Origin of the sequence: Gallintestinimicrobium sp. (assembly GCF_046968865.1) — a bacterium.
Lineage (GTDB): Bacteria > Bacillota > Clostridia > Lachnospirales > Lachnospiraceae > Gallintestinimicrobium > Gallintestinimicrobium propionicum.
Genome location: NZ_JBKVPW010000007.1, coordinates 1 through 57,671, shown reverse-complemented (window position 1 = coordinate 57,671; position 57,671 = coordinate 1). Strand labels below are relative to the sequence as shown.

47 protein-coding genes and 2 tRNA genes (1 of these 49 running past the window's edge) are annotated in these 57,671 nt (G+C 49.9%); 7 read left to right on the top strand and 42 right to left on the bottom strand.

Features of this window, described 5'->3' with window-relative positions; genetic code table 11:
- Positions 1–357: the 5' portion of an AraC family transcriptional regulator gene (locus ACLTOQ_RS07815; protein WP_117961861.1), read on the bottom strand. The gene continues 558 nt to the left of window position 1, outside the view; 357 of the gene's 915 nt are visible here — the first part of the coding sequence; the start codon lies at positions 355–357; its stop codon lies beyond the left edge, outside the window.
- Between the two features lie 111 nt (positions 358–468).
- Positions 469–1,989 carry an NAD(P)-dependent oxidoreductase gene (locus ACLTOQ_RS07810; protein ID WP_412319202.1) on the bottom strand — a complete coding sequence of 507 codons (1,521 nt, stop codon included), beginning with the start codon at positions 1,987–1,989 and terminating at the stop codon, positions 469–471.
- 316 nt (positions 1,990–2,305) lie between these two features.
- Here ACLTOQ_RS07810 and ACLTOQ_RS07805 point away from each other — a divergent pair, with 316 nt between their 5' ends.
- Positions 2,306–4,330 carry an oleate hydratase gene (locus ACLTOQ_RS07805; RefSeq protein WP_412319201.1) on the top strand — a complete coding sequence of 675 codons (2,025 nt, stop codon included), beginning with the start codon at positions 2,306–2,308 and terminating at the stop codon, positions 4,328–4,330.
- 101 nt (positions 4,331–4,431) lie between these two features.
- Here ACLTOQ_RS07805 and ACLTOQ_RS07800 read toward each other — a convergent pair whose 3' ends face one another.
- From ACLTOQ_RS07800 to ACLTOQ_RS07785, 4 genes are all read right to left on the bottom strand, one after another.
- Entirely contained in the window at positions 4,432–7,170 is a 2,739-nt protein-coding gene (locus ACLTOQ_RS07800) for a transglutaminase domain-containing protein (RefSeq protein WP_412319200.1), read from the bottom strand.
- Between the two features lie 210 nt (positions 7,171–7,380).
- The gene (rpe, locus tag ACLTOQ_RS07795) at positions 7,381–8,040 is read right to left on the bottom strand and encodes a ribulose-phosphate 3-epimerase (RefSeq protein WP_021916151.1); all 660 of its coding nucleotides are present in this window, start codon (positions 8,038–8,040) and stop codon (positions 7,381–7,383) included.
- Between the two features lie 12 nt (positions 8,041–8,052).
- On the bottom strand, positions 8,053–8,997 hold the full coding sequence (locus ACLTOQ_RS07790; protein ID WP_021916150.1) for a transketolase family protein: 945 nt from the start codon (positions 8,995–8,997) through the stop codon (positions 8,053–8,055).
- Positions 8,985–9,824: a transketolase gene (locus ACLTOQ_RS07785; protein WP_021916149.1), complete on the bottom strand. Its 840-nt coding sequence runs from the start codon at positions 9,822–9,824 to the stop codon at positions 8,985–8,987. The genes ACLTOQ_RS07790 and ACLTOQ_RS07785 overlap by 13 nt, the downstream gene beginning before the upstream one ends.
- A 288-nt stretch (positions 9,825–10,112) precedes the next feature.
- Between ACLTOQ_RS07785 and ACLTOQ_RS07780 the strand changes: the two genes are divergently transcribed.
- Complete coding sequence (locus ACLTOQ_RS07780; RefSeq protein WP_412319199.1) at positions 10,113–11,831, top strand: DUF885 domain-containing protein; 1,719 nt, start codon at positions 10,113–10,115, stop codon at positions 11,829–11,831.
- Between the two features lie 62 nt (positions 11,832–11,893).
- Here ACLTOQ_RS07780 and ACLTOQ_RS07775 read toward each other — a convergent pair whose 3' ends face one another.
- The 3 genes from ACLTOQ_RS07775 to ACLTOQ_RS07765 all read right to left on the bottom strand — a co-directional run bounded on the left by ACLTOQ_RS07775 (position 11,894) and on the right by ACLTOQ_RS07765 (position 16,399).
- Positions 11,894–14,995, bottom strand: coding sequence for an FtsX-like permease family protein (locus ACLTOQ_RS07775; RefSeq protein WP_412319198.1), 3,102 nt, complete (start codon positions 14,993–14,995; stop codon positions 11,894–11,896).
- Positions 14,996–15,097: 102 nt separating this feature from the next.
- Positions 15,098–15,799, bottom strand: a complete 702-nt coding sequence (locus ACLTOQ_RS07770) for an ABC transporter ATP-binding protein (RefSeq protein WP_021916146.1) — start codon at positions 15,797–15,799, stop codon at positions 15,098–15,100.
- 135 nt (positions 15,800–15,934) lie between these two features.
- Positions 15,935–16,399, bottom strand: coding sequence for a restriction endonuclease (locus tag ACLTOQ_RS07765; protein ID WP_021916145.1), 465 nt, complete (start codon positions 16,397–16,399; stop codon positions 15,935–15,937).
- Between the two features lie 236 nt (positions 16,400–16,635).
- Between ACLTOQ_RS07765 and ACLTOQ_RS07760 the strand changes: the two genes are divergently transcribed.
- From ACLTOQ_RS07760 to ACLTOQ_RS07750, 3 genes are all read left to right on the top strand, one after another.
- A complete protein-coding gene (locus ACLTOQ_RS07760; RefSeq protein WP_337427114.1) occupies positions 16,636–18,006 on the top strand; it encodes a sodium-dependent transporter in 1,371 nt (456 codons plus the stop codon).
- 13 nt (positions 18,007–18,019) lie between these two features.
- Entirely contained in the window at positions 18,020–18,601 is a 582-nt protein-coding gene (locus ACLTOQ_RS07755) for a xanthine phosphoribosyltransferase (RefSeq protein ID WP_021916143.1), read from the top strand.
- 62 nt (positions 18,602–18,663) lie between these two features.
- Positions 18,664–20,214, top strand: a complete 1,551-nt coding sequence (locus tag ACLTOQ_RS07750) for a catalase (RefSeq protein ID WP_412319197.1) — start codon at positions 18,664–18,666, stop codon at positions 20,212–20,214.
- A 278-nt stretch (positions 20,215–20,492) separates the two neighbouring features.
- Here the strand turns inward: ACLTOQ_RS07750 and ACLTOQ_RS07745 are convergent, their stop codons facing one another.
- The 19 genes from ACLTOQ_RS07745 to ACLTOQ_RS07655 all read right to left on the bottom strand — a co-directional run bounded on the left by ACLTOQ_RS07745 (position 20,493) and on the right by ACLTOQ_RS07655 (position 41,794).
- Positions 20,493–20,849, bottom strand: coding sequence for a hypothetical protein (locus ACLTOQ_RS07745; RefSeq protein WP_412319196.1), 357 nt, complete (start codon positions 20,847–20,849; stop codon positions 20,493–20,495).
- Between the two features lie 385 nt (positions 20,850–21,234).
- Positions 21,235–22,992, bottom strand: coding sequence for an ABC transporter ATP-binding protein (locus ACLTOQ_RS07740; protein ID WP_412288082.1), 1,758 nt, complete (start codon positions 22,990–22,992; stop codon positions 21,235–21,237).
- On the bottom strand, positions 22,989–24,764 hold the full coding sequence (locus ACLTOQ_RS07735) for an ABC transporter ATP-binding protein (RefSeq protein WP_412272423.1): 1,776 nt from the start codon (positions 24,762–24,764) through the stop codon (positions 22,989–22,991). The genes ACLTOQ_RS07740 and ACLTOQ_RS07735 overlap by 4 nt, the downstream gene beginning before the upstream one ends.
- Before the next feature lie 174 nt (positions 24,765–24,938).
- Positions 24,939–25,925: a hypothetical protein gene (locus ACLTOQ_RS07730; protein ID WP_412319195.1), complete on the bottom strand. Its 987-nt coding sequence runs from the start codon at positions 25,923–25,925 to the stop codon at positions 24,939–24,941.
- Between the two features lie 329 nt (positions 25,926–26,254).
- The gene (locus tag ACLTOQ_RS07725) at positions 26,255–27,589 is read right to left on the bottom strand and encodes an aminopeptidase C (RefSeq protein WP_337427110.1); all 1,335 of its coding nucleotides are present in this window, start codon (positions 27,587–27,589) and stop codon (positions 26,255–26,257) included.
- Between the two features lie 38 nt (positions 27,590–27,627).
- Positions 27,628–28,833: a MalY/PatB family protein gene (locus tag ACLTOQ_RS07720; protein WP_412319194.1), complete on the bottom strand. Its 1,206-nt coding sequence runs from the start codon at positions 28,831–28,833 to the stop codon at positions 27,628–27,630.
- 334 nt (positions 28,834–29,167) lie between these two features.
- A complete protein-coding gene (gene acpP, locus ACLTOQ_RS07715; RefSeq protein WP_021915198.1) occupies positions 29,168–29,401 on the bottom strand; it encodes an acyl carrier protein in 234 nt (77 codons plus the stop codon).
- A 96-nt stretch (positions 29,402–29,497) separates the two neighbouring features.
- Entirely contained in the window at positions 29,498–30,334 is an 837-nt protein-coding gene (gene rsmI, locus ACLTOQ_RS07710) for a 16S rRNA (cytidine(1402)-2'-O)-methyltransferase (RefSeq protein ID WP_021915199.1), read from the bottom strand.
- Entirely contained in the window at positions 30,331–31,989 is a 1,659-nt protein-coding gene (locus ACLTOQ_RS07705; protein WP_412319193.1) for a putative glycoside hydrolase, read from the bottom strand. Before ACLTOQ_RS07705 ends, rsmI begins: the two co-directional genes overlap by 4 nt.
- Positions 31,970–32,722, bottom strand: coding sequence for a tRNA1(Val) (adenine(37)-N6)-methyltransferase (locus ACLTOQ_RS07700; protein ID WP_412319192.1), 753 nt, complete (start codon positions 32,720–32,722; stop codon positions 31,970–31,972). The genes ACLTOQ_RS07705 and ACLTOQ_RS07700 overlap by 20 nt, the downstream gene beginning before the upstream one ends.
- Entirely contained in the window at positions 32,715–33,638 is a 924-nt protein-coding gene (locus ACLTOQ_RS07695) for a stage 0 sporulation family protein (RefSeq protein ID WP_021915202.1), read from the bottom strand. Before ACLTOQ_RS07695 ends, ACLTOQ_RS07700 begins: the two co-directional genes overlap by 8 nt.
- A 21-nt stretch (positions 33,639–33,659) precedes the next feature.
- The gene (gene holB, locus ACLTOQ_RS07690; RefSeq protein WP_021915203.1) at positions 33,660–34,652 is read right to left on the bottom strand and encodes a DNA polymerase III subunit delta'; all 993 of its coding nucleotides are present in this window, start codon (positions 34,650–34,652) and stop codon (positions 33,660–33,662) included.
- A gap of 1 nt (position 34,653) precedes the next feature.
- Positions 34,654–35,250 carry a guanylate kinase gene (locus ACLTOQ_RS07685; protein WP_412287881.1) on the bottom strand — a complete coding sequence of 199 codons (597 nt, stop codon included), beginning with the start codon at positions 35,248–35,250 and terminating at the stop codon, positions 34,654–34,656.
- A gap of 15 nt (positions 35,251–35,265) precedes the next feature.
- Positions 35,266–36,777 carry a glycerol kinase GlpK gene (gene glpK, locus ACLTOQ_RS07680; RefSeq protein WP_412319191.1) on the bottom strand — a complete coding sequence of 504 codons (1,512 nt, stop codon included), beginning with the start codon at positions 36,775–36,777 and terminating at the stop codon, positions 35,266–35,268.
- 172 nt (positions 36,778–36,949) lie between these two features.
- Positions 36,950–38,371, bottom strand: coding sequence for a pyruvate kinase (pyk, locus tag ACLTOQ_RS07675; RefSeq protein WP_021915206.1), 1,422 nt, complete (start codon positions 38,369–38,371; stop codon positions 36,950–36,952).
- A 13-nt stretch (positions 38,372–38,384) separates the two neighbouring features.
- Complete coding sequence (locus ACLTOQ_RS07670; RefSeq protein ID WP_412319190.1) at positions 38,385–39,848, bottom strand: aminotransferase class I/II-fold pyridoxal phosphate-dependent enzyme; 1,464 nt, start codon at positions 39,846–39,848, stop codon at positions 38,385–38,387.
- Positions 39,826–40,404 (bottom strand): phosphohydrolase, encoded by a 579-nt coding sequence (locus ACLTOQ_RS07665; protein WP_337427097.1) that lies wholly within the window; start codon positions 40,402–40,404, stop codon positions 39,826–39,828. Before ACLTOQ_RS07665 ends, ACLTOQ_RS07670 begins: the two co-directional genes overlap by 23 nt.
- A 166-nt stretch (positions 40,405–40,570) precedes the next feature.
- Complete coding sequence (locus ACLTOQ_RS07660; protein ID WP_117962819.1) at positions 40,571–41,002, bottom strand: RrF2 family transcriptional regulator; 432 nt, start codon at positions 41,000–41,002, stop codon at positions 40,571–40,573.
- Between the two features lie 18 nt (positions 41,003–41,020).
- Positions 41,021–41,794, bottom strand: coding sequence for an HAD-IIB family hydrolase (locus ACLTOQ_RS07655; protein ID WP_412319189.1), 774 nt, complete (start codon positions 41,792–41,794; stop codon positions 41,021–41,023).
- 292 nt (positions 41,795–42,086) lie between these two features.
- Here ACLTOQ_RS07655 and ACLTOQ_RS07650 point away from each other — a divergent pair, with 292 nt between their 5' ends.
- Entirely contained in the window at positions 42,087–42,716 is a 630-nt protein-coding gene (locus ACLTOQ_RS07650; protein ID WP_021915211.1) for an HdeD family acid-resistance protein, read from the top strand.
- 237 nt (positions 42,717–42,953) lie between these two features.
- Here the strand turns inward: ACLTOQ_RS07650 and ACLTOQ_RS07645 are convergent, their stop codons facing one another.
- The 11 genes from ACLTOQ_RS07645 to ACLTOQ_RS07595 all read right to left on the bottom strand — a co-directional run bounded on the left by ACLTOQ_RS07645 (position 42,954) and on the right by ACLTOQ_RS07595 (position 54,317).
- Positions 42,954–45,101, bottom strand: coding sequence for a glycoside hydrolase family 13 protein (locus tag ACLTOQ_RS07645; protein ID WP_412319188.1), 2,148 nt, complete (start codon positions 45,099–45,101; stop codon positions 42,954–42,956).
- 297 nt (positions 45,102–45,398) lie between these two features.
- Positions 45,399–47,213 (bottom strand): ATP-dependent zinc metalloprotease FtsH, encoded by a 1,815-nt coding sequence (gene ftsH, locus ACLTOQ_RS07640; protein WP_117962839.1) that lies wholly within the window; start codon positions 47,211–47,213, stop codon positions 45,399–45,401.
- 49 nt (positions 47,214–47,262) lie between these two features.
- Positions 47,263–47,787 (bottom strand): hypoxanthine phosphoribosyltransferase, encoded by a 525-nt coding sequence (gene hpt, locus ACLTOQ_RS07635; RefSeq protein ID WP_117962807.1) that lies wholly within the window; start codon positions 47,785–47,787, stop codon positions 47,263–47,265.
- A gap of 27 nt (positions 47,788–47,814) precedes the next feature.
- Positions 47,815–49,491, bottom strand: coding sequence for a tRNA lysidine(34) synthetase TilS (gene tilS, locus ACLTOQ_RS07630; protein ID WP_412319187.1), 1,677 nt, complete (start codon positions 49,489–49,491; stop codon positions 47,815–47,817).
- Between the two features lie 268 nt (positions 49,492–49,759).
- Positions 49,760–50,977 carry a PP2C family protein-serine/threonine phosphatase gene (locus tag ACLTOQ_RS07625; RefSeq protein ID WP_337562980.1) on the bottom strand — a complete coding sequence of 406 codons (1,218 nt, stop codon included), beginning with the start codon at positions 50,975–50,977 and terminating at the stop codon, positions 49,760–49,762.
- Between the two features lie 425 nt (positions 50,978–51,402).
- Positions 51,403–51,714, bottom strand: coding sequence for a septum formation initiator family protein (locus ACLTOQ_RS07620; protein WP_021914414.1), 312 nt, complete (start codon positions 51,712–51,714; stop codon positions 51,403–51,405).
- Positions 51,707–52,228, bottom strand: a complete 522-nt coding sequence (gene yabQ, locus ACLTOQ_RS07615; RefSeq protein ID WP_117962803.1) for a spore cortex biosynthesis protein YabQ — start codon at positions 52,226–52,228, stop codon at positions 51,707–51,709. The genes ACLTOQ_RS07620 and yabQ overlap by 8 nt, the downstream gene beginning before the upstream one ends.
- Positions 52,229–52,231: 3 nt before the next feature.
- On the bottom strand, positions 52,232–52,522 hold the full coding sequence (yabP, locus tag ACLTOQ_RS07610) for a sporulation protein YabP (RefSeq protein ID WP_308728836.1): 291 nt from the start codon (positions 52,520–52,522) through the stop codon (positions 52,232–52,234).
- 59 nt (positions 52,523–52,581) lie between these two features.
- On the bottom strand, positions 52,582–52,821 hold the full coding sequence (locus ACLTOQ_RS07605; protein ID WP_021914416.1) for an RNA-binding S4 domain-containing protein: 240 nt from the start codon (positions 52,819–52,821) through the stop codon (positions 52,582–52,584).
- 126 nt (positions 52,822–52,947) lie between these two features.
- On the bottom strand, positions 52,948–53,220 hold the full coding sequence (locus tag ACLTOQ_RS07600) for an HU family DNA-binding protein (RefSeq protein WP_021914417.1): 273 nt from the start codon (positions 53,218–53,220) through the stop codon (positions 52,948–52,950).
- Between the two features lie 113 nt (positions 53,221–53,333).
- Positions 53,334–54,317: a CotS family spore coat protein gene (locus ACLTOQ_RS07595; protein ID WP_412319186.1), complete on the bottom strand. Its 984-nt coding sequence runs from the start codon at positions 54,315–54,317 to the stop codon at positions 53,334–53,336.
- A 335-nt stretch (positions 54,318–54,652) separates the two neighbouring features.
- Here ACLTOQ_RS07595 and ACLTOQ_RS07590 point away from each other — a divergent pair, with 335 nt between their 5' ends.
- Positions 54,653–55,900, top strand: a complete 1,248-nt coding sequence (locus tag ACLTOQ_RS07590; protein WP_118497580.1) for an AGE family epimerase/isomerase — start codon at positions 54,653–54,655, stop codon at positions 55,898–55,900.
- A 103-nt stretch (positions 55,901–56,003) separates the two neighbouring features.
- On the opposite strand, the gene ACLTOQ_RS07585 is transcribed toward ACLTOQ_RS07590, so the two are convergent.
- From ACLTOQ_RS07585 to ACLTOQ_RS07575, 3 genes are all read right to left on the bottom strand, one after another.
- On the bottom strand, positions 56,004–57,359 hold the full coding sequence (locus ACLTOQ_RS07585; RefSeq protein ID WP_337425542.1) for a CCA tRNA nucleotidyltransferase: 1,356 nt from the start codon (positions 57,357–57,359) through the stop codon (positions 56,004–56,006).
- 113 nt (positions 57,360–57,472) lie between these two features.
- A tRNA-Lys gene (locus ACLTOQ_RS07580) sits at positions 57,473–57,545 on the bottom strand.
- Positions 57,546–57,559: 14 nt separating this feature from the next.
- Positions 57,560–57,632, bottom strand: a tRNA-Phe gene (locus tag ACLTOQ_RS07575).
- Between the last annotated feature and the right edge of the window lie 39 nt (positions 57,633–57,671).

Here is a 57,671-nt window from a genome sequence, read left to right as displayed (position 1 = left end):
CGACTGCTCCGAATGAAACACCGGGTGCCGCGGGGAAATCCCCATGCTTTTGACATATTCTTCCGCGCGCTCGCCCGCAAAGCCGACCCAGATGTACATCCACGGATCTTTTTCATCCGCCTGATAAAAGCTCATCTGCCCCGGCTCGATCAAAAATCCGCAGCCTGCTTCCAGCGGATATTCCTCGCCCTCCATTTTGAAAATCCCCCTGCCGTTTAATACATAATGAATCAGATAATGCGGCTTCATCGCCGGTCCGAAGCAGTGCAGGGGTTCTGTCCGGGAACACCCGCAGCAAGTCATGAAAAGCTCTCCGCCGGGCTGTCCCCCAAATTCCAGTTTATATGCTTTTTCCATACTGATCTCCATTTTGCAGGCGCTTTGCGCTAAAATCCCACACAATTCACTGGGACTCTACACGCCTGCGGTACATAACTGCCAGCAATCCACAGTTGCTTTACAGGCACTTTACTCCCGATACCCCGTCTGCAGATTCACAAGATTTTCAATCAGCTGCCCTGCAAAATACCGCTCCAGATTGTCTGCAAACAGTCCGACGATCTTTTCCAGCGTCTCCGGGAGGGAAAACCCTCCGGAAACATGCGGCGTAATCAAGAGATTCGGCGCATTCCAGAGCCGATGGTCTGCCGGAAGCGGCTCCGGATCTGTGACGTCCAGCGCGGCCCCCGCGATTTTTCCCGTATACAGCGCATCCGCAAGGGCATCCGTATCGATCGCCGTTCCCCGTCCGACGTTTAAAACAACCGCATTGTCCGACAACAACGCAATCCGTTCACGGCTCAGCACATGATACGTCGATGCATTGCCCGGCAGGCTCATCGCCACGATATCCGCCTTTGGAAGCAGTTCTTCCAGACTGTCCATGCCGTACATACCCTCCATCCATTCCGGGCAGTCGCTCTTTTTAGAAACTCTTCTGCGAATTCCGCTCACCCGACAGCCAAGTGCATTCATCTTTCTGCCGAACGTCATTCCGATATCACCGCAGCCGATCACCAGTACATTCGATCTTTCGATTACTTTTACATGCCCTTCCGAATGCCAGCAATGTGCTTTCTGGTTGTCCCAATACAGCAGCAATTTTTTCCGCAAGGCAAACAGACAACCGATCATATGCTCCGAAATCGCCATTCCATAAGCACCCGTCGCATTCGCAAGCTGTGCACCCTCCGGCAGAAGCCCCGGTTCACAATAGCCTTCCGTCCCGGCATTATTCAACTGAATCCATTTGAGGTTTTCACACTTTTTTAACTGCAAAGGACTCTGCAAATTGCCAAGGATAATGTCCGCGCGCCGCAGCTGTTCTTCTGTCACCTCCGGCTTTTCCGTAAAGAAAAACTTCTGTCCCGGCGCAGCCTGCAAAAGCTGTTGCTTTTCTTCCTCCGTCACTGGCGGCGTGACCAGAATACAGAGCCTTTCCCGCTTCCGCACCTCTGGAAGCAGCATCTGCAACTCTTCCAAATAAATGCAATGCGGAATTTCGTTCTTCTCAACCAGTCTCAGACAGCTTTCAAATTCAAACCAGCGCACTTCCTCCAGTTCTTCTTTCTGCAGGACAAAATCCTCCGGCCTTCGATCCAGCCATAGCGCATAAACGTTGCTGACCTGCCTGTCATGAAATTCCTTTCCATGAAAAACGCCGTCATAGGAAAATCTGCGCTGTCCGCAATAAATCAACTCATTTTCCGAAACACTGCAGCCCAGTTCTTCCTTTAACTCCCGCAGCGCAGACGGAATGAAATCTACCCCTGCAGGGATATGTCCGGCGCTGGAAATATCGTAACAGCCCGGAAAGGAATCTTTATTCTGACTTCTTTTCTGCAGCAGTACCTCGACTTTTCCTGCCCGTTCCCGCAGGATCCAGACATGGGAAGTACGGTGCCGCAGTCCCTGCTTATGCGCAGCTGTCCGTTCTGCTGTTTTCCCGGTCGGTACTCCATTTTCATCTACGATATCCAAATATTCCATACTCTACTGCCCCTGTTTTTTGTCTCTTTCTTTCTATTTTAATGAAATCTATCGCCATGTCAATCTTATGTGAAGCTCCATGTCCGGGATAGAAAGCCAACCCGTCCGTCTGTTTTCTCCTATTTCTTAGACACATTTCAAAAACTGGGAAATTTTGCTACACTCTTTCAATTCTGTGAATTGAGGAACCCCATTTCCTGCGATATGATACAGCTACAAAACAAACAGAGGAAAAAATTTCTCATTGTTTCCCGAAAATTCGGGCATCCTTTTACTGACAAATTTGTATTGAAAATCGAAAATGGAGGATTTTATCATGGCAAAGAAACATTCCGGTCTTTCAAAGGCAGCTATCCTCGCAGCAGGCGTCGGTGCAGCGGCATTTGCAGCAAAAAAGCATACAGACCATCTTGCAGAGGAAGGTCAGACCTTATCCGGTGAGATTAAAGAAGCAGTCGCAAAGACCGCAGAAAAAACCATCAAAATGCCTGCTCCTGACCCGAGCTACCGCAACACAGAGCGGGGCAAATATGAGAAAAACAGCACGGGCATTTACTACACCAACGGTAACTACGAAGCATTCGCTCGTCCCGAAAAACCGGAAGGCGTTGACAACAAAAATGCTTATCTGGTGGGTAGCGGACTGGCTTCTCTTGCAGCAGCGTGCTTCCTTGTAAGAGACGGTCAGATGCCCGGCTCCCACATCCACATTCTGGAAGCAATGGACGTTGCAGGCGGCGCATGTGACGGTATCTTCGATCCCTCCAGAGGCTATGTAATGCGTGGTGGACGTGAGATGGAAAACCATTTCGAGTGCCTGTGGGATCTGTTCCACAGCATTCCTTCCCTGGAAAAGCCCGGTGCATCCGTACTGGACGAGTATTACTGGTTAAATAAGCACGATCCCAACTACTCCCTGTGCCGCGCAACTGTAAACCGCGGTGAAGACGCACACACGGACGGCAAGTTCAATTTAAGCCAGAAGGGCTGCATGGAAATCATGAAGCTGTTCCTGACAAAAGATGAAGACCTGTACGACAAGACCATCGAAGACGTATTCGATGACGAGGTATTCAACTCCACCTTCTGGTTATACTGGCGCACCATGTTTGCTTTCGAGAACTGGCACAGCGCACTGGAAATGAAGCTGTACTTCCAGCGTTTCATCCACCATATCGGCGGACTCCCGGATTTCAGTGCACTGAAATTCACCAAATACAATCAGTATGAATCCCTGATCCTTCCGATGAAGAAATACCTGGAGGACGCAGGCGTACAGTTCCAGTTCAATACCGAGGTTACCAACGTTATCTTTGATTTCCATGACGGCAAAAAGGTTGCAAAGACCATCGAATGCAAGGTAAAGGGGAAAGAGCAGAAAATTGCCTTAACCGAAAACGATCTGGTATTCGTAACAAACGGCAGCTGCACAGAGGGAACGATCTACGGAGATCAGAATCACGCTCCGGTGGGCGATGCAGAGGTTCGCAACAGCGGCGTATGGGATCTGTGGAAAAATATCGCCCGTCAGGATCCTTCCTTTGGTCATCCCGAGAAGTTCTGCTCCGATATTGAAAAGACCAACTGGGAATCTGCAACTGTTACCACTCTGGATGATAAAATCATTCCTTATATTGAGAAAATCTGCCAGAGAGATCCCAGAAGCGGCAAAGTCGTTACCGGCGGTATCGTAAGCTGTCAGGATTCCAGCTGGCTGTTAAGCTGGACCATCAACCGTCAGGGTCAGTTCAAAGAACAGGATAAGAAGCAGGTTTGTGTATGGGTATACAGCCTGTTCACCGACGTTCCCGGCGATTATATCAAGAAGCCCATGAAAGAATGCACCGGTAAGGAAATTACAGAAGAATGGCTGTATCATCTCGGCGTTCCGGTAGAGGAAATTCCGGAGCTGGCAGAGCACAGTGCAGTCTGCGTTCCTACCATGATGCCTTATATTACCGCATTCTTCATGCCCAGAGCAAAGGGTGACCGCCCTGATGTTATCCCGGATGGCTGCGTAAACTTCGCATTCCTGGGTCAGTTTGCGGAAACCCCCAGAGACACTATCTTCACGACAGAATATTCTGTTCGTACTGCTATGGAAGCCGTTTACGGACTGCTTGGCGTAGACCGTGGTGTTCCGGAGGTATGGGGCAGCGTTTATGATATCCGTGAACTTCTCGACAGCTCCGTAAAGCTGATGGATGGCGTGTCTCCGCTGGAGATCGAACTTCCCGGACCGCTCAATAAGCTCAAGAAGCCTCTGTTAAAAGCAATTTCCGGTACAGTGATCGAAAAGCTTCTGCGCGACCATAATATTCTCAAAGAAGGCATGATGTAATTCCATTTCCAAAAAGGGGCAGCGCCTGGGGATTTTCCCAGGCGCTGCCCCTGATTCATGACAATAGAATGCTCGCAGAGCGTGCATTCTATTGTTTTTTATCAATCTGCTTCTGTCCGGACTGCTTCCTTCAGAATCCGCACCATCGGCTCCACACTTCCGACGTGGTATCCGCAGCTTCCGTAAATGCCAGTGCCATCCGGTCTGACAGCTGCCAGAACCGGGAGCTTTTCGGCAAGCCTCATTCTCTTCGCAGTTTCCTGCCAGCCACAGAGGGTACCGGACGCTGTGTCACCAGTCGCGGTGCGCGGTGCGGCGTTGGAATCCGAAGCGCCGCCAGATATATCGTATAAAATTTCTATCTCAGATCCCGCATCCAGCGCCAGCACTTCCTGCAGCGTTTTATGCTGCAGGTCTTTTTCCTGCCGCAGAACGAAAAGCATCTGACAGCCAATTCCTTTGGAATTTCCTTTTGCGCTCTTTTCCAGTGCCAGAACCTCATTCAGCACATGCTCTGTCGGCTCTGCCCCAATTTCCAGAAACGCCAGAATACTGCGTTTTCCGCTTACCAGCTTTTCCAGACTGCAACGCGTTCCATCTGCTCTCTGTAAGAAGATGTCCCGAAGCAGGCAGCTTTGTATTTCCTCCCAGAGACTGTTGTTTTTGTTTTGCAGCTTCCGGCAGCTCTGGCTTTCATCCGGTACACTGTTTTTTCCCCACGGCATCACACCATCCGTTTTTTCAAAATCCGGCATATAAAGCTCGGTCTGTTTCTCCTTTTCGATCGCAAACAAAAGCTCTGCTGCCTCCTGATCCCCGTTCAATAGCCGTTTTACTGCAATCAGGCGATAAATTCCCACCGGAAGTAAAAGCTCTAACGTTTCCTTTTCAAATACCAGTCCGGCATGATTCATTGTCACGAAATGATCCTTTTCCAGACGCCCCAGCGTCCAGTGCTGCGCATAAATCCATTCTTTTCCCGGAATATTTCGCAGCAGAAGCGTTCCTTTCGAGGCCTGCGCCCTGCTGACCGGTACATGGAATGCGCCGTCCGCCCAGTATTCCGGAAGCATCAGGCTTTTATCCAATCTCGCCGGGATATTCAGGCTTCTGCAAATCGCAATAAACAAAATCGTCCGGGAAACTGCACTGCCCATTTTCAGCTTCAGACAGCCGATCGGCGACGCGCAAAGGGTATCATATTCTTCTTCCGGGATATAGGTAATGTTTTGGTTTACATAATTCCATATCAGCTCTGGATTGGAGGCAAATGCTTCCTGCTCCTGAGCAGTCAGCACACTGCAAATGTAACTTCTGTAAGCGCCGATTTCTTCCAGCCAGATTCTGGGACACAGCAGATCCTGTACATGTATATCTTCCGGCCAGCTGCCGCGCTTTGCTGACAAGTGGTCTTCCAGCACTTCTGCCCGCAGATCTTTATTATCTTTTTTCGTCAGACTGTCCAGCAGCTTTTTGCGATCCGGGTTATCATCCTTTTCCAGAAAAGCTGTCAACTCCTCTGCATTCTCTCCCGCAACGCGCATCCTCTCTTCCTCCTCCGGATGCACTGCAATCGCGTGCCGGGTCAGCTGATCGAAGCGTTCTTCCCGCAGCTTCACTGCATCTGCCAGTCTCCGCGTGCCGCGCGACACTTCTTCCTCACTCAATACACTTTCCCGGACAACGACTTCTTTCGGAGCGCAGAGCTTCGCCAAATGCCATTCGCAGGCAGAGACGCCAGAAAGCGCATCTTTCATTCCCGCTTCCGAATCCTTCAGCACAAGCGTAACAGCGCAATCCTCATCTGCCGCCCCGACGCCGTCCTCTGCCAGATTACAATAACGCTCCACAAACTTTCCCTCTGACCGCGCCTGCAGCCGGATGTCGCCCAGCCCAAGCCTGATCGAAGTCTCGCCCTGTTCGTCGGTTTCCAGCACTGCTGCCGGAAAATATTCCGCCATGTTCAGAATTTCCACCGAAACTTGTGCGTGCGCTGCCGGGGTGTTGTCCTGTTTTCGCACCTGAATCCGGAGCTTGCGTGTCTTTGTATACGAAGCGGTGACATTGTGGCAGACAACCGCGCCGTCCCTGCCGATTACCTCTTCCCGCTTTCCCGCCGCATAATCGCCGAATGTGCGGCTGTGAATCAAAAGCGCCTGTCCGGCAGGTCCTGTAAACCAGCCGCGATCCAGTTTTTCTTCCGGCTCGCAGGCCCCCAGAAAGTGCCATTCTCCATTTACCCAAACCTCGACCCAGGCATGGTTATCGTCGCAGTGCGCCCAACGCGGCGTGTATACCTGACGTGCTGCAAGCCCGACACTGCGCAATGCCGTCACCGTAAAGGTGGATTCTTCTCCGCAGCGTCCTTTTCCGCTCCGGTACATCGTCATCGGCCCCGCCGTTCGGTCATCCGCCATTTCATACGTTGCATGCTCTACGCACCAGTAGTTGATCTCTACCGCTGCCTGATATTCGTCAAGTCCCGCAATTCGATCTTTTAACTGCTCGTAAAAAAATCTGCGGCAATCGCTGATGTCCTCCGAGTTGATCCGATAATACAGTACGTCGTGGACAAACAGATCCTCCGGCAGCTTCTTGCACCAGTCTATCGTTTTCCGCAGCCAGAGAGCATGGCGCACATAACTCAGAAATATTTCAAACGGATATTCCCCGGCATCCCGCAGCGGCATCGTCCCGTAAAAAAATTTTATCAGCAGGGCCTCTTCCTCGCTGCACAAAGACAAGCCTGCCTCGATTTCGGATAAAATCGGCGCAAAATATTTTTTTCTGTTTTCAAAGTGCGTTTCCGCATATATTTTTAATTGTTCTGAAAATTCCATGTTTCCTCTGATTTCCGCGCACGCTTTTTGCGCATACCGAGTTTGTGTCAAGTGCGCGCAGACACAAATCTCGCGATTGAAAAATTTTATTTTTCAATTTTCCTCTGATTTCCGTGCACGATGCACGATCGGATGACCGCCGTATGGTGTCCTTTAAGCCCTAAAAAACGCCCCACAGGTTTTCCTGCGGAGCGCTTCTGTGTAACGTATTCAATCCCACTTTTTGAGGATCGACATCATTTCTGCTGCATTTTTTGCCGGATCCTTAAAAACAGCGGAGCCTGCCACAATCACATTCGCACCGGCCTCCAGCACCAGCTCGACATTTCCTGCACCAACGCCGCCGTCTACCTCCAGCTCGATCTCGCGACCGCTTTTCCGGATCAGCTCTGCGGTCTGGCGGATGCGTTCCGTTGACTCCGGAATATATTTCTGACCGCCAAAGCCAGGCTCAACACTCATAATCAGAATCAGCTCGACCTCATCCAGATATTCCTCCAACACCTCTATCGGCGTACCGGGCTTGATGCTGACACCAGCCTTACAGCCGCAGCTGTGAATCTGTCGGATGACCTCATGCGCGTCTGCACAGGCTTCCAGATGGATCGTAATAATATCTGCGCCTGCTTTTGCAAACGCTTCCACATGCCGTCCCGGTTCTACGATCATCAGGTGCACGTCCAGAACCATATCGCAGGACTTGCGGATCGACTCCACAACACACATGCCATAGGACAGCGCCGGAACGAACATACCGTCCATCACATCGATATGAAGATATTTCGCGCCAGCATTTTTTACCGCTTCAATCTGCTCCCCAAGCCGCATAATATCGGCTGCCAGAATTGACGGAGCCAGAATTTTTTCCATACTTTCCTCCACTTAACGGGTCACAAAATTCTTTACGGTATTGTATACACCGTTCCCGTCAAGACCATATTTTACAAGAAGCTCGCCCGCAGAACCGGACTCGCCGAATACATCCTGAATGCCGATTCTGCATACCTTTGTCGGGCACTCTTCGGACAATGCCTCGCAAACGGCAGAACCAAGGCCGCCGATCACGGAATGCTCTTCCGCCGTCACGACTTTTCCGGTCTTCTTTGCGCTGTTGATGATCAGCTCTTTGTCCAGAGGCTTGATCGTATGAATATTGATAACCTCTGCGCTGATGCCCTCTGCTGCCAGCTTTTCAGCCGCTTCCAGCGTAGAGCTTACCAAAATACCGGTTGCAACGATCGTCACATCCGTACCCTCACGCAGCACGATACCTTTTCCCATCTCGAAATGATAACCGGGACGGTCATTGATTACCGGCACTGCAGAACGTCCGAAACGCATATATACAGGGCCAACATATTCGATTGCAGCACGGACACACTCTGCCGCCTCAACCGCATCGGAGGGGTTCATGACAACCATACCCGGAATGGAGCGCATCAGGGCGATATCTTCGTTACACTGATGGCTCGCACCATCCTCGCCGACGGTGATGCCGGCATGGCTTGCGCCGATTTTTACGTTCAAATGAGGATAGCCGATAGAGTTACGGATCTGTTCGTAAGCACGGCCTGTTGCAAACATGGCAAAGGAGCTCGCCACCGGAATTTTCCCAACGAGGGAAAGTCCTGCTGCCACGCCCATCATATTTGCCTCTGCGATACCGCAGTCAAAATGACGGTCAGGAAAGCTCTTTTTAAACACAGCAGTCTTTGTCGCTGCGGCCAGATCTGCGTCCAGCACTACCAGCTCAGGATGTTTCTTTCCCAACTCTACCAGAGTTTCCCCGAAAGCTTCTCTGGTCGCAATCTTCTTTACTTCTGACATAATGCTTCACCGATCCTTTCCAGATCCGCCATTGCGATCTGATACTCTTCATCGTTGGGCGCCTTACCATGCCAGCCTGCCTGATCTTCCATAAAGGAAACACCCTTGCCCTTTACCGTATGGGCAATAATTGCAGTCGGCATGCCCTTTGTGCTGCGCGCTTCTGCAAACGCCTGACGCAGCTGTTCCATATCGTTGCCGTCTGCAACGTCAATTACATGGAAATTGAAAGCGCGGAACTTCTCGTCGATCGGATACGGGGAGCATACGTCCTCGATCTTTCCATCGATCTGCAGACCGTTGTTATCTACAATAAGCACGAGATTATCCAGCTTATGGAAGCCAGCAAACATCGCAGCTTCCCAAACCTGGCCTTCCTGAATCTCGCCATCGCCCAGAAGCGAATATACGCGGAACTTTTCGTCTGTCATTTTTCCGCCCAGTGCCATGCCGACAGCGGCAGAAACACCCTGTCCAAGGGAGCCTGTGGACATATCTACGCCCGGAATCTTATCCAGACAGGGATGTCCCTGCAAATAAGAACCGAGATGACGCAGTGTCTCCAGATCCTCTACCGGGAAAAAGCCTCTATGTGCCAGGGCAGAATACAGACCGGGTGCCGTATGTCCCTTGGAAAGAACAAAACGATCCCGGTCTTCCTTCTTCGGATCTGCCGGATCAATATTCATCTCTTCAAAATACAGGTAGGTAAAGATATCTGCTGCAGAAAGCGATCCTCCCGGATGACCGGATTTTGCGCCATGTACAGCAGTCAAAACGCCCTTGCGGACTTCATTCGCCACTTTGGCAAGTTCCAAATTATCCATAATTCCTCTCATTCCGCCGCGAAAACGGCCCAAAAATTAACCACTTACTTTACTTTGTATCACATTTTACTATAGACAGTCAACCCATTTACAGGGGGTTTTCTCATATCTTTTCCCAAAACCACATATAAATATGAAAAAATCTGGTGGCGCTTTTTGAAAAATATTTTCCGCAAACGGACTCCTCTGTTTCTATGCACGCTTTTTCTGTGTATTTTTCTGCCCGCAATTTTGCTGTGTTCCCACTGCTTTGACCGGGCTCTTTTCCATAAAATAACAAGTGCATATGTGCAGTCCAGCCTTGAACACGATGCCCTCAGCCTGCACTTTGTCATGGCGTATCCGAATCTGCAAGGGATTCATCTAAAAGACGCTGCGCTTCCGGTTTATTCTAAGGAAGCTTCCGAGGCTTCTGCCGCCTCCCGGCAGAAATTGTTATCCGTGCTCTCCTTTCTCGATTCAAAAAAATTAAATGAGGAGGAACGTTATACCTACGATCTGCTCTGCGACAGGCTGGCTCTCGACCTCGAAGAATCCGATTTTTCCTATTATGAGGAACCCCTTTCCCCGACCTCCGGCATGCAGAGCGAGCTGCTTTTATTATTTGCAGAATATCCGTTTTATACCGCTGACGACGTGGAAACCTATCTTTCCCTCCTGCAGTCCGTTCCCGATTACGTGCAGGGTCTGCTTTCTTATGAATCCGAAAAAAGTGCAGCCGGGCTTTTTATGGAAAAAGAGGACGCCGAAAAAAGTGCACAGCAGTGCCGCGAAATCCTCACAAAGGAGGCGCTTTCCTCCGGCACGCACTTTTTACAGACGACGTTTTCTTCCAGACTTGCATCTCTTTTACAAAAAGGACTTCTGACCGCCAAGCAGCAGTCACAATACGAAGCCCAAAACCAGTCGCTTTTGTCAAAATCCGTCCTGCCCGCCTGGCAGTTGCTCGCAGACGGGCTGGAACAGCTTTCCGACACCGGTCGCACGAGGGGAGGACTTTCCCAGAAGCCCGACGGGCGGCAATATTATGCCTGGCTCGTCAAGGAATCCACCGGTTCCTCCCTTTCCATGGATCAGCTCTATTTGCTCCTTCAAAAACAGTTTCAGAAAACCTACAAAGAGATGAAGCAGACGCTGACCACTTATCAGGAGCTGACCGGCGGTACGCCTGACCTTGCCCCGGTTAACGATGGATTTCCACTTTCTGATCCAACCGCCATTCTGGAAGATCTGCAAAACCGGATGCAGCAGGACTTTCCGGCTCTGGCCGATCTAACCGCCCAGACGGTTCAATGCGACATTCAGGATGTGGACGCCGGGCTCGAGGCATATTCCAGTCCCGCCTTTTATATGATCCCGCCTATCGATGCTCTGATGCAGAATACGATCCGCATCAACCGTTCCTCGACCGCGGACGGAATTGAGCTTTACACCACACTCGCTCACGAGGGTTATCCGGGGCATCTCTACCAGACCGTCTATTCCTCCCTTGTCTGCGACACGCAGACGCTGCCAATTCGCAAGCTGTTCTCCTACGGCGGATATGTGGAGGGCTGGGCGTACTATACCGAACGGATTTCCTATGAATATGCCGCACAGGTCCTTGCGGAGGCGGAAGGCAGCTTGGGCAGCTCCTATCCCGCTGCGCTGCTCTGTACGCTTCTGGCACAGCAGCGCGATCTGCAAATCAACCTGTTTTGCTTACTCGACCTTTCTCTGCACTATTACGGCGCGGAAGAGTCAGAGCTTCTGCGCTCCCTCGAATCCTTCGGTCTTTCGGAAGAGCAGTCGGAACGTGTTTACGACTATCTGCGCACTGCCCCTGCGGTCTATTTGAAGTATTACGTTGGTTATCTCGAAATGAATGCCCTCAAAAAAAGAGCCGAACTTCAGTGGAGCGACAACTTTTCCCTGCTGCGCTTCCATCGCTTTGTCCTGGAAGCTGGTCCGTCTGATTTCGAAAACCTTACAAAACGGCTGAAACAGACTGCAGCAAAAACGGGCTGACCACGCGCCAGCCCGTTTGGTTCATGCCCATAGATCGCTCACAGAGCATGCATTTTATTGTTTTATTCCACGCTTTTCAACGATTCCGCCATATTGATCCGTTCCAGCTTCAGATACATCACAACATCTACAATGACCATAAATACAAAGGTCAGCAGGATACTCTTTACAAAACTAAAGGGAAGCACCCGCGGCTGAAATGTAACCATATCGACATCAATATTTGCAATAACAAACCGGTGCAGGCAAATTCCGGCTCCCAGTCCGACAATTGTTCCGAGCGCTGTCAGCACGACATTTTCCCGGAACACATAGGATGCTGTCTCCTTTGGTCGGAAACCAAGTACCTTGATCGTTGCAATCTCCCGGATTCGCTCGGTGATGTTGATGTTCGTCAGGTTATAAATTACGATAAATGCCAACGCACCGGCGCAGAGGATGACCAAAAGCACCACTGCATCCAGACTGCCCATCATTTTGTTGATCTGGCTGAGCATATCCGCATTGACCGCAACCGCAGAAACGACGTCGCATGCCAGCAGCTTTTCCGACAGTTCCCGGTTCTCCTGCGCACCATCCGATGCATGGATATAAATGCTCTTGTAAACCGGATCACTTCCGTTATCGAGTTTCCATGTCTCCGGCGAAATATAAACGTAATTATAAATATAGTTTCGAGACAGAGCAGTCACCTTCACTTTTAGCTTTTCGCCATCCTCTGTCCGCAGTGTAACGGTATCCCCAACGCGGATCCCGCATTTTCGCGCAAGCTTTGCACTGATAACAGCCTCTTCCTCACCAGGCCATGGAATATCCTCACCCTCTTCTGTCCGCAGCCGGATATACTCCTGCGCTGCCCCGGTATCCTGCGGAATGACGACATTGGCGGTCTTGACACCACTGCGCCCCGTCAGATCCATTGCAATCTCACAGAAGGGCATCCAATCCTCAGAGGATTCGGAAAGCACCTCGGTAAGTTCAGAAAAGTCTGCCGCATCCGCGGCCGGATACCCCTCTTTCAGTGTCGCGCTCATATCATACAGCTGCACTTCCTCATACTGCATATCCGCAATGTCCGCAATCGTATCCTTTATACCATATCCGGTTACAAGAAGGGCTGTGCAGCCGCCGATACCGATTACCATCATAAAAAATCTCTGCTTATACCGGAAAACATTCCGCACGGAAACCTTTGCCAGAAAGCTCATATGGTTCCAGAGCAACGGGATGTGCTCCAGCCATACCCTTCTGCCGCTCTTTGGCGACTTGGGACGGATCAGATTTGCAGCCGTGCTCATCAGCTCGTACCGACAGGTCAGCCACGTTACGCCAACCGAGCATAAAAGTGCCACTGCAAGCGAGGCAGCCGCCAGCCCCGGGTCAAACATCAGCTCATAATCCCCCATATGGTACATGATCTTATATGCATTCCAGATGACGGTCGGGAAAATCGTCGAACCGATCAGAAAACCGATGACAGAACCGATCCATGCCGCACTTCCCGCATAAAACAGATATTTCCCCATAATCCGGGCTTCCGAATAACCGAGTGCCTTGAGTACACCGATCTGTGTCCGCTGCTCCTCTACCATCCGGTTCATTGTCGTCATACACACCAGCGCCGCTACCAGGAAAAAGAAAAACGGCAATACCTTCGCAATTCCGGCAACGATCGTAGAATCATTTTCATAACTGGCGTAACCGATATTAGTATCCCTGCCCAGCACATAGACATCCGGCTCCTGGATCTCGTCGATCTGCTTCTGCGCATCCGCAATCTCTTCCTTTGCATCTGCGGTCTTTTCATCCAGTGTCTGTAAGCCGTCTTCATATTCTTTCTGACCGTCGGCAAGCTCCTTCTCTGCATCCGCCAGCTTCTGTTCCTGCTCGTTTAGCTGTTTTTCCTGCGAGGAAAGCTCCTGCTTTGCAGCCGCAAGCTGCTTTTCTCCGGCTGTAAGCTCTGCCTCACTGCTTTCCAGCTGATTGCGCTGCGCATCCAGAGCTGCCTGCTGCGCATCGAGCTGGGCCAGCTGCTGCCAAAGCTGCGCAGGACTGGCGGCGGCACTGCCGGACATGCCGGATTCTGCGCCCGCCTGGCTTCCAGCACTCTGCGCAGCCGCAATCGCTGCATTCAACTGTGCCCGCGCGCTGTCAAGCTGCACCTGCCCGGCTTCCAGCTGGCTGCGTCCATCCACAAGCTGCGCGCGTCCGTTGTTAAGTTCCGTCTGCTTCTGAGCAATCGTCTGTTTTGCCTGCTGCAGCTGCTTCCTTGCGTCCGCGATCTGCTCTTTGCCGTCTGCAAGCTCTTTTTGCCCGTCTGTCAGCTTCTGCTTCGCCTCTTCCAGATCGGTACGCGCATCCGCCGTCTGATCCCGCAGCTCCTTCTGCGCATCGTCCACCTTCTGCTGCGCATCTGCTTTCAGGCTGTCGTAGCGGTTCTGCGCCTCCTGCTCTGCAATCGGCTCTGCCCAGGTCTTGAGTTCTTCGATTTTTTTCTTGTAAACGTCACTGTAAATCCGGTCATTCTGATCGAGCCGGACAAAAATTTCCGTATAATAATTCGTATCAAATCCATCCGGAAGCATGTATACAAAGCCGGAAACCCGCCCCGTTCCAAGTGTGGTCGAGCCACGCTGATAGTTAATATAATAGGAAGCATCTGCTATGCCGACGATTGTATACACGTCATATGCGAACAAATCTGCCGTCTCTTCGGGATTTTCATCCGAAACCTGAATCGTTTTTCCGATATCGTCTTTCGAAAACAGACTGGAATCCATGACGATTTCATCCGCCGCCTCCGGCAGCCGTCCCGCTTTTAATTCGACCTGATTCTGTACTTCCAAAAGTGTCTGCGCCACAAGCACCCGGCTTTTGCCGCTCTCATCCACCGCCAGGAAATCCGAAGAAACCGCGCCCTCCACTGCTTTGACATCCTCTCGGCCTGTAAAAGCGTCCACCGAATCCTTTTCAAAGCCGAGCGTCGATAACAGCCGCAGATCATACAGGTCATGGTTGTTCAAATACCGCCCGCCGTTTCGCACCATTGCAGGTGTCACCACCATCAGCCCGACGAAAAATCCCACACCCAGCGCTACAATCGCCAAAATTGCAGCATATCTGCCGAAGCTCTGCCGAATTTCCCGATATGTTGTTTTCCACATCGCTGATTTTCTTCTTTTCACGTCTCCTCACCTTCTGCCGCGCCGCGGCACAAGCCTATATTTCCAACAAACAAAATGCTTGACGAGCATCCATTCTATCCTTTACCACTCGATCTGCTCTACCGGAACAATATGTTCGTTTTTACGCATATCTGTGACTGTTCCATTCTTCACGGTGATAATCCGATCCGCCATCGCCGTAATTGCCTGGTTGTGTGTAATAACAACGACAGTAACGCCCTTTTTGCGGCAGGTATCCTGCAGCAGCTTCAGCACTGCCTTACCTGTATTGTAATCCAGCGCGCCGGTTGGTTCATCGCACAGCAAAAGCTTTGGATTTTTGGCAAGGGCACGGGCGATCGCCACACGCTGCTGTTCCCCGCCGGAAAGCTGCGCAGGGAAGTTCGATGCTCGGTCTGCAAGCCCCACGTCTGCAAGCACCTGCCCTGCATCCAGCGGATCGCTGCAGATCTGGGATGCCAGCTCCACATTTTCCAGCGCTGTCAGGTTTCCGACCAGATTATAAAACTGGAACACAAAGCCAATATCATATCTGCGGTAGTCTGTCAGCTGCTTCTTTCCGTAAGAGGAAATTTCTTTTCCATCCAGCAGGACCTTTCCCTCCGTCAGCGTATCCATTCCGCCAAGGATATTCAGGATCGTTGTCTTGCCAGCGCCGCTGGCTCCGACGATCACGCAGAATTCGCCTTTTTCGATTTCGAAATTGACGCCCTGCAGTGCCGGGATCTCCACCTCTCCCATGTGATAAATTTTTTTCACGTCATGAAATTCCACAAAACTCATACTTTCCACTCATTTCTGCGCACGCCTTTTGCGCATGTCGAGTTTGTGTCAAGTGCGCGCAGACACAAATCCCGCGATTGAAAAATTTTATTTTTCGTAACTGTTCAGTACCTCCACAGTTACCATTTTTCAATCTTATTCCTCTTCTTCCATCATGCTTTCCAGATATCCCCTGTCCCACAGGAGAATCTTCAGCTTCTTTGCCGCCTTGACCGCAGGCTCCGTAAAATACTGGTTCGTCATCACAGCACCCACCATCCGGTCGTAATAATCCCGCCCCGCATAGGCTTCCTGAACCGCCTTGACGCCAACAGGCCCATCGTAGCGCTTACACTGTACCGCATAGGTCACGCCCTCCTTTTCCGCCAGGACATCAACACCGTAATCACCGCTCCCGCGGGTCACTTCTACACTTTTAAAACCATGGTCTTCCAAAAGGTCCGCACAGAAATATTCGAAATCGTGTCCCTCCATTGCATCCAGCTCACGTCCCTTTAAATGCTCCCGTATCCGGCGTGCGCAGAAAAAAATCAGCCATATGACAAAAACAACCGCCGCCACAATGCCTGCTGCACCGGCAAGCAGCTTCCAATCCAACATGCTCTTTCATTTCCTCCAGTTTCTGACTGCAGCCCTCCTGCTAAAACGAACTACAGTTCTTCTCTTTAAGGGTACAATATTCTCCACCTCTTTACAATCCTGCCGCCGAAAATTTCATTTAGTTTTTATAATTTCTCGCTCCGTTCGTTGCGTAAAATACCGTTTTATGCTATGCTTTTCTACAGATTGTCCGATACCGTTCAATCGTATTTTTTAAGAATCCGGGAGAGCTGCAAATGAACAATAGAGAACGTTTTTCCTCCAGGCTTGGATTTATCCTGATTTCTGCCGGCTGTGCGGTAGGATTGGGTAATGTCTGGCGTTTTCCTTATATTACGGGACAATACGGCGGCGCCGCGTTTGTCCTTGTTTACCTTATTTTCCTTGTCCTGCTCGGTCTTCCGATCATGGTCATGGAATTTTCGGTGGGCCGCGCCAGCCAGAAATCCGCGGCGCGCTCTTTCCATGTGCTTGAGCCTGCCGGTACAAAATGGCATCTTCAGGGCTATGCCTGTATGGCAGGCAACTATCTTCTGATGATGTTTTACACCACGGTCGGCGGCTGGATGGCAGCCTATATCTTCAAGACGCTGACCGGAGAATTCAAAGGTCTGGATTCTGACGGCGTTGCAGCAGTTTTTAATGACATGCTCGCCCGCCCCGGTTACATGACATTCTGGATGGTTCTTGTGGTTCTGCTGAGCTTTTTTATCTGCAGTCTCGGTCTGCAAAAAGGTGTGGAGCGTATTACCAAGGCAATGATGAGCTGTCTTTTCCTCATCCTGCTCATTCTGTGTATCCGCAGTGTGACACTGCCCGGCGCTTCCGAGGGACTGCGCTTTTATCTGATTCCCGATTTTACCAGATTTACAGAAAACGGCGTCGGCAACACGATTTTCGCCGCAATGGGACAGGCGTTCTTTACCCTGAGCCTCGGCATCGGTGCGATGGCGATTTTCGGCAGCTACATCGGTAAAGACCACACCCTGACAGGGGAAACAATCAATATCTGCCTTCTGGACACACTGGTTGCTTTTCTCGCAGGACTGATTATTTTCCCGTCCTGCTTTGCATTCGGCGTCGATCCCGGACAGGGACCCGGTCTGGTGTTCATCACTCTGCCCAACATCTTCAACCAGATGGTCGGCGGACGGATTTTCGGCGTTTTGTTCTTCGTCTTCATGACGTTTGCCGCCCAGTCCACGATTATTGCCGTATTTGAAAATATCATCAGCTTTTCCATGGATCTGTTCGGCACATCCCGTAAAAAAACCGTCCTGATCAATGGAATTGCGATTATCCTCCTGTCCCTGCCCTGCGTATTCGGCTTCAACATCTGGTCCGGTTTCCAGCCGATGGGCGCTGGCTCCACGATTCAGGATCTCGAGGACTTCATTGTTTCCAACAACCTCCTGCCCCTGGGCAGCATGGTCTATCTGCTGTTCTGTACCAGCAGATACGGCTGGGGCTGGAAAAACTTCCTGGCAGAAGCCGACACCGGCAAGGGCGTAAAATTTCCCGCCTGGGCGCGCGTTTACGTTTCCTATATTCTGCCGCTGATCGTCCTGTTCATTTTTATTATGGGCTATTATCAGAAATTTAAATAAGGAGTAAAAAACTATGCAGCTTTTGGAAGAAAGAATTCGCAAAGACGGAATCATTAAAGAAGGAAATGTCCTCAAAGTAGACCGCTTTCTGAATCATCAGATGGATATCCACCTGTTTGAAGAAATCGGCAAAGAGTTTTACCGCCGTTTCTCGGATGCCGGCGTCAACAAGATCCTGACCATCGAAGCCTCCGGTATCGGCATTGCCTGCATCACGGCGCAGTATTTTGATGTTCCTGTCGTTTTTGCGAAGAAAAATCAGACCAAAAATATTGCCGGAGACGTTTTCACCACACAGGTGGAATCCTACACCCACGGCAGAATCTATGACATCATCGTATCCAAAGAATTCCTTTCTCCCAACGACAGAGTCCTGCTGATCGATGATTTCTTAGCAAACGGAAGAGCTCTCGAGGGTCTTGCTGCCCTGGTAGAATCCTCCGGTGCAACCCTAGTCGGTGCGGGCATCGTAATTGAAAAAGGCTTCCAGCCCGGCGGCGATGAGCTGCGCAAAAAAGGCATCCATCTGGAATCTCTCGCTATCGTTGAAAGCATGGACGAAAAGACTGGCACAATCACGTTCCGCGAGCAGTAATGCGGTACTTTTTTCCCAAAGTCCCATATCATAAATAGTAAAAAGGACTCTGAGGAAATTTTATGACAAAGGAATCTTTAAACAGCAGCCGGACGCCGTCTGACGGACATCTGGCTGACACCAATCCAAACTCAGCACAGACTCTCGCTGCTTCCTGCAGCCAGCCTGTGCTGACTCTTTCTCAAGGCGCTCCCGTTTCGGACACCGCCAGCTCCCAGACCCTCGGGCAAAACGGTCCCGTCCTCTTACAGGACGTGGATTTTATTGAAAAACTTGCACATTTCGACCGGGAACGCATCCCGGAGCGCGTTGTGCACGCTAAAGGAAGCGGCGCATTCGGCACATTCCGCCCTTACCGTTCCATGCGGGATTATACGAGCGCTGCGTTTTTACAGGATCCGTCCGTATCCACCCGTTTTCTGATCCGTTTCTCCACCGTCATCGGCTCCAAGGGCTCTCCTGACACTGACCGCGACCCGCGCGGCTTTGCTGTTAAATTTTACACCTCTCAGGGTAATTATGACGTCGTCGGCTTAAGCCTTCCAGTCTTTTTTATCCGCGATGCCATGCGGTTTCCCGATTTCATCCATTCCCAGAAGCCTGATCCCTGCACAAATATCAAAAACTACGCGCATGTCTGGGACTTTTTCTCCCTCACACCGGAAAGCCTTCATCAACTGATGTGGCTCTACAGTGACCGCGGCATCGTTAAGGATTTTGCCAAAATGGACGGTTTTGGTGTCAATACCTTTGTCTGGGTCAATGGAAAAGGGGAACGTTTTTACGTCAAATATCGTTTTACCGCGCAGGAACCCTTCGACATCATCGACCGAAAAGAAGGAAAACGCCTTGCCGGTCAGGATCCGGACATCGCTGTGCGCACGCTGCACAGGCGGCTCGCTTTGGGCAACCCGATCCGATATGAATTTCAGGTACAGATCATGAAGCCAGAAATGGCTGACCAGCTGTCCTTCGATCCACTCGACGATACCAAAATTTGGCCGGAGGATCAGTTCCCGTTCCAGAAGGTCGGCATGATGGTTTTAAACGAAAATCCCAAAAACTTCTTTACCGACATTGAGCAGGCAGCGTTCTGTCCCGCAAACATCGTTCCCGGCATCGAATTTTCCGCCGATAAAATGCTGCAGGGACGCACATTTTCCTACACCGACACACAGCGTTACCGCATCGGCGCAAACTTCGCCCAGCTTCCGGTCAACCGCCCGGTTTCTCCTGTCGCCAACGACCAGCAGGACGGCTATATGGCATACAAAAACCCGCCCGGCTGCGTCAACTACAAGCCAAACTCCTTAGATCGCAACAATCCGCAGGAAGCCCCCATGCCCTGCTATCCGGGCATGCGCTATCCCGGTGGGACTGTGCAGCGCTCCGTCCTTGAGAAAACCGACGACTATTCCCAGGCGCGCACCCGTTACCGCTCTTTGCCGGATGCGGAAAAAGCCCGCCTCGCGGACGCCATCGGCTGGGAGCTCGCCCAGGCGCCGATGGAAATTCGCAAACGACAGCTCGATCTGTTCGCCAAAGTAAGCGCCGACCTCGCCAACCGCGTCAGCCGTGAAATCTATCTGTTCGAGACGGGAAGGAAAGGATAAAATGTAAAAAAGAATGTGCCTTGGCACATTCTCGCGCCGAGGCGCGGTTGCTTCGGCAACCATCTACCCCTGCGCCGAGTGCGCATCCCCGTAGCGCGTTTTTATTTCATAGGACGCATTTTCCTATGAAACAATAGAATGCACGCTCTGCGAGCATTCTATTGTCATGAATAAAAAAACAGCCACAGGCGCTTCTGAATTTGCGGCGCGCCTGCGGCTGTTCTTATTTTCTTTGAGATAGAACAGCATACGCACTCTTCTAAATATTGGAAGCCTGTTTATTGCTGACTTCCTGTCGTTTTCCCCAGGATTTCTTCTACTTCTTCCTCACTCATCAAGAGATCCTTGGCGATCTTTTCGGGACTGTCTCCAAGCTGATATTTTCTGGTTACCAATTGCACAATACTTTCCTTTTGTCCTTCTTTTCTTCCAAATGCGCAACCTTCCAGATAAATCTCTTTCGACCGATAATTCAGCACTTTTCCTCCCATAACTTCCGTAACCTCCTTTTCTACATTGCTATACTTCGACGCCAGTTTTTCCACCACATTATTGGACAATTCACACAGTGCGCCACAGGTGATCGGCTTCATATGACCGCTTTGGCACTCCTTTCTGCAAGGTCTTCCCGGCATGCCCATCTGTTCCTTATTCAGTTTTTGTCTGATAGAAATCTCTGGTCGATCCGACCTTGAAAAAGTAGAAAAGATTTCAGATTCTACGGCAGGGGCGGCTCTCCCTCTGCAAAAGCCGCCTGCCATAATAGAATATATTTGATGCCAGGGTCAAAAGGTCTAAGCCCACATGAGCTTGCTCATAGGTGGGTGAAAGACCTCTTGACCCGCCCAGATAGGAGCATAAAAGTGGGATGATAATCCCACGATATGCGACTATCGGGCAGGATTGTGGGAGTGCGCAGCACGGAACAATCCGCAGGCATCAAGGTCGGGGGCTTTTGCCCCCGACATCATAGATTTAACGTAAACGATATTTCAGAAAAAATCAATCATAATCGGTTATTTATCGAAAAATCTCCCCATTTTCGATAAACACCACCCGATCAAACAACTCCAGACAGTTTTCCCGGTGTGTAATAAAAATTCGCGTTGCATCCGGATAAAATTTCCGGATATTTTCCATAATCTCTTTTTCCGTATTGACGTCCAGCGCAGAAGTGCTTTCATCAAAAATAAAAATCTTCGGATTCCGCAGCAGCGCCCGTGCCAGCAAAATACGCTGACGTTCTCCGCCGGATACCGCGTTTGCCCGTTCACCGACCACTGTATCCAAGCCCTCTGGCAGCTTCTTAATCCATTCCTCTAATTTCACAAGACGAAGCACTTTTTCCAGATCTTCGTCCGTGTGACTTTGACTGTAAAAAAGAATGTTATCCCGAATCGACAGATTCATCAAATATCCGTCTTGTCCCAGATAAATCAGATTTTTCGTCATCCAGTCACGAGGAACTTTGCGGATATCTTCTCTTCCTACAAAAACTTCCCCATCATATCCATCCAGCAGCCCTGCCATAAGGTTTGCAAGTGTACTTTTCCCGCTGCCGCTTTTTCCACAGATCCCCAGAAATTCCCCGGATTTGATCTGCAAGGAAACATCATTCAAAACCATTTTTGTTCCATAGCGGTAGCTGAGATGTTCGACCGCAATGCTGGCATCCGCAGGAACCATGCCTTGCGGCTTGCACGAAGCAAACTCCGACAGCGTCGCGTTCTCTACTCCGCCTGGCGCCGTCTTCCAGCCGCCTGACACATCTGCAACGCTATCTCCAGCTGTCACCGCGTCCGCAAACACTCCAAACACACGCACGATGCTGCTCTTTTTCTGCCGGAAATCGATATGCAAATCAATATATCCGTCCAGCGCAGGCACGATCCAATCGTAAGCTGCCACAAAAGCAACCAGCGTTCCAGGAAGCATTTCCCCGTTTGCAATGAGCAGTCCTCCGTACAGGTAAAACAGCACATTGATCAGCAGCTCAAATCCGCCGAATACCGCTTTATTGAGCACTTTTCCGTTAAAGGCATTTCGCTGAATCCTGTATTTTTCCGACAGCGCTTCTTGTACCCGGTTCAGCTCTTTTTCCTCGCTCGCCGTCGCCTTGATAAAGAAGATATTCGACATCTGCTCCTTGACCGTCTGGTTCACCCGGCTGTTGGTTTCATTGATTTTCTGACCGATCACTTCCTGCTTTTTATTGATTTTCCGGATCAGCACAATCCGCAGGATCATGAGCGCAATCGTCAATGCCGCCAGCAGCAGATTCTGTGCCGCCATGATCGTCATCCCTGCAAACACCGTCGTGTTAATCCAGATTAAACTTCCAAAGCCGAAGTAGAAAAAGTTCGCCAGCCCTTCCGTTTCATCTACAATTTTACTGATCGTGTCCCCGGAACGGATTGCTGCAAACTCCCGCAGCGGTTTTTCCAGAAAAAATCGGTACATGTCCCGCCGCAATGTTCCAAACGCATCCAAGATATATTTTTCCAGATGCAAATCCAGAATAATCAGCGTCGTGGTCACAAAATAGATCGAAACATTCACGCAGCTTAACAGAATCAGCATCGGGACATTTTCCTGCGGAATCGAGCGGTTGATGATCTGTTTTACAAGCAACGTCGGCAGCAATAATACCAGACTTCTGAATATGGAAGAAAAGAGCGACAGCCCGAACTTTCCTTTATTCTGGAGAATAACGTTCTGAATCCATTTCTCGGAATAAACCTTTGAATAATCGTTAGAACTTCCCGGATAATCTCTCATCTTGCGCCTCCTTCTACAAACTGCTCCGAGTCCTGAAATGCCGCACTCTCCGTATATTTTTCAAAATAACGGTTCCGCCGTATCACTTCTTCGGCCTTTCCGAAATCTTCAATTTTTCCCTTTTTCAGGTATAAAATTTTATCCGCATATAGGAGCGTTTTCAGCTTATGCGCAGTATAAATAACCGTCCTTTCCTTCGCCGTTTCAAAAATAAAATCCATGACGGTTTCTTCCATCTTCGGGTCAAGCTCCGATGTCGGCTCATCCATCAAAAGCATATCGAACGGGCACAACAGGCTTCTTCCGATATTGATCCGCTGGCGTTCCCCGCCGGAAACTGTATTCAGATTTTCTCCCAGATCTCCTGCGTTACTTTTTACCACTTCCTCCAATCCAAGCGCCCTGCACATCCCATCAATTTCAGCCTCACTACAGTCGCTCAAATATCCCATATTTTTGACAATGCTGCTGTCAAACACATAATTTTCCTGCAGGATTACCCGGATATGCTCCCGTAGCTGTCGGCAGTTGATTTCTGCAATATTTTCCCCGCCAACCATTACTGTTCCTGCGTTTGGGCGCACCAATCCGACGATCATCTTTAACAGCGTGGTTTTCCCACAGCCGGTTTCTCCAACGATCGCTATTTTTTCCCCTTTTTCAATCCGAAAAGAAATGCCATCGAGCACCGTTCCGCGTTCATTTTTCAGAGAAACATCGGCAAATTCCACGGTATCAAACGCCATTTCCCGTTCCGGCAAATCGTACTGTATTTCCCGTGGTGCGGATAAAAACTGCTGGAACTTTTCCCCGATTTTCTCCACGACATTGATATCGATATAGAATCCGGAATACGCCCGGATCGGTTCGCTCAGCTTCGGCAAAAGTGCGGCTAACGTCACAACGCTTCCGATGCTCAGATTTCCATGAATGACCGCAATTCCCGCAAAAATATACACCAGTGCAGGTCCCAGCGCCGCCAGCACGCGCGGAACGCTTTTGAACATATTTACCGCTACATATTTTTGCTTGATATCCTCACTCCACTGCTCCTGCAGTCCGCCGAAAACCTCCGTGCTCGCCTGCTCTGCACCGTAGATTTTGATATCTTTGATATTCTCAAACGTTTCAATAATAAAGCCCCGGCTTTTCGCTTTTACATCCCGCAGACTGCGCTCCGCATTTTCCTGCATTCGGCTGTTTTTCCCGAGCGGCAGAAGATACAGCGGATAGACAATCGCCGCCACTAAAAGCACCGGATAATAAACCCGTGCGATTGTCACCGTGCTCGTAACTGCCACAAGCAGCATGTAAAGAAACTGCGGCAGAGTGCTCACGCTGATCCGCTTGACCGTCTCCACATCGTCGGATACTGCCTGCAGAATTTCGCCCCGTTTCTGCCCGGACAGCCATGCGGTTTCTGCATGCATCAGCCGCTCCATGATCCTGTCGGTCAGGCTGTTTGCAACCGAAATAGACGATTCTGCAGTGATGTATTCCTGCGTGATTTCCAGAATTTTGCCCCCTCCCAGCGCTAAAATCAACCCGACGTTCAGCATGAATAAACCGTCTATCCTGCCCGCTGCCGCCATGTCGATAATCTTACCGATCAGAAATGACGGCATTACCCCGACAACAGCCAGTAAGACAATCACTGTTAACGAAAGGACTACGCTGAATAAATTCTCCCGATAAATCTGCTTTAACAGACCAAGTGCTCTCTTGCAATTCCATATTTTCATGACTTCGGTAATTCTTTTGATATTGCGCATGATTACAACTCCCCCCCTGTTGTGATCGGTGTCAATTTGATTATACCACTCCCCCCGAAATTTTGTACATAGTCAGCGTTCCAGAGTCGGTTCTGTAATTTTACCACAAAACAAACAGCCTCCTCGCCGGATCATATACCGCGACAGGAAGGCTGTTAAAAATATCCTATAAGATTATTCCACCTTTTCGGAAACAACTTTTCCCAAAATTTCTTCTACTTCTTCCTCACTCATCAAGAGATCCTTGGCGATCTTTTCGGGACTGTCTCCAAGCTGATATTTTCTGGTTACCAATTGCACAATACTTTCCTTTTGTCCTTCTTTTCTTCCAAATGCGCAACCTTCCAGATAAATCTCTTTCGACCGATAATTCAGCACTTTTCCTCCCATAACTTCTGTGACCTCCTTTTCTACATTGCTATACTTCGATGCCAGTTTTTCCACCACATTATTGGACAATTCACACAGTGCGCCACAGGTGAACGGCTTCATATGACCGCTTTGGCACTCCTGATCCAGCATTTCCGCAATTTTTTCGTATTCCAGTCTCAGTCCGCTTAACTGTTTCTGATTTCCATCAATTTTTCGAAATTCTTTTTCATATCGAAAAATATAAAACGGGATCAACATCCACAGTTGTTTTTCAAAAAGTTCTTCCAGGGTATAGTCCTTTACCTTCAAAATCGGAATCCCGTACTGCAATTGCTTCTGCCGTACATGGATACAGATTTTCAGTTCGTCCGACGTTGTCTTGCTGCTTCTTAAATAGATGACTGCAGAATCCGGGAATTTTACATGCAGTACTCCATTCCGATATTCTTTCTCCATCAAAGCAATCTGCGCATCATATTCCCACATCCGAATTTCCATCGTCCCATCCGCTGTGCTCTGACATTCCAGATGATATCGTTTGGAAATTCCCTTTAAAGAAATCAATGTCAGGTTGGAATCCGTAACCCGCTTCTCCTTTTTCCCCTCCGGGTTCCTAAAAAAAATCTCGTTTTCATTCGATACCACTACTTCCCGCCCGGTATAATTCGTGCCGAACAGCTCGTTAATCAGCGGAACCACCAGCTCTGGGCAGTCCTGCAGCAGCGTGCGGAAAGTGTCATCATAAGGTGTATTGATTGTCTCCATCTTTTGCCTTTCTGATACATTCATCTTATACCAGGAAGGCTCCTTCCTGCAAGGTCTTCCCGGTATCTCCATCTGTTCCTTATTCAGTTTTTGTCTGATAGAAATCTCTGGTCGATCCGACCTTGAAAAAGTAGAAAAGATTTCAGATTCTACGGCAGGGGCGGCTCTCCCTCTGCAAAAGCCGCCTGCCATAATAGAATGTATTTAATGTAAACGATATTTCGAGAAAGATCAAGATGTATCGCACAAAAAAGCGCCCCGGAGATTTCTCTCCGAAGACGCTTTTCTCTCGCACCGACGTTTTTGCGCCGGCAATATCTTTTCCTGGAAGAAACGCGACTTGCGTTTTCTCCTTATGCCAGAGATCCCATCGGGTCCCAGGGCTTTAATACGATCGGCTCCTGCTCGTAAGCTTCCAGAACCTCTTTCGGCAGGTACTTGCGGTTTACAACGATCTGATAGGTATACTCGTCAAACCATCTGTCTGTCATAGTGTAGTAGCCATCTCTTCCGGCATCGGGTCCCCAACTGTTCTCCACTCTCCAGCGATTGGGCTGTCCGTTTTCATCGATGTTCACGCCCTGGAATACCATTGCGTGGGTCATCAGGCTCTGTCCGTAATCCAGACGCTGTGCCTTGGTCATAGGGAAGTCGGTCTGGAACAGATCTTCCAGTGCAAAGATCTTGGTATCCATAACGCCGCTCTCTCTGGTGGAGCGCTTGCCGACGTCACAGCCGAACCATACCGGCTCGCCATCCTTCATCTGTGCAATTGCAGCCTTTTTCAGCTCTTCGATCGGCAGATTGACATATCTTACCTGACGGCCTTCTGCAACGTTGCCCAGGTACTGTACAGTGTAGCTTCTGTAGTACGGCTTGTCCGCAGTCGGCGCATTGATCAGGCTGATGTAATCATTTAAGTTCAGACCGATATATTTTGCATAGAATTCCTTCGGGGTCAGGCCACATTCCCGATGGAACTGCTTGTCTTTGTCACGGTATTCGAAATCAAAGGTCTTGGGCGGATTGCCAAGGCAGATGCAAAGCATGTTGTAAACAATCTGCATCATTTCTTCCTTCTTTGCAAGCAGCTCTTCTTTGGTGCTGCCGGCACGGTATGCTTCCCGCAGAGTGCATGCGAACTCCCGCAGCTTTTCTGTCATGTAAGATACCATTTCGTTTGTGTTGGAGGAAATTTCGCTTTCCGGCATCGCTTCCTTCGGAACCAGTCCGTATTTGTCTACGATTGCACAGAGCATATCCCACTGTCCGCCGTCATTTAAGGGTGCGGAAAGCAAATGTGCGATCAACCGGCTGTCTGTATCCTCTTCCAGAGTATCCAGAATTGTATTCAGGAAATAGTTGGATTTCTCCAGCTTGTCATAAAACAGGGTATAGTTCTGGGACAACTCAAAAGTTTCCAGATTGCAGTGCTTCATTACCTGAAAACGCATGCAGTTTAAGGCTGCGAACATCCAACAGCGGCCGCTCTTTTTCTGGTTGGTAATCTTGCCCTGCTCCAGGCTGATAGAAAATGTATTCGCAATCTCTCTTTCTACGCCGCTGTCTGTTGCAGCTGCATTTACGCCCTTGCCCACAACTGCGTTCTGAGCAACGCGGTTTGCACGATCCTGTACAAATTCTTTTCCGTACTTTTCCAGAAGTTCCATTGTCACTTCTCTGTTCATCTTACAGTTCTCCTTTCGTTATGCCTTACTTTGCTCCTTTATGCTTCTGCCCTAAAAACATATTTATCCAGACGATGAAAGGCCTCCTGCACTCTCGAAAATGGCAGCGCCAGATTCATCCGGATGCTGTCCGGGTAGAAAAATGCTCTGCCGTCCTGCCAGATAACACCGACTTTAACACCTGCCTGCAGCAGCTCATCCATTGTCTTATGATGTGCTTCACACCATTTATGACAATCCAGATACAGCATATAAGTGCCCTCCGGCTTTGCAAGCTCTACACCATCCCAGTTTTTCGTGATAAAATCATATGCCCATTCCATATTTTCTGTCAGCACAGCTTTCAGCTCATCCGCCCATTCCTGACCATCCTTACTGTAGGCACCGATCAGTCCGTGCATGGAAAAAATATTCATATTGTTATAATGAGACAGCGAGGTCTGCTTGTTCATCCGATCTCGAAGATACGGGTTGTATACAATATGATAGGAACCGATCAGTCCGGCAAGATTAAAGGTTTTCGTCGGCGCATACATTGCAATCGTTCTGTTTTTTGCATCCTCGGAAACCGTCTGTGTCGGAATATGCTGACGATTGCCCAGTGTCAGGTCTGACCAGATTTCATCCGAAATAACGATACAGTCGTTTTTACGATAAACCTCCATCGCAGCTTCAATTTCTTCCCGTTCCCAGACACGTCCGCTCGGATTGTGGGGAGAACAAAAAATTGCCAGATGAATATGGTTTTCTTTGAGCTTTTTATCCATATCCTCATAATCCATCCGCCAGATGCCCTCTGCATCCCGTTTCAGCTCGGTATGTACTGCCCGGCGTCCATTATTGTTCAGGACACTGGTAAATCCGGTATACGTCGGAGAATGAACCAGGATTGCCTCGCCCGGTGCAGAAAATGCCTGCAGCGCAGCGACAACACCGCCCAGCACGCCATTTTCATAACCGATCGCTTCTTTTGTCAGCCCTTCAACGCCGTTGCGGACCTTCTGCCAATTGATGATGCTGTTGTAATAGTCCTCGGACGGATCAAAATATCCGAACACCTGATGCTCCAGACGCTTCGTGATCGCTTCGCAAACTGACGGCGCTGTCTGGAAATTCATGTCCGCCACCCACATCGGAATCCGGTCAAACCCCTCTGCAATCTCTGCATTCGGCACCGGAATGTTTTCCCATGCGATGGAATCCTTTCCCGTTCTGTCGATCACTGATGTAAAATCGTACTTCATGTTTCTTTTTCTCTCCTGAATGAATTGTAAAATTCTGTCCGGCCTCTGCCTGCCTCAGGCTGCGTCGACTTTTTGCATCCCTTGAATTCCATAATCGGCTCCTCCTTTTTATCTGCAAAAAATCGCACTTCCCCTGTTTGCCTTTCCCAGTGGTTTAAGCATATTCCTTTTGCAGTGCCATGTCAAGCGAGCGCAAAACGCAGGCAAAAGCTCTACTGTAGTCCACGCCTGCGCTGACATTTTCCATGCCACGTATTTTTCTGCCACGCTAAAACGGGCTGCCTGTCTTTCGACAAAACAGCCCGTTTTCCCTGTTCATAATCTCTATCGTAAATTAAGCGTCGATTTCTTTATCTCTGATGTAATCCATAACATCGCCGACGGTTTCCAGCTTCTCAAGGTCTTCGGAAGGGATCTCAACATTGTAAGCTTCTTCAAATGCCATAACCAGTTCAAACAGATCCAGGGAATCTGCATCCAGATCATCTTTAAAAGAGGTTTCCTCTGTAATTTCAACATTGTCCAGATTCAGCTGCTCGCGAATAATGCCTGCGATTCTCTCTAACATAATACTATCTCCTTTAATTCCAAATCATATTTCAGTGAATTGACATTCAAAGTATATTATCCATCCTATCAGTTGTCAACTGTTTTCCGGTATTTTTTAAAGTAGGCTCTGATAGATGTCGCGCTTACTCACGCCCCTGTCTTTTGCCGCTTTTTTCATGGCTTCCTTCCGGTCAAAGCCCTGGCTTTCATACAGTGCAACATGTTCCTCCACCGGCATTTCCAGCCAGTTTTTCTGTGCTTCCTGCTTCTTTTCCTCGTAGCTTTTTCCCTCGATCACAAGGACATATTCTCCCCGCGGATCATTCGTTTCGAAATAGTCCGTCGCGGCAAAAATCGTCGTCGGCATCACCGTTTCAAACCGCTTTGTCAGTTCACGGCATAACGTAATTTTCCGGTCGCCCAGCACCGCCGCAAGCTCCTGCAGCGTTTTTTTCAGATGATGGGGCGCTTCATAAAAAATCATCGTCCGGCTCTCCTCCCGGCAATCCTCCAGGATTTCGGTGCGCTCTTTTTTATCCGGCGGCAAAAAACCTTCAAAGCAAAACCGTCTGGTCGAAAGCCCCGACATCGTGAGCGCCGTGATACATGCAGCCGCACCCGGCAGGCTCGTCACCCGGATTCCTGCTTCCAGACACATCCGCACGAGCACCTCGCCCGGATCGGAGATCGCCGGCGTCCCCGCATCCGTAATCAGCGCAATATTTTGTCCCTCCTGTAGCTTTGCAATCAGCGTATATGCTTTTTCCACTTTATTATATTCGTGATAACTTGTCATAGGAGTATGAATTTCAAAATGCGTCATCAGCTTCAGGCTGTTTCGCGTATCTTCCGCCGCAATCAGATCCACGCTGCGCAGCGTTTCCACCACGCGGGGTGTCATATCTCCCAGATTGCCGATCGGTGTCGCACACAAATATAAAATTCCCGTCATTGTTCCTCTTCCTCCTGTGTCAGCAGTCCGCCCTCCGTGTAGCGGTTGGCTGCATTCCAGAGAATCCACTCCTCATATCCGGCATCGTAGACCGCCTGAATCTGCGCGCGGATTTCCTCCGGGCCATAGGAAATATGCCCCTTTACCCATGTCGCGGTAAAATCCTGCAACCATGGTCGAACCGTCGCCTGCACGCCGGTCGTAGGGTCCAGCTGGGCGATCTCTTCTTTGCTGAGAGCAGGGGTTTTCGCAGCCGCGTCCTCTGCGGCTTGCGCGTCTTTTGCGGCTTGCGCGTCCGCTGTAGCTTGCGCACCATCTGCAGCTTGCGCGTTCTCTGCATCCTGTGCAGCGTCGTTACCGCTAACTGCGGTTGTGCCGGACGTGCTCTGGCTGTCTGCTGCCGCGTCCGCCGCATTGTTGCCGCTGACCGCTTCCCCGCCTACAATCGCTGCGTCCACCGCATCATTCCCACTCACATCCGCCGAAACCGGCTTCTTCCCGGTCTTCGGATCAAGCCCGGCCAGCACCATTTTGGATGCCTGCATCGCTGCGAGCACCGTGTCGTATGGCTGCGCATCCGGAACCGGAATCTGATAATTATACGGTCCATAGTGCGACGGATAAATCATCGGGCTGATCGCATCCAGTGACCTGGACATTTCCACATAGTTCTGTCCTACGATCTGCTGATCCTCTTCACTATCGATCACAACACCATAAACATCTGCAGAAATCCGTCCGCCTGCCGCGTGGATTCTCTCCGAGGCATACAGCGTAAATCCGCTGATCGCCTCGGTTTTCGTTCTTCCCTTCGTACTGTCGCCAAAATCTACCTGCTTCATCCGGCTGTCTGTCGAAAAACGCACATAATCATACTGTACTTCATCAAATCCGGCTTTTATCGCCGCTTCCCCGACAGATGCCAGATATTCCCAGACTTCTTTGCGGTAAGGATTGACCCATGCCAGCCCGCTTTTATCCCGGAAAACGCTTCCATCACTGTTATGTAAGCTCCACTCCGGCATTTTTTCCGCCAGAATCGGATCTTTAAACGCAACCACGCGCGCAATCAAATAAATGTTCTTTTCTTTGCAGGTCTGCACGAGCGCCGGAAGGTCTTTGATATAGTGCTTCTCAGAGCCGATCTGCTCTGCCAGCGGCACATCCAGCTCACAGGTCAGATACCCGTCGTCATTTTTGACGTCGATGACGAGCGCGTTTAACTCTGTACGATCGACCAGCGCAATCAGATTGTCCATTCCCGCCGTGCCCGCCATCGGACCACTGACATAAATGCCCTTTACCTTGACGCGATTCAGCTCTTTAACGGTGGCTGCATCCTCTACACTGCCTGTACTCGCGCCGGGATTTGCAGTTGTGTCGCCGTCCACAGTGGTTTCAGCCTCAGACTCGTTCGACATCCCGAACTCGCCGTCTACGCTGTCTGCGGCTCCAGTGCCGTCCTCTGTTCCTTCCTTTTCCGCAAACGCCGCCATCGTTTCCACATTTTTTCCCTGGCATCCGCTCAGGCAAAGCCCTGCCGCAAGCACTGCTGCCAGAACACCGCAGCGCAATCGACGGCACTTGCTCCTGGTACAAAACTGTCCGTCCGCTGCACCCTCCGGGCGGTCTCCCTTAATACCCATAAATCCCATAGATCTCCTCTGTATACACACCTGGCTCTTTATAGATCACCAGCGGCTTTTCCACCGTCATCCGCGGTTTCCCGCCGCGCACCGCCTGCAGCAGCACCATGTTCGGCTCGCGGTCGGCATACGGATACACCAGCTGCATCCTTTTAGGCTCGAGCTTATATTTCGACAGGGTGACGATCAGCTCTGCCAGCCGAAACGGGCGATGCACCAGATAAAAGCTTCCGCCCGATGCAAGCAGCCGCGCCGTCTGCGCTGCGATATCCTCAAAGGTACATAAAACCTCATGCCTCGCAATCGCCTTCGGCGCTTCGGGATTGGTCAGACCATGCTGCCCGATCATATATGGCGGATTAGACGTTACAACGTCAAAAGAAGCAGCCGCAAAAAGCTTATCTGCTTCTTTGATATCTCCCTGTATGACAGAAATCCGATCCTCCAGATGGTTCATGGCAATGCTGCGCCTCGCCATATCCGCACTGTCTGCCTGAATCTCCAGACCGCACAGGGACTCCGCCTGCGTCTTTGCGGACAGCAACAGCGGAATAATCCCCGTCCCGGTTCCCAGATCCAGCACACGCATACCCTGCCGGATGCCTGCAGAAGCGAAACCCGAAAGGAGCACCGCGTCCATTCCGAAGCAAAATCTCCCCGGGTCCTGAATGATTTTCAGCCCGTTTCTCTGCAGATCGTCAATCCGTTCGCCTGATTTTAACAAATTTGTCCGGTCAGTCATCCAGCTTTGATTTTCCTTCCTTCTTCTCCTGGCGTTCGAGCTTTTCGAGTTCTTTCATCTCTTTCTCGTCGCCCTCACCGTTTTTGCGTCCGCGTCCATGCTGTCTGCGGCGGAATTTCAGCTGCTCTACCTTATATTCGCGCAGTTCCTTTTCGTCGTTGACCTCAACCAGCACCTTGACCAGCTGGCGCAGGACGTTGACAGAGGAAACCTCGCCCTTTAAGCCGTCGTCCGTTGTCACATAATCGCCGGCATTGGGCAGACGGCGGTTCAATTCCTCATAGGTTTCCTCCTCATGCTTCAGACAGCACATCAGTCTTCCGCACACGCCGGAAATTTTGCCCGGATTCAGGGAAAGGTTCTGCTCCTTCGCCATCTTGATGGAAACCGGAATAAACTCGGACAGATGGCTGTGACAGCAAAGCACTCTGCCGCAGATACCGATTCCGCCCAGAATCTTCGTCTCGTCGCGCACGCCGATCTGGCGCAGCTCGATTCTCGTTTTAAAAACGCCTGCAAGGTCTTTTACCAGCTCGCGGAAATCCACACGTCCGTCCGCCGTAAAATAGAACAGAACCTTATTGTTGTCAAAGGTATATTCCGCATCGATCAGCTTCATTTCCAGACCGTGCTTGCGGATTTTTTCCTGACAGATCTTAAACGCTTCTTTTTCTTTTGCCTTATTTCCGGCTTCCTGCTCGTCGTCGCGCTCTGTCGCCACGCGCAGCACCGGCTTTAAGGGCTGTACAACCTTGTCGTCCTCAACTTCCCTGGGGGAACCGACTACCGTACCGTACTCTACCCCTCTGGCAGTCTCTACAATGACATGGTCACCTCTTTTTACCTGAAAGTTCAGCGGATCAAAATAGTAGATCTTGCCCGCTGTCCGAAATCTTACGCCAATTACCTTTACCATCTAATCTATCTACCTCCATGTTCAGGTATTCTCCTGAATCGTCAAAAACAAAAGCTCCATCGTCAGTTCGAAGCTGACATTTGCACGCAGTCTCGCCTTTGCCTTTTCAAGGGCGTCCAGAATTTTTTCCAATCCTTCATAGGAGCTTCTGTCAGCCACCCTTTTAATATACTGTATTTCTTCCCGGAAAATCAAGTGATTTGCGTCATTCATCGCCTTGAACATCAGTACATCGCGGTACCAGACGGAAATGATATCCAGATAATCCGTCATGTCGAGCTGATACTCCGTAATCTTGCGGACTGCTGCTGCCAGCTCCGTGATTTCCATCTCGTTAATATATTTGAGCAGCGTCACCGCCTCTTCCCGCACCCGGTCAAAGTCCTCGCTCGATGCAAGCAGCTTTGCCTGTCCGATATTCCCGCGTGCAAACGCCGTACACAGCTTCGCCCGGTAATCCGGCACCTGCAGCTGCTCCATCAGGTATTTTTGCACCAGCTCGTCACGTACCGGACGCATATTCAATAGCACGCACCGGCTCTGGATCGTCGGAAGCAGCGCTTCGAGACTCGATGTCATCAGAATAATCACGCCGTATTCCGGCGGCTCCTCCAGCGTCTTTAACAGCGCGTTCTGCGCCTGAACCGTCATTTTTTCCGCCTCTTCAATCAAATAAACCTTATAAGGTCCCTGATAGGGCTTGATTCCCATATCGTTATTGACCTGCGTGCGGATATCCTCTACACCGATGCTGTTCGGTTTTTCATGCGTAATCCGGATAATATCCGGATGGTTTTCCGAAAGTGCCTGTCTGCACGAACGGCAAACCTGACAGGGCTTTTCCCCCTCTCCGGTACATTGCAGCGCCATGGCGAAAATCCGCGCGATAAATTTTTTACCGGAATTGCGTTCTCCGTTGATAATATAGGCATGCGATACTTTCTGAAGCTTCAGCGCAGTTTGCAGATGCTCGCAGATCTGTTCCTGCCCGATAATATCCTGAAATCCCGCCATGTCACTCATCTCCTTCCAATTTCGTAATTTCCCTGAAAATCTCCTGCAGGCAGCGTTCCAGATCGTCGTTTTGGAATCTTTTCACAATTCCCGCGCTGGAAAGCTTTTCTTCGGAAAAATCCGCTTCATCCGCCAGGAACCGTCGGCACAGCTCTGCATACTTCGGCTCCCTCTGCGCCCGTTCCCGTTCAACGGCACGGGACAGTCTCAGTCCGTCCTCGACCTCCACATAAATCGGAATTACCTGTTCCAAACCGTAGTAAGCCTGGACTTTCCGGTAGGATTCCAGCGTCCCCACCAACAGATAGCTATCGTTTGCCAGATCCACCTGCCCGTCGTCTACCGTAAAATAATTCCAGATTCCATGCACTGTCTGATACGAACGCAGCTCGATTACCCTGCCCGCTTCCTGCAGCCGGGACAGCCCTGCTTCGTCTGTAAAAAAATAATCTCTGCCGTTTACTTCCGTACTCCGCATCGGTCTTGTCGTATACGGCACCAGCGTGTGAAACGCAAACGTTTTATCTTCCATCAATCTCCGGTAAATCGTATCTTTTCCGGAGGCGCTTTTTCCCATAATATAATAGATTTTTCCCATAACAGCTTACTTCTTTTACTCTTCCTCGTCATTGGCGAAATACAGCGCCGCACGGACTGCCTTTTTCCAGCCCTTTAAACGTCTGTCGCGGTCTTTGGGCTCCATTACCGGTGCAAAGGTACGCTCCAGTGCCCAGTTGCTTCGGATATCGTCCTTATCTTTCCAGAAGCCGACCGCAAGTCCCGCCAGATAAGCGGCTCCCAGTGCGGTCGTCTCGATACATTCCGGGCGCAGCACATGCTTCTGCAGCATATCCGCCTGAAACTGCATCAAAAAGTTGTTAGCGCTCGCACCGCCATCCACACGCAGGGCCCTCAGCTCGATTCCAGAGTCCTTTTCCATCGCTTCGATGACTTCCTCCGCCTGATAGGCAAGCGATTCCAAAACAGCGCGGATAAAATGCTCCTTCGAAGTTCCTCTCGTCAGCCCGGTCACAATCCCGCGCGCATACGGATTCCAGTAAGGCGCACCTAATCCGGTGAATGCAGGCACAACATATACGCCCTGGGTATCCTCCACTGCCGACGCATATTCCTCCGACTGCGGCGCACTCTTTAACATCCGCATCTCATCCCTCAGCCACTGCAGCGCAGCGCCTGCCACGAAAACGCTTCCTTCCAGCGCATAACGCACTTCGTCTTTGCCGCTCGCTGCGATCGTCGTCAGCAGTCCGTTTTGGGATTCAATCGGCTTTTCGCCCGTATTCATCAAAAGGAAGCAGCCGGTTCCATATGTATTTTTGGCTTCGCCCGCATCAAAACAGCACTGTCCGAACAGCGCCGCCTGCTGGTCACCCGCAGCTCCTGCAATCGGAATTTCCCCGCCGATCACGGATTCCTCCGTCACGCCAAACATTCCGCTCGACGGCAGAACCTCCGGAAGCATGCTTTTCGGAATCTGAAAATAATCCAGAATTTCCGGATCCCACTGCCGTTTGTGGATATCAAACAGCATCGTCCGGGATGCGTTGGTATAATCCGTCGCAAACACCTGTCCCTTGGTCAGGTTCCACATCAGCCAGGTGTCCACAGTGCCGAACAAAAGCTCTCCGTCCTCTGCCATCTGGCGCGCGCCCTCCACGTGCTCCAGAATCCAGCAGATTTTCGTTGCGGAAAAATAAGCGTCCGGAATCAGTCCCGTCCGTTCCCGGATCACTTTATCAAAACCGTCCTTTTTGAGCGCGTTGATCTTATCCGCTGTCCGCCTGCACTGCCATACAATCGCCGGATAAACCGGTTTTCCGGTCTTTTTCGAAAAACAGATCGTCGTCTCACGCTGATTCGTAATGCCAATTGCCGCAATATCGTCCGCCTCCGCGCCGATCTGTCCCATCGCCTCGACCGCTACGGAAAGCTGGGACGACCAGATTTCCATCGGATTGTGCTCTACCCAGCCCGGCTGGGGATAATACTGTGCAAACTCTTTCTGCGCAACAGAGCATACCTTTCCGCTCCTGTCAAACAAAATACAACGGGAACTCGTCGTTCCCTGATCCAGTGCCATGACGTACTTCTTCGCTTTCTGCATACCCGTACCCCCTGTATCGTATTTTTGCATCTGTCTTGTCTGTACCTTTGGACCTGTAAGCTGCAGCAGTCCTGCTTTTACAGAAAGAAAACCCCTCCTCCGAAATTTTTCTTCCTGTAAAAACAGAACTGCCGCGCTGAACCTCTTCAGTGCGGCAGTATGTTATTGTCTATTAAACCTCTACAACACGCAGCATGTTAGTTCTGCCGGGGATACCCAGAGGCATACCTGCAGTCAGGACAACCTTGTCGCCCTTCTTGATCAGACCTGCGTTCTCTGCAGCCTTAACTGCTTCACGGAACAGATCCTCTGCAGTGTTCTCTTCTGCGATCAGCAGAGGAGTTACGCCCCACTGCAGGTTCATCTGACGCCATACCAGACGGCTGGTTGTGCATGCGATGATCGGGCAGTTGGGTTTGAAACGTGCTACCATGCCGGAAGTAAAGCCAGACATGGATACCGGGATGATTGCTGCTGCATTCAGGTCAGTAGCAACGGTGCAGGTTGCGTGGCAGATAGAAGTGGTTGTATCCTGCTCCTGAGGAAGTCTTGCACCAGTCTTCTGCAGACGGCCTACATAGTCGATATCCTTTTCTGCGCGCTCTGCGATACGAACCATGGTCTGAACAGCTTCCAGCGGGTAATCGCCGTTTGCTGTCTCACCGGAAAGCATAATACCGGTTGTGCCATCGTAGATAGCGTTTGCAACGTCGGTTGCCTCTGCACGGGTCGGACGGGGATGCTTCATCATGGAATCCAGCATCTGTGTAGCAGTGATAACGTTCTTACCAGCTGCAGTTGTCAGCTTGATGATTCTCTTCTGGATGATCGGAACCTCTTCCATCGGGATCTCAACACCCATATCGCCACGGGCTACCATGATACCGTCGGAAACTTCGATGATCTCTTCCAGGTTCTGAATACCCTGCAGGCTCTCGATCTTGGAGATGATCTGGATCTTGGAGTTGTGCTCCTTTAAGATCTCACGGATCTGCAGTACGTCTTCTTTGCTTCTTACGAAGGAAGCTGCGATGAAATCAAAGCCCTTTTCGCAAGCGTAAACGATATCTGCGTGATCCTTCTCATCGATGAAGGGCAGGTTTAATTTTACGCCGGGAACGTTAACGCCCTTGTGGTTGGAGATAGGGCCGTCGTTCATAACGGTGCAGACGATTTCTGTGTCGCCCTGTACTTCTTCAACCTTCAGACCGATCAGACCGTCATCCAGCAGGATGGAATCGCCAGGCTTAACATCCTGAGGCAGGTTCTTATAGGTAATGGTTGCGCGCTCTGCGGTACCCATGATCTCTTCGGTGGTCAGAGTGAACTTCTGGCCTGCCTTTAATTCTACTTTGCCTTCTGCAAAGTCGCGCAGACGGATTTCAGGACCTCTTGTATCAAGCAGTACTGCAACAGGAAGGTTCAGCTCACGGCTGATCTTTCTGGTTCTTTCAAGCTTCAGTCCATGCTCTTCATAGTCGCCGTGGGAAAAGTTGAATCTCGCCACGTTCATGCCGGCCAGAATGATCTTACGAAGCATGTCTTCATCCTGAGACGACGGACCAATTGTGCAGATAATTTTGGTTCTTCTCATTGTAAATCTCCTTTTAGCATAATTTGAGTATTGTTATGGCATCATGATCGACTCCCTGAACCGGGAGATTCATTTGCCTGTAACGCGTAATCACATCGACAGCTTCCTGCGTGATCTGTTCCCCGGGCGCCACAATTGGAATTCCGGGCGGATACAGATTGATAAACGCACCAGCTGTCTGTCCTGCCGCTTCTGTAAACGGCACCTGCGCTTTTGGCGCATCCAGCGCATCCGTCAGACTGATCTGCTGTTTTAAAACCGGATACGCAAGCAGCTTACGGTTTTCCTGTACCGGCTCGTCCGCGGCGACACAGAAATCATCGATCTCTTTCAGGGCGTCCCACAGACGCTGCCAACCGTCTGCTGTATCACAACAGGTCATAATCGCGGTCACATAATTTCCGGCCGCCATTTCCATCTGCAAATGATATTGCTTTAAAAGAATATCGTAAAAACGCTTTCCGGTCAAACATGTTTTTGAAGTTTCTGATAAAATTTTGCCGGAATCCATCAAAAAACCGGTTTCTGACGTCATTTTCCGGCTCCATTTCGTGCCGTCCGTCAAAACCTGCAGCCGTTTCAGACTGCTGCAGCGTTCCAGAAAACGTTCTTTTTCCGTAAAAAAGCTGTCCCACAGTCCTGCGCCATGTTTTTTCACCATGTCCATACAGGAATCCATCGCCGCCATCATCAGATAGGAGGGCGAGCTCGTCTGATAAATTCCTTCAAACAGCCGGAGCCGTTCCGTACTGACCCGGCTGCCTTTTTGCAACAGGAGTGCGGTCTGTGTCAGGCACGGCATCGTCTTATGAAGGCTTACGATCGTCAGATCTGCCCCCAGTGCGACCGGACTTTTGGGAAATCCCGGATGAAATCCGAAATGTGCTCCGTGGGCGGCATCTACGATTAAAGTCTTCCCGAACCGGTGAACGGTCTCTGCAATCGACGCAATGTCTGCCGTGATTCCGTCATAGGTCGGAGAGGTCAAAAGCACTGCAGATGCGTCCGGATTCTGAATCAGCGCAGCTTCGATCTGTTCCTTTGTCAGCGTGCCTGCCAGGGATGTCCCCGGCACGATATCCGGATACAGATAAACCGGCGTCAGCCGCCGCAGATAAATGCTATGGTAAACCGCCTTGTGGCAGTTGCGCGCCAGAATCAGCTTTCCACCCTCCGGCACTGCTGCTGAAATTGCGGTCAGAAGCCCTGCCGTGCTTCCGTTGACACTGTAGTAACAGCTGTCCGCACCATACAGCGCCGCCGCCTTTTCCTCCGCGTCTTTCAAAATTCCTTCGGGATCGTGCAGATTGTCAAATCCGTCGATCTCTGTAATGTCCAGTCTCGCCGCCCTTTGCAACGCCTCCGGAAAATCCGGCAGCATCTCTGTAAGCCGCCGTTTATGTCCCGGCATATGAAAGGGATAGCAATCGCTGTCTGCATAAGCTGCCAGACTCTCAGCAAGTGTCCTCTGCGTCATCGTTTTCTGATTTCTTTCTGTTCTTATTACGCCCCTTGCGCTCCAGAAGCGTCTCCTTCAAGGAGCAGTATTTATCCGCAGTCGTCACGACCCATGCTTCCCGACAGCGCGGGATGTGGAACAGGGTCAACGGCCACATATGCTTCCGGATAATATCCCGTTCCCGCGGCGTCAGCTGATACTCCCGACTCGCATTTTCCAGCGCAACATGCGGATGGTGAAAGCCGTGCAGCTTCTCGTGGGAATACTTGTCATGCCAGTCATAGAGGAAGTAGTCGTGGAGCAGCGCGCCCCGGACCAGGTCCCGTTCGTGACAGTGGATGCCAAGTTTTTCAAGAAATTTTTCCAGCTTTAAGCTGCATTCCGCCACGCGGATCGAATGGCTGTGTACGGACACGCTTCCGTGCTGGATAAAGCTATTGGTGCTTTTAAAGTTGCCGGACTGCAGAATGTCCCCACCATGCTTTCTCAGATTCCTGCGCAGCTTTGCATGCTGCCGTGCCCATTTCCGGAAAGCTTCTTTGCGCTTCTGCTCTTTGCGCTCGTCCTTCGTCATATTCCGGCCTTCCTGTGCCGATACACGAATCTATGCCGTTCTTTTGTCGGCACTTGCTCTTTTTCATAAAACAGCGCTTTTTTACAGTTTTATAGTATACCACATTTTGCCTTTACTTACTACGTACAAACCGTGAAATATTTGCAAAATAAAGCAGTTTTGTCATTCAAATTACATAATTATCTCCGGGCTGCCATTGCTTGGTCAGCTCCTGAATGGTGATACCCGACAAATATTCCCGAACAACCTTTTCCAGCCCCTCCCAGACCGGAAGCGTCGCACACATTCCTCTTCGCTCACATTCCCTTGCAGCGTCCTCTAAACAGGACACCGGAGCCATGCTGCCCTCCGTGAGCTTCAGGATCTCATATACATTGTATTCCTCCGCCGGTCTGGTCAGCCGGTACCCTCCGCCTTTGCCGCGCAGACCCTCCAGCACGTCTGCCTTCGTTAAGGATTTCACGATGCTTTCCAGATATTTTTCTGAAATTTCCTGCCGCTCCGCGATATCCTTCAGCGGAATAAATTTTCCATTATTATGCTCTGCCAGATCGATCATCACGCGCAGCGCATATCGTCCTCTCGTTGAAACCATCATATCCTGTTACCCTTCCTTTCAAAGCTTTTTCAAAATTTCTTCCACACTTTCCGCCCGTAAAAATTCATGGCTTTGCCCAAAGCCCGCCTGATCGAGTGCCGAATTTTTCATAATCCACGGATGCCCGACCTCTGCCAGCATCGGCAGATCGTTATAGTTATCCCCAATCGCGATCACATCTTCCAGAGAAATCCCCAGCACACCGCAAAGATCCCGCATTCCGGTTCCTTTGTCCGACAGCATAAAATCCAGCCATTTTTCTCCTGCAACCGCCGCTGAGAACTCTCCTCTCCACGGATCACCGAACGGCTTGTCATATTTTGCCGCGCCGCTTCTGCAATAAGCTGATACCTTTATCATATCCTCTTTAATTTCGTCCAGGCTGTGAACAATTTCTACACGATTTCCCAAAAAATACTGAATATGATAAATATAATCTTCATGCTTTGGCATCAGATAACTGGTATTGGCTCCGGAAATCAGAACTTCCATATCGTCATTGGCAAGAATCTGCTTCGCAAGCGCTTCTGCTCGGCTGCGCGGCATCGGCCGTTTCTTTAAAATCTGATCCTTTCGATAAAGAATCGCACCGTTTTCGCACAGAAACGTCATCTCTTCCGCCTTCGGAGCAAACAGATTTTTCAGATTGCTGTACTGTCTGCCGCTCGCTGCCGCAAATAATATTCCTTTTTTCAAAAGTCTGTCGATCTGAACAAAAACTGCTTCCGGTACTTCCCTTTCTCCACTCTGAAGCAATGTTCCATCAATATCTGTCACCACCAGTTTGATCATGTGTTCTCCATTCTCAGTTCACCCGTGCCATTCGCGAAATACCCATTTCCCCTATTACCTACTATGATAACCTCTTTTTACTGTATTTGTAAAGCACCAAACGCTTCCAATTCCTCTGTGCTGTCTCCGAACCTGTATGCTTCCATGCTTTCTTCTGCCTGGCAGCTCATTTTTTCCTCATTTTTCCAAATCTGACCGGTGTTTTTTTCCTGCTGCCGTTCTATACTGAGCTTATACGGAACGGAAAACAGTGTCCGCATCCGCAAATATGCAGGAATCGAGGACTTTTACCATGAGATATTCCAATCATATTGTTGATGAAACCACGCATGCTTTCAAATGTGCCAAATGGTTCGCACTGGTCAGCTCCCTGCTGCTTGGCATTTTCGGCACGGTGCTGCTGATCTGGCCCAATACTTCCATGAACGTTATCTGCACCCTGCTCGGTGTTTTGATGGTTGTTTTCGGCGTCAGCAAAATAGTCGGCTACTTCTTTAACGTCAGCTACCACATCGGCTTCCAGTTCGATCTTGCACTCGGACTTTTCGCCCTGCTGTTTGGTATTTTGTTTCTGACCCATCCCGGTGCTATACTTTCCATTACCTGGGTGCTGGTCGGTATCTATGAAATCGTAGAGAGTGTATTTAAAATCCAGACCGCGATGGATGCCCGCCACTATCAGCTCTCCGGCTGGGGACTGCTTTTATTCTCTGCCATTGTCTATTTGCTGTTTGGTATTTTCCTGACCTTCAACCCTGCAAAGGGCGGCAGCCTGTTCGTTCAGGTCATGGGCATTTCGCTGATCTTCGCCGGAATTGAAAATATTATCTTCACGTTCTATACCTCCAAACGTTTAAAAGACATCCGCAACCGTCTGCACGACGAGTGGATCGCGTTGGATGAGGACAATATTATCGACTGATCGACGTTACATACACGTACACACCGGTATCCACATTCCATGTACGCACGCAAAAAGCCCGTCGGTTCGCAGCTTCGCCTGAAAGTTTTCTTTCGGGCAACCGCGAATCATCGGGCTTTTTTTATATAGCATTTTCTAACTGATATTTCATTCCGGGTGCCTATCCTTACACCAGCATGATCATCTGGCGTCTTGCGCCGTCTTTTCTAAATACTGTTTTAACATAATATTCCTTTTTTAGCCAAACTCCCAGAAGCTGCGCCGGTTTTTGGGCTTCACCGGCTTTTCTTCCTCTTCTGTCCGATACTGCAAAATCATGGAGGATGTCTTCGGCATCGTCACCGTAATTCGTCCTGCTGAAACTTCTATCTCCATCGGATTGATGTCATAGCCCCTTTCCCCGGTCAGGATCAGCCGCTGCAGCGTGCAGTCCCGCGGGATCCCCAGCTCCCAGACAGAAAGCTCTTTTGTAATCTCATTTTCATTATTATTGATCAAAACAACCGAATGATTATTTTTTGTAAATCGCCCATATGCCAGGAAATTATAGTCCAGGGTCAGACATTTTAAGGAGCCTGTCTTAAATTCCTTATTCTGACGATGAATCCGGATGATCTCCCGATGAAAGTTGATCAGTTCTTTATCTTCCCTGCCCCACGGATAGGTACGGCGGTTATCCGGATCGGTAAAGCCACAGACGCCCGCTTCGTCGCCATAATAAACCGTAGGCGCGCCAGGCCATGTCATCTGCATGACAACAGCCTCCAGAAGCACTGCTTTTTTTACATCATGATTTGCCGCCTCTGCGCCGAGACTGTTCGTTCTGCCGACACGACGGTTTGTTCTGGTCAAAAATCTGGAATGGTCATGGTTGGAGAGCTCATTCATGGCAGTTAACCAGGACGGCATCGCCATATTTGCTCCGTGATATGCCATTGCGCCCACAAAGCTGTCCGCGTTTCCCAGAAGATCCTGCCGATAATCATCGCTGTGCTTCTCCATGCCTGTTAAAAACCAGCTGACCGGCTCCATAAATGCATCATAGTTCATAACCGTATCCCACTGATCTCCCTGCAGCCAGGAAGACGGATCTCCGTAATGCTCCGCAACAATCAATGCATGGGGATTGGCCTCCTTGACCGTATCCCGGAATTTTGCCCAGAACCGGTGGTTATACTCCGGGGAATGTCCAAGATCTGCCGCAACGTCCAGTCTCCAGCCATCTGCATGAAAGGGCGCAGATACCCATTTTCTCGCGACCTGCAAAATATAGTCCTCAAGCTGTCTGGATCCCTCATAATTCAGCTTGGGAAGTGTATCGTGGCCCCACCATCCATCATAGGTCGGATTATATAGGAACCGGTTATTGTCATGGAAACTGAAGTAATCATGATATGGACTGTCTTCTGAAATATACGCGCCCTTCTCATAGCCGGGCTTGTTTTCATAAATCCGCTCCCGATCAAGCCACTTATTGAAGGAACCGCAATGATTGAATACACCGTCCAGAATTACCCGTATTCCACGTTTATGGGCTTCCTCAATGACCCGGATCAGTAATCTGTCACTTGCTTCCAGATTTTCGCTGTCTGTGGTTCTGAGGATATAACGGTCTGCGTGGGTATTATCTGTTTCCCAGCCCTCCAGAAGCCGTCCGCCATCCTTTACGATCTTTCCGCAGTGCGGATCCACATGGTCATAATCCTGGCTGTCATATTTATGGTTGGAAGGCGAAACGAACAGCGGATTGAAATAAATTACCTCCACGCCGAGCTGCTCCAGGTAATCCATTTTATCCAACACGCCCTGTAAATCTCCGCCATAAAAATCACGCACATCCATTGAGGACGGATACCGGTACCAGTCCTCTACATGCTGTGATTTTGCGCCGATATAATGATATTCATTTGTCAGGACATCATTTGTCGGATCCCCGTTGCAGAAGCGATCCACATAAATCTGATACATCACGGCACCCTTCGCCCAGTCCGGCGTATCAAAGCCAGGAATCAGGACGAAATTGTAGTGCTCATCCGGCCGTTTTACCACACCACGAAAATCGTAATAGCAGGTGATCGCACCTGCCTGAATTTCAAAATACCAGCTGATCTTTTCATTATCCAGCTGCAGCTTTACTTCATAATAATCAAACTGCGCGTCTGATGATGCCTTAAACATCAGATTTTTCTGCCCTTTACAGACTAAAAAAACGCGATCGACATTGCTGCGCTTGGTGCGGAATGCGATCTTTACCCTGCTGTAGGGTGCAGGCTCCGGCGGTGTCACATAATTTTCTGTCGTATCACTATAAAGCGCCCTTTTACTGAAAACAGGGCGCATTTCATTCATATATTTCTGATCACTGAAAAAACGATTAAATTCCATGATTTTCTTTACCTATCCTTTACAGACCCATTTTATACTACCGTTTTCGGAATGGCAAGCCAAAATCCTGCTCCAGCGCTATATCGCAGCATAAGGATATTCTGCCGCATGATAAAAGGACAGCCGTTAAGCTGTCCTTTTCAGAGAAGGTATTTCTTCTTATGGGGTATAGCAAAAATATATAATGTATTGGGGGGGGTTACAAAGAGTATAATAGCAGACCCGCCCCTTTTTGTATATTCTCCGTTTTCACAAATATCACAAATTTTCGCTTTTGTTTTTGTGACTATTTACCATTTACGCGAAGAAATCTTCCGGTTGCTTTTCAAACAGCGCTTCAAATTCTGCGCGGCTGATCTTTTCTTTTTTCAGAAGCAGCTGTGCGCTCTTATGCAGCACATCACTGTTTTCCAGAATCAATGCCTTTGCCTTTGCATAACACTCGTCGATAATCCGGTGGATTTCTCTGTCGATCTCCCCGCTCACCAGTTCGCTGTGGGCCTTTGCATGCGCCAGATCCCGTCCGATGAACACTTCATCATCGTCATCATCATAGCAGATCACACCTACGTTTTCAGACATTCCGTACCGTGTTACCATCTTTTTCGCAATCTGTGTCGCCTTTTTGATATCACTGGATGCGCCGGTGGTAATATCATCAAAAATAATTTCTTCCGCGATTCTTCCGCCCAGGGATACCATAATCTCCTGCAGCATGCGACCCTTTGTCATAAACATATCGTCACGCTCCGGCAGCGGCATCGTATAACCAGCTGCACCTGCGCCGGTCGGAATGATCGACACCGAATAAACCGGTCCGACATCCGGCAGCACATGGAACAAAATCGCATGTCCGGATTCGTGATACGCTGTGATCTTCCGTTCTTTATCGGAAATAATACGGCTCTTTCGTTCTGTTCCGATTCCTACTTTTACAAAAGCAGTCTTGATATCCTCCTGACTGATAAAGCACCGGTTATCCTTTGCTGCTACAATTGCCGCCTCGTTTAACAGATTTTCCAGATCGGCTCCGGTAAATCCTGCCGTTGTCTGAGCGATCTGTTTTAAATCCACGTTATCACCCAAGGGTTTATTTTTCGCGTGAACCTGCAGGATCGCCTCTCTTCCTCCAACATCCGGCAGTCCAACTGCGATCTTTCGATCAAATCGGCCGGGACGCAGGATCGCCGGATCCAGGATATCTACGCGGTTTGTCGCTGCCATTACGATGATTCCTGCATTTGCAGCGAAACCGTCCATCTCTACCAGCATCTGATTCAGCGTCTGCTCTCTTTCATCATGACCGCCGCCCATACCGGTTCCACGTCGTCTCGCCACCGCGTCTATTTCATCAATGAACACGATACATGGTGCATTTTTTTTCGCTTCTTCGAACAAATCCCGAACACGGGAAGCACCGACACCGACGAACATTTCCACGAAATCAGAACCGGAAATGGAGAAAAACGGAACGTTTGCTTCGCCCGCAATCGCCTTTGCCAGAAGGGTTTTACCGGTTCCGGGAGGTCCCTCCAGCAAAACACCCTTGGGGATTCTCGCCCCGACCTTTGTAAACTTGCCCGGATCTCTTAAAAAATCAACGATCTCCTGCAGGTCTTCCTTCTCTTCCTTCAGTCCGGCAACATCCTTTAATGTAACCTTGCTGTCGCCTGCCAGGCTCAGCCGCGCACGGCTTTTGCCGAAATTCATCATCTTATTGCCGCCATTCATCTGGGCATTCTGTGCATTCATCATCATGAAGATCAGAAGCACACCGCCCACAGTGATCAGCGCAGGCAGGATGGACGTTAAAAATATATTATCGCCGGGCACATCCCTCACGATCGTCTTGACTCCTGCCGTTTCCAGCTCCTCCAGCACCGGATTGACATCCGATACCACCAGCACCTTTTCGTCTCCCGAGGTAAGATGTACCTCCACGGAACCGGTCGGCACTTCCCGGTTCTGCACCACTACAGCTCCCGATATTTCTCCGGCATCCAGCATCTGATTGAATTCCGCCTGTGTACAGGTATCCTCCATGCTGCGCAGTATTCCCGAAAACCAGAAAACCAGGAGCACAATAAGCAAAAGGGAAATGACGAGATTCATTCCTCTGCCGTTTTTGTTCACTGCATCCTCCTTCGGCTAAAAGCCTGCATCAATCAAATTTTACCACTCCGATGTACGGAAGGTTGCGGTAACGCTGGTCGTAATCCAGACCATAGCCTACCACAAATTCGTCCGGAATCTGGAATCCGGTATAATCTACCTTTACATCGATCACACGGCGATCCGGCTTATCCAGAAGCGTGCAGAGCGCCATGGACTTCGGTCCGCGTGCCTTTAACATATCCAGCAGATAGCTCAGGGTACGTCCGGAATCCACGATATCCTCCACAACAATAACATCCTTGTCGCGCAGAGGCTCATCCAGATCCTTTACGATCTTAATAACTCCGCTTGATTTGGTATCACCGCCGTAGCTGGATACCGACATGAAATCCAGGGATACCGGAACGGTAATCCGCTTTGCCAGTTCACATAAGAAAAAGCTGCCGCCCTTTAATACGCATACCAGATGAACCTGTTTTCCGGCATAATCTTTACTGATCTGCTCACCAATCTCCTGAATCCTTCTGTCTACCTCTTCTTCCGACAACATCACTTCAACTCTTTCTGCCATGCCCAAATCCTCCTTGGTTTTTCTGTTCTATTCTTGCTTCTCCATACAGGTAACTTCCAAAATCACCCTCGTCTGCTCCGTTACCCGATAGTATGTGCTGATTCTTCCGCCCGGTACCCAGATAATGTGATTCCCGTCTGCCAGCACCATCATACTGTTCCGCTCATTTGCAGGAATTTTTTCTTCGATCATATATTTCTTTAAGCTTTTTTTTGAAAAATTATCATCGATTGTCAGATAATCTCCGCTCCTGCGCGTTCGAAATACGACAGATTGTATTATTTTATCATAATCCAACCATTTCGTATACTTTTTTTGAGGGATATTTTTTAAAAAAGCACTAACAGCAGCGCCGCTTTCCTCGCCTGCCGCAGTATTTTTTTCGCCTGCTGCGGTATTTTTTTCACCTGCTGTCGGCTCGTCCCGCTGCAGGTATCGCACTGACACCACACCCATCCCCGGAACATGCAGCTCGCTAGAATGCTCTGGGAGCGGAAGCTCTGTGGTCTGAAGCCCAACCTGCCCGCCCCGGTCAAACCGCTGCTCCAACGATGCGTCCTGCTGCTCCAACGATGCGTCCTGCTGCTCCGGCAATGCGTCCTGCTGCTCCAACCTGCGAAATACCAGCAGCCTAAACTGCCGCTCCACCTCGAGCTGACACGCTGAAATCCGCAGCTTCCTACCGCTCTGGCAGTCCGTCCCTACAAGGTGCCACACTGCTTCGATATGCGCTGCCGTCAGGTCGCGCCCCGTGCCGATCTCCAGCAGACATTCCCTCACGCACTGCTTCTGCAGGAAAATATCTTCCTGTTGCAGAAGTTCGATATTTAATTTTATTATAGTCTGTTTATCGTATCTCGTATGCTCCGCAGTTACTTTTCTTCGCCCCACATGCTCTACTCTCTCTCTGCCGCACACATTCGTTTTCAAAGCATCTGCTTCCACCCTGCAGCGTTCCAGCGCCTGTCGGGTGCAGCTGCGCACAAAATCCGCCGTCTCTGCCAGGAGCTGTGCCTCTTTCGCCAGATGCGCTCCGGCTCCGCTGCAAATTTCCTTTTCCGCATACGGCAGAACCCGATTCCTGATTCGGTTCCTTGTATAATCTTCTCCGGTGTTCGTAGAATCTATCCGCCAGGAAATCCCTTTTTCCTGGAGAAAGCCTTCTATTTCTGTCTTTCCAGTTTCCAAAAGCGGACGGATAATCATGCTTTCCCGTTCCGTCTTTCGCACCGGGCGAATCCCTGCCATTCCGTCCAGACCAGTGCCTCGGAACATGTGAAACAAAAGCGTCTCCGCGCAGTCGTCCCGATGATGCGCCACCGCAATTGCACCGTGACAATCGCCCATCTCCTGTAAGCACTCTTCAAAAATTTCATAGCGTGCCCGGCGTCCGGCTTCTTCGCAGCCGATTCCCCACTGTTTCGCCAGCGCCGCCGCATCAATCCGCATTGCCTTTAACGGCACATTCCACGCCCGGCAAATATCGCGCACATACGCCTCATCCGCATCAGCCTCTATCCCGCGCAGGCCATGATGAACATGCACCGCGCACAGCTGCAGTCCCAGCTTCTTGCGCAGCGCAACCAACACATACAGCAGGCAGACGGAATCTGCTCCCCCGGAAAGTCCGACTACAATATTTTTATTTTCCGGGATCATATGATACTGCTTCATATAGAAAAGAATTTTTTCCGTCAGATCCATCCTGCAGTCTCCTTTTTTCCTTTGTGCTGATAAACTCGAGTGCCCGCGCTGACGCGCTCTTTGCACTCTCGTTAGGCGCACGCGAAAACCAATTGCTGCCTTCGGCAGCCCTTGCTTTTCCTTTCTGCTGATAAACTCGAGTGCCCGCGCTGACGCGCTCTTTGCACTCTCGTTAGGGGCACACGAAAACCAATTGCTGCCTTCGGCAGCCCTTGCTTTTCCTTTGTGCCCCTACATTATACCTCAGATGTTTGTCCAGCGAAACTTCTTATTCTATATCCTCTATCTCCCGTTCTTCGTTTTTCCAGATTCCCGTAACTAAAACCGTCATATCATCTCGGATTTTGCCGCCGCACTGGCGGATTGCATAACGCAAAATCAGGTTTGCCAGGTCGACCGGTGAGCTGACGTTCAACGAAGCGATTTTCTGCTCCAACAGATATTCCCCGTCCCCGCACGGCCAGTTCTGCACTACACCATCCGAAACCAAAATGACCAGATCGCCGCTGTTTAACTGCCACTTTTTTTCACTGATGTCCTCTGACGCCGACATGCCGAGCGGCAGCTGTCTGCTCTGAATTTTCTCCACACGGTCGCTGCGCTTGATAAACCCTGCTGCCCCGCCAGCTTTCACTGTCTCGCACTCCCCCCGGTAAAGATCAATCCGGCACAGATCAAGCGTCGCCATCCGGTTTTCGTCCCCCTCCGCGCCTGCCATCCCATTTAAAAAAAGCATCGCCATATCCGGTCCAAGCCCCGCATCCAATATCCGCTCCGTCAAGTCTACAATCCTGCCGCTGTCCCGCGCCGCGCTCTCCCCGGAACCAACTCCATCCGACAAAATCATGGCAACGCTGTCGTCCGTTTCCAGAAAAGAATAGCTGTCCCCGGAGACGCTCTCCGTTTCTTCCGTCGCGCATGCCGCCGCTGTCAAACAGCTGAAAATCGGCTCTTCCTCAAAATACAGACTCACGGATTCTTCTCCGACAAAATATGGATTCCTCTTCTGCGGCACCAGCCGGATATCCATCAGCACCGACAAATACCCGGCAATTTCCTCTACCGTCATGCTTTTGTTCTTTGTCAGGCGGACAGATATCGTGATCTGCAGCCTGTTCTCTTTTCCCCGCAGCAGATAAATATCCTCTACTACAATGCCTTCTCCCGCCAGGGCGCGCACAATCTGCTTTTCCTGCCGACCGCCCAGCCGGATCAGCTGAACGGACGTATCCGCTACCGACTGCAGCATTCCCGCCATCTGACGCATATGCGCCGCATATTGTTTCCGGCTCTCCATCGCCTGTCTGCGCCGAAGCAGCTCTTCCCGATCGTCCGGCGTTTTTTCCTGCTCCAGCTCCCAGTTCATCTCACCCATAACCGCAGCAAGATTTTGAAACGTATCCGCACAGTCCAGCATACATCTTCGGTCATAATCCAGCAGCCATGCCGACTGCTGCACTTCGTCATTCCAATATTGAGATTCCATGGCATGTCCTTTCCTGCGACCTTTTTTCTCCAGTATAACTGCTGACATGCGCGCCTTTTGTCAAAGCAGGCAAACCGTAGATTCTTTTTTTTCAGGAAAAGAGGTATCCGCAGAACTGTACAAAAAAGAATGTGCCCTGGCACATTCTCGCGCCGAGGCGCGGTTGCTTTAGCAACCATCTACCCTTGCGCCGAGTGCACATCCTCGCGGAGCGTTTTTATTTCATAGGACGCATTTTCCTATGAAATAAAAAAACGCGGATCCCATCCGGAATCCGCAATCCTTTTTCTTCTTATATTATATCGTGAGCACAGCTCACTCAATAATTTCGCCGTTCGCGATGAGCAGGCTTCGCCTGTTCCCGCTCTCTTGCGCTCATTATATTACATTCGTCCTGCCGATACGAACGTTTTCACAGCCGTCTCTCAATTCTCCGGTTTAAAAATAATTTCACCGTCATACACCAGTCCGAGCTTATCCTTTGCAACCTCTTCGACATATTTGCGCGTCTTGGTGTATTTTTCGTATTCTTCGATTTCCGCCGTCCGCTGTGTCTCTTCTTCAATCTGTTGCGTAAGCTGTTTAATTTGATCCTGATATCCCTGCTGCTTCTGTCGCAGCTCCATGCTCCGGATCGATACTACCGCCAGCACCATCAGAACTACCATCGTTACCAGAAGCATGCTCAAACGGTTCTCCCGTTTCTTCCGGCGAAAAACAATCTTTCTTTTAACCATTTTTCCTGCCTCGCAATGCTTTTCTGTTCTGTTTACATAAAGCTATTTTAGCCAGTTTTAAACGGCTAGTCAACCGCTTTTTCAAAATTCTTGCACTCCGTCTGGCACCTCTGAAAATTTTCGAAAAACCGTTTTTTCCTATTCGAAAGGTATACTTTACGGGACGCATCAGCCATCCTGCAACATAGGAAATCACCTTTTTTATCCAGAGACCGAACCGCGCTCCAGCTTTTACCAGAAAAGGACTCGCCGTGCTTTTTACAACGAGCATCCCAACTGCTGCCCCGAATACGCAAAACCACCGAAATGTCCCATTATTTTCCAGATATAACAGGGAAAAAAAGCTGCCTGCCACAACACACCAGTAAATAAGATCCTCTATCGAAATCCAGAATATTCCGTGTGGAAATACTCTCCGGAAAATCCGCAGAAAATCGTAAACAAGTGTCACCGCCATCCCCAGCAAAACCGAATGCAGCCAGAACGTTCCCTCTCTGGCGATCTCACTGCTCATCCGTCACCGAAACAGCCGACTCAGCAGCGATTCCGCTTTGCTGCCCGCCGAAGCTGTCTGTTCTGAATAGGTCAAGCTATCAATCCGCCCGTCAATGTCCACTTCTCCCTTTTCCAGCGTCAGGCGGCTCACATGCAGCTCACTGCCGCGGATCATCAGCATCCCCTGCTCCGTCTCCAGAAGCACTTCCCCCACATCAAAGGAAAGCACATCAGAAACGCCGTTAATCGCACACGCTTCCCGGTTGACCAAACTGATCCGGTGCTGTCCTGCTCTGCTGTTTAATTCTTCCATCGCGCGCCCTCCTTACTGTTCCTTACACAGTATACGCGCCGATGTCTGCCGTTATGACTTTAGAGATATTGAAACATCTCTTTTGCTTCTTCTTTGCGTACAGTTTCCTGTACAGTCAGGACCTCGACCTTTACATCCTTATTGCCAAACTGAATCGTAATCACGTCTCCTGCCTTTACTTCTGCGGACGCCCGCGCCACCTTGTCATTTAACAACACTCTGCCCGCGTCGCATGCCTCGTTTGCAACGGTGCGGCGCTTAATCAGCCGGGATACCTTCAAATATTTGTCCAGTCTCATCTTTTTTTCCCTTCTCTACTAAATGCTAACCACCGCCGGCGGAGCATTTGTTATCGTATAAGAACAACGTTATTTATAGAATAACAAAAGGCAGCCGCATCAGCAGCTGCCCTGTCATCTTCTGATTTAGTTAATAGAATCCTTTAAAGCCTTACCAGCTTTGAACTTAGGGGTCTTAGAAGCTGCGATTGTCATTGCTTCGCCAGTCTGAGGATTTCTGCCTTCTCTTGCAGCTCTTTCAGATACTTCAAAAGTACCGAAGCCAACCAGCTGAATCTTCTCGCCTTTCTTCAGTTCTTCTGCTACAACATCAGTGAAAGCCTTTAAAGCCTTCTCTGCATCCTTCTTCGAAATCTCTGCCTGCTCAGCGATGGCAGCAACTAATTCTGTCTTGTTCATTATGAACTCCTCCTGTATTTCTTTTCCTGTTCCATTCGAAATGTCTAAAAGGGCAGTCCTGCCCAGAAACATTATATTCTATTTATACCTGTAGTTCCTTTGTTTGTCAATACTTACAGGGAAAATGTCTGCTCCAGGAAAGCCTTTTTCGCACCCTGCTGAATAAGCAGCCGCTCCAGCTTTTCCATGTGCCTTCCAGGTATCCATACTTTCCGACTATTGTAGTAAAAATTGACAATTTTCCAGAATTTTTCCGGGTATGCAAAGCGATAATACAGCTGCAGATAATCCACCGCAGACAGCGGACTGATCCTTCCGTAAACGTCTAAAAGTCCTCTCGCCAGCGGCACTGACCAGTTCGTCTTCTCTAATAGCTTACGCAGGAAAAGATACAGATCCCGCATCTGGCTGTCCAGGGCACATTTTTCAAAATTGATGACGGACGTCGTATTCTGACAGAGCAGATTGTGATGCTGATAATCCCCGTGACAAAAGCTTCCGCTTTCCTCGCATTCCCGCGCATCCAGAAGAGATCCATAGGAACGGACGTCCTCCGTCACCCGCTCCGCCTCTTCCAAAAACAGGTCAAACGTCTGCTGCAGGTTGATCTCAAACGTTGTCTTCTGACTCTTTTCCCGCAAAAAACGTCTGACCTTACGCAGCTCCCGGTTCCGTTTCTCATATTCCTCTGCCAGGCTGACTGCGTGCAGCCCATACTCCTGCTGCAGCTGTGGAAAATGCAGCGCGCTGTGCAGAACCGCCAGGGTGCGCATGGCATCCCGACATTCCTGTCCATCCTTTAAACTGCATTCTCTTCCCTGTGGCCAGCTTTTTACAATGCATCTGTTCTGCTCCTGATCGCAGCAAAACAGCGCGCCTTCTTTTGTATACAGAAGCTGTTCCGCACGCGTAAAGCCGTTTTGCCGGACTCCCTCCAGTACCTTTGCCATCATTTCCAGCCGGAAGACCGGTCCTTTATATTCTTTCAGGATATACCAACCTTTATTCGTTTCACACAAAATTGCATTTCTGCTTTTCTGTGTGCGGATCACTTCAAAATCATAATTTTCCAGTACGCTTACGGACCTGTCATTCACCAGCATTCCCTCCCGCCTCTTAGGTACTACCTATCCTATGAGCAAAATGTTCCGGTTATGTATCAACGTTACAGTTCACTCGTGGTTTCTTGTGGACAGATTCCATGCTCGCATGAGAATCTGTCCACAAGAAACCATGAAGGGAGCGCCCTTTTATGAGCAAAAATGAGCTGCGAAGCAGCGGAAAGCATCGAAGATGCGCTTTTGCGAATGGCGCGAGTGAACTGTAACATGTCAACATCTTCCTGAAAATCCTATTTCATTTTCAGACTCCATCTGATACAATAACCGTATAAAGGGTCAGCGTATCAATACGCTGAGGAAAGGGAAAACAAATGAGCGAATTAAATGTAAAATATCAGCTCGGCACCAAGGAAAACGAAGCTTTTCTGGCTGATGTCAGAGAAGGACTGTTTTCTTTCGGCCATAACTTCCCCGCTCCTGGCGGAAGTTCTTATTATTTAGGAGATGATGGTACTCCGTGGAAAGATCGCAACCGTGAGACATGGATCACCAGCCGTATGGCACATGTATACAGCCTGGCATCCTTCCTCGGTCATCCCGGCAGCAAAGAGCTTGCTGCAGCAGCGATCAAAGGTCTGCGCGGCGAACTGCATGATACTGCAAACGGCGGCTGGTATGCCGGTCTGACTGCAGACGGCAATATCCTGCCTAACAAACAGTGCTATGCACACGCATTCGTAATTCTTGCAGCTTCCTCCGGCGTCCTTGCAGACGTTCCCGGTGCAAAAGAGCTGTTAGACGATGCCCTTGCTCTGTATGACCTGCGTTTCTGGAATGAAGAAGAAGGTCTTTCCTGCGATACCTGGAACACCGAGTTCACCGTTCTGGACGACTACCGCGGCTTAAATGCCAACATGCACACTGTAGAAGCTTTCCTGGCAGCTGCAGACGTAACCGGCGATGAGAAATACCGCGTAAGAGCAGGCCGCATCATCGATCACGTTGTTGGCTGGGCATCCGCAAACAACTGGAGAATCCCGGAACACTTCACCAAAGAGTGGGTTGCTGATCTGGAATGCAACAAAGATCGTCCTGACGATCAGTTCAAGCCTTACGGCGCAACTCCCGGTCACGGTATCGAATGGTCCCGTCTGATCACCCAGTGGGCTCTGTCCACCTTCAAGGGCGACAAAGAGGGCGCTTCCAAATACATCACTGTTGCAGAAAACCTGTACAACCGTGCAATCGAAGACGCATGGAATGCTGACGGCGCTCCGGGTATCGTTTACACCACCGACTGGAACGGCAAACCGGTTGTTCACGACAGAATGCACTGGACTCTTGCAGAAGCAATCAATACTTCCGCAGTTCTGTTCCATGTAACCGGCAACCAGAAATATGCAGACAACTTCGCTGAGTTCATGCAGTATCTGGATGAAAAGGTTCTGGATCATGTACACGGCTCCTGGTTCCATCAGCTGGATGCAAACAACAACCTGATCGGCACCGTATGGCCCGGCAAGTCTGATCTGTATCATGCAGTACAGGCTACCTTGATCCCGTTCTATACCGCAGATCTGTCTATCGCTCCTGCAGTAAAAGGCGGCAAGTTCTGCTAATTGCAAATTCTCATATGACATTTTATTCCTGAGAACGAGCATCGCAAAATGCATATAGAAAACAGCTCAGGACTCTAAATCAGAGTATCCTGAGCTGTTTTTGTTAAAAGGAACCTTTCACCTGTATCCTTCTGGCTTCCTCCAGTAAAAATTCTTTCATATTGCGCTGCGGCTCTTCCAGCACTTCTTCCAGAAGCTTCTGCAAAATATCTCCCAGCCCACGTCCTGCCTGCATCCCGATTCCGATCAGATCCTTGCCGTTTACCGCAAGCCCTTTTAATGTCAGGCATGCACCGCTTGCAATCACCGCCTCATAATCTTCCTGCATTTTCCTGAGATGTTCTTGTTTCTCCTCCCGATGATAATCACTCTGGGCTGCCAGATCTGCCTCTTTCACCAAAAACAATTCCGGGAAAAGATCCGGACCCAGACGGTTTAAAGCAAACCGCATATTTCGTTCTCCAGGTTCAATTTTCACATCGTGTGCCCGCACCAGACGGACAACTCGATCGATCGTTTCATTATCAAATTTCAATCGGCGCAGGATTGTCCTTGCCAGCTCGCCGCTGACCTCCGAATGTCCATGAAAATGATCCACGCCGTCCTGATCCGTCGTCCGCGTCTTCGCTTTTCCCATATCATGAAATAAAAGCGCAAGCCGCAGCGTTTTTTCCGGTGCAGAATGCATCAATGCCTGAATCGTATGCTCCGCGACATCATAGCAATGATGTGGATTGTTCTGTACTGTCTGCGCCATCTGATCAAATTCCGGCAGAAAAACAGCCGTCATGCCCGTTTCCCTGCATATCCGCAGCATCTCCGGATGTGGGCTGACCAGAAGTTTTAAAAGCTCTGTTCGGATCCGTTCAGCACTGATCTTTTCAAGTGTCTGTGACAGTTCACAGATCGCCAGACGTGTCGCTTCCTCGATATCATATCCCAACTGGGCAGAAAAACGAACCGCACGCATCATCCTCAGTGCATCCTCTGTGAAACGCTCCTTCGCATCTCCAACGCATCGGATCACTTTTTTCGAAATATCCTCGATTCCCCCGAAAATATCTACCAAGCCAGCTTCCTCATTATATGCCATGGCATTGATCGTAAAATCCCGTCTCCTCAGATCCTCCTGCAACGACGCTGTAAACGTAACCTCCTTCGGATGCCTCGAATCCTCATATTCTCCGTCAATTCGATAGGTCGTCACTTCGTAACCAACCCTATCCATCAAAACAGTGACTGTGCCATGCTGAATACCGGTATCCACTGTACGATGAAACAACACTTTCACCTGCTCCGGTCTCGCAGAAGTCGTAATATCCCAGTCATCCGGTTCGCGGTGCAGTATACTGTCGCGGACGCAGCCGCCAACCGCCCATGCTTCATATCCGGCACTTTGCAAAACGTTGATAATCTTTTTTACTGCTTCCGGCAATATGATTTTGATCTGTTCCGCCATTTGTCTGCTCCTTTTGTTGTTCTGACCGGTTTTAGAAAAAATAAACTCTTTTATCCTACATTGTACAGGATTTCAGGTATAAAAAAAAGACTTGATGTTTCAAGTCTTCTTACTGAGACACGGGGGATTCGAACCCCCGACAACCTGATTAAAAGTCAGGTGCTCTACCGACTGAGCTAGTATCCCATACCATAGAAAAATGCCCAGAACCGGAATCGAACCAGTGACACGAGGATTTTCAGTCCTCTGCTCTACCAACTGAGCTATCTGGGCATTGAGTAGCGGGGACAGGATTTGAACCTATGACCTTCG

Coding starts and splice junctions, on each gene's coding strand:
- ACLTOQ_RS07810 (WP_412319202.1), bottom strand. CDS start 1,989: ATGGAATATTTGGATATCGTAGATGAAAATGGAGTACCGACCGGGAAA.
- ACLTOQ_RS07805 (WP_412319201.1), top strand. CDS start 2,306: ATGGCAAAGAAACATTCCGGTCTTTCAAAGGCAGCTATCCTCGCAGCA.
- ACLTOQ_RS07800 (WP_412319200.1), bottom strand. CDS start 7,170: ATGGAATTTTCAGAACAATTAAAAATATATGCGGAAACGCACTTTGAA.
- rpe (WP_021916151.1), bottom strand. CDS start 8,040: ATGGAAAAAATTCTGGCTCCGTCAATTCTGGCAGCCGATATTATGCGG.
- ACLTOQ_RS07790 (WP_021916150.1), bottom strand. CDS start 8,997: ATGTCAGAAGTAAAGAAGATTGCGACCAGAGAAGCTTTCGGGGAAACT.
- ACLTOQ_RS07785 (WP_021916149.1), bottom strand. CDS start 9,824: ATGGATAATTTGGAACTTGCCAAAGTGGCGAATGAAGTCCGCAAGGGC.
- ACLTOQ_RS07775 (WP_412319198.1), bottom strand. CDS start 14,995: ATGTGGAAAACAACATATCGGGAAATTCGGCAGAGCTTCGGCAGATAT.
- ACLTOQ_RS07770 (WP_021916146.1), bottom strand. CDS start 15,799: ATGAGTTTTGTGGAATTTCATGACGTGAAAAAAATTTATCACATGGGA.
- ACLTOQ_RS07765 (WP_021916145.1), bottom strand. CDS start 16,399: ATGTTGGATTGGAAGCTGCTTGCCGGTGCAGCAGGCATTGTGGCGGCG.
- ACLTOQ_RS07760 (WP_337427114.1), top strand. CDS start 16,636: ATGAACAATAGAGAACGTTTTTCCTCCAGGCTTGGATTTATCCTGATT.
- ACLTOQ_RS07755 (WP_021916143.1), top strand. CDS start 18,020: ATGCAGCTTTTGGAAGAAAGAATTCGCAAAGACGGAATCATTAAAGAA.
- ACLTOQ_RS07750 (WP_412319197.1), top strand. CDS start 18,664: ATGACAAAGGAATCTTTAAACAGCAGCCGGACGCCGTCTGACGGACAT.
- ACLTOQ_RS07745 (WP_412319196.1), bottom strand. CDS start 20,849: ATGCCGGGAAGACCTTGCAGAAAGGAGTGCCAAAGCGGTCATATGAAG.
- ACLTOQ_RS07740 (WP_412288082.1), bottom strand. CDS start 22,992: ATGAGAGATTATCCGGGAAGTTCTAACGATTATTCAAAGGTTTATTCC.
- ACLTOQ_RS07735 (WP_412272423.1), bottom strand. CDS start 24,764: ATGCGCAATATCAAAAGAATTACCGAAGTCATGAAAATATGGAATTGC.
- ACLTOQ_RS07730 (WP_412319195.1), bottom strand. CDS start 25,925: ATGAATGTATCAGAAAGGCAAAAGATGGAGACAATCAATACACCTTAT.
- ACLTOQ_RS07725 (WP_337427110.1), bottom strand. CDS start 27,589: ATGAACAGAGAAGTGACAATGGAACTTCTGGAAAAGTACGGAAAAGAA.
- ACLTOQ_RS07720 (WP_412319194.1), bottom strand. CDS start 28,833: ATGAAGTACGATTTTACATCAGTGATCGACAGAACGGGAAAGGATTCC.
- acpP (WP_021915198.1), bottom strand. CDS start 29,401: ATGTTAGAGAGAATCGCAGGCATTATTCGCGAGCAGCTGAATCTGGAC.
- rsmI (WP_021915199.1), bottom strand. CDS start 30,334: ATGACGGGAATTTTATATTTGTGTGCGACACCGATCGGCAATCTGGGA.
- ACLTOQ_RS07705 (WP_412319193.1), bottom strand. CDS start 31,989: ATGGGATTTATGGGTATTAAGGGAGACCGCCCGGAGGGTGCAGCGGAC.
- ACLTOQ_RS07700 (WP_412319192.1), bottom strand. CDS start 32,722: ATGACTGACCGGACAAATTTGTTAAAATCAGGCGAACGGATTGACGAT.
- ACLTOQ_RS07695 (WP_021915202.1), bottom strand. CDS start 33,638: ATGGTAAAGGTAATTGGCGTAAGATTTCGGACAGCGGGCAAGATCTAC.
- holB (WP_021915203.1), bottom strand. CDS start 34,652: ATGGCGGGATTTCAGGATATTATCGGGCAGGAACAGATCTGCGAGCAT.
- ACLTOQ_RS07685 (WP_412287881.1), bottom strand. CDS start 35,250: ATGGGAAAAATCTATTATATTATGGGAAAAAGCGCCTCCGGAAAAGAT.
- glpK (WP_412319191.1), bottom strand. CDS start 36,777: ATGCAGAAAGCGAAGAAGTACGTCATGGCACTGGATCAGGGAACGACG.
- pyk (WP_021915206.1), bottom strand. CDS start 38,371: ATGAGAAGAACCAAAATTATCTGCACAATTGGTCCGTCGTCTCAGGAT.
- ACLTOQ_RS07670 (WP_412319190.1), bottom strand. CDS start 39,848: ATGACGCAGAGGACACTTGCTGAGAGTCTGGCAGCTTATGCAGACAGC.
- ACLTOQ_RS07665 (WP_337427097.1), bottom strand. CDS start 40,404: ATGACGAAGGACGAGCGCAAAGAGCAGAAGCGCAAAGAAGCTTTCCGG.
- ACLTOQ_RS07660 (WP_117962819.1), bottom strand. CDS start 41,002: ATGATGGTTTCAACGAGAGGACGATATGCGCTGCGCGTGATGATCGAT.
- ACLTOQ_RS07655 (WP_412319189.1), bottom strand. CDS start 41,794: ATGATCAAACTGGTGGTGACAGATATTGATGGAACATTGCTTCAGAGT.
- ACLTOQ_RS07650 (WP_021915211.1), top strand. CDS start 42,087: ATGAGATATTCCAATCATATTGTTGATGAAACCACGCATGCTTTCAAA.
- ACLTOQ_RS07645 (WP_412319188.1), bottom strand. CDS start 45,101: ATGGAATTTAATCGTTTTTTCAGTGATCAGAAATATATGAATGAAATG.
- ftsH (WP_117962839.1), bottom strand. CDS start 47,213: ATGAATCTCGTCATTTCCCTTTTGCTTATTGTGCTCCTGGTTTTCTGG.
- hpt (WP_117962807.1), bottom strand. CDS start 47,787: ATGGCAGAAAGAGTTGAAGTGATGTTGTCGGAAGAAGAGGTAGACAGA.
- tilS (WP_412319187.1), bottom strand. CDS start 49,491: ATGGATCTGACGGAAAAAATTCTTTTCTATATGAAGCAGTATCATATG.
- ACLTOQ_RS07625 (WP_337562980.1), bottom strand. CDS start 50,977: ATGGAATCTCAATATTGGAATGACGAAGTGCAGCAGTCGGCATGGCTG.
- ACLTOQ_RS07620 (WP_021914414.1), bottom strand. CDS start 51,714: ATGGTTAAAAGAAAGATTGTTTTTCGCCGGAAGAAACGGGAGAACCGT.
- yabQ (WP_117962803.1), bottom strand. CDS start 52,228: ATGAGCAGTGAGATCGCCAGAGAGGGAACGTTCTGGCTGCATTCGGTT.
- yabP (WP_308728836.1), bottom strand. CDS start 52,522: ATGGAAGAATTAAACAGCAGAGCAGGACAGCACCGGATCAGTTTGGTC.
- ACLTOQ_RS07605 (WP_021914416.1), bottom strand. CDS start 52,821: ATGAGACTGGACAAATATTTGAAGGTATCCCGGCTGATTAAGCGCCGC.
- ACLTOQ_RS07600 (WP_021914417.1), bottom strand. CDS start 53,220: ATGAACAAGACAGAATTAGTTGCTGCCATCGCTGAGCAGGCAGAGATT.
- ACLTOQ_RS07590 (WP_118497580.1), top strand. CDS start 54,653: ATGAGCGAATTAAATGTAAAATATCAGCTCGGCACCAAGGAAAACGAA.
- ACLTOQ_RS07585 (WP_337425542.1), bottom strand. CDS start 57,359: ATGGCGGAACAGATCAAAATCATATTGCCGGAAGCAGTAAAAAAGATT.